The organism is Streptomyces tritici (assembly GCF_048500665.1).
GTDB classification, from domain to species: Bacteria; Actinomycetota; Actinomycetes; order Streptomycetales; family Streptomycetaceae; genus Streptomyces; species Streptomyces tritici.
Genome location: NZ_CP183183.1, coordinates 4,824,269 through 4,879,887, shown reverse-complemented (window position 1 = coordinate 4,879,887; position 55,619 = coordinate 4,824,269). Strand labels below are relative to the sequence as shown.

The 55,619-nt window shown below is 72.8% G+C and carries 48 protein-coding genes, 2 pseudogenes and 1 riboswitch (2 of these 51 running past the window's edge); of the genes and pseudogenes, 12 read left to right on the top strand and 38 right to left on the bottom strand.

From position 1 onward, the window contains the following. A protein-coding gene (locus tag ACNJ93_RS22790; RefSeq protein WP_418961495.1) for a helix-turn-helix domain-containing protein crosses the window boundary here: on the bottom strand, positions 1-416 show its 5' portion. Its footprint begins 163 nt before the window's first position; only the first 416 of its 579 coding nucleotides appear in the window; its start codon is at positions 414-416; the stop codon falls past the left edge of the window. A gap of 99 nt (positions 417-515) precedes the next feature. Here ACNJ93_RS22790 and ACNJ93_RS22785 point away from each other — a divergent pair, with 99 nt between their 5' ends. Further along, entirely contained in the window at positions 516-1,745 is a 1,230-nt protein-coding gene (locus tag ACNJ93_RS22785) for an MFS transporter (RefSeq protein ID WP_418959283.1), read from the top strand. On the opposite strand, the pseudogene ACNJ93_RS22780 reads toward ACNJ93_RS22785, so the two are convergent. Then, positions 1,705-2,021: pseudogene (locus ACNJ93_RS22780) on the bottom strand (ATP-binding protein); the annotation flags it as partial. The gene ACNJ93_RS22785 and the pseudogene ACNJ93_RS22780 overlap by 41 nt on opposite strands. On the opposite strand from ACNJ93_RS22780, the pseudogene ACNJ93_RS22775 reads away from it, so the two are divergent. Further along, positions 2,022-2,165, top strand: a pseudogene (locus ACNJ93_RS22775) (DUF397 domain-containing protein); the annotation flags it as partial. A gap of 1,148 nt (positions 2,166-3,313) precedes the next feature. On the opposite strand, the gene gatB reads toward ACNJ93_RS22775, so the two are convergent. The 9 genes from gatB to ACNJ93_RS22730 all read right to left on the bottom strand — a co-directional run bounded on the left by gatB (position 3,314) and on the right by ACNJ93_RS22730 (position 13,943). After that, positions 3,314-4,825: an Asp-tRNA(Asn)/Glu-tRNA(Gln) amidotransferase subunit GatB gene (gene gatB, locus ACNJ93_RS22770; RefSeq protein WP_418959282.1), complete on the bottom strand. Its 1,512-nt coding sequence runs from the start codon at positions 4,823-4,825 to the stop codon at positions 3,314-3,316. A 16-nt stretch (positions 4,826-4,841) separates the two neighbouring features. Further along, positions 4,842-5,075 carry a hypothetical protein gene (locus ACNJ93_RS22765; RefSeq protein ID WP_418961494.1) on the bottom strand — a complete coding sequence of 78 codons (234 nt, stop codon included), beginning with the start codon at positions 5,073-5,075 and terminating at the stop codon, positions 4,842-4,844. A gap of 5 nt (positions 5,076-5,080) precedes the next feature. Continuing rightward, positions 5,081-6,577, bottom strand: coding sequence for an Asp-tRNA(Asn)/Glu-tRNA(Gln) amidotransferase subunit GatA (gatA, locus tag ACNJ93_RS22760; protein ID WP_418959281.1), 1,497 nt, complete (start codon positions 6,575-6,577; stop codon positions 5,081-5,083). Between the two features lie 4 nt (positions 6,578-6,581). After that, positions 6,582-6,878, bottom strand: coding sequence for an Asp-tRNA(Asn)/Glu-tRNA(Gln) amidotransferase subunit GatC (gatC, locus tag ACNJ93_RS22755; RefSeq protein ID WP_418959280.1), 297 nt, complete (start codon positions 6,876-6,878; stop codon positions 6,582-6,584). 181 nt (positions 6,879-7,059) lie between these two features. Next, on the bottom strand, positions 7,060-9,168 hold the full coding sequence (locus ACNJ93_RS22750; RefSeq protein ID WP_418959279.1) for a putative bifunctional diguanylate cyclase/phosphodiesterase: 2,109 nt from the start codon (positions 9,166-9,168) through the stop codon (positions 7,060-7,062). A gap of 235 nt (positions 9,169-9,403) precedes the next feature. Then, positions 9,404-11,590, bottom strand: a complete 2,187-nt coding sequence (gene ligA, locus ACNJ93_RS22745; protein WP_418959278.1) for an NAD-dependent DNA ligase LigA — start codon at positions 11,588-11,590, stop codon at positions 9,404-9,406. Between the two features lie 15 nt (positions 11,591-11,605). Next, positions 11,606-12,610 (bottom strand): methionine synthase, encoded by a 1,005-nt coding sequence (locus ACNJ93_RS22740; protein WP_418959277.1) that lies wholly within the window; start codon positions 12,608-12,610, stop codon positions 11,606-11,608. A 31-nt stretch (positions 12,611-12,641) separates the two neighbouring features. Next, positions 12,642-13,340 (bottom strand): SDR family oxidoreductase, encoded by a 699-nt coding sequence (locus ACNJ93_RS22735; protein WP_418959276.1) that lies wholly within the window; start codon positions 13,338-13,340, stop codon positions 12,642-12,644. Positions 13,341-13,403: 63 nt separating this feature from the next. Beyond that, positions 13,404-13,943: a TIGR00730 family Rossman fold protein gene (locus tag ACNJ93_RS22730; protein ID WP_418959275.1), complete on the bottom strand. Its 540-nt coding sequence runs from the start codon at positions 13,941-13,943 to the stop codon at positions 13,404-13,406. Positions 13,944-14,074: 131 nt separating this feature from the next. Here ACNJ93_RS22730 and ACNJ93_RS22725 point away from each other — a divergent pair, with 131 nt between their 5' ends. Next, positions 14,075-14,665, top strand: a complete 591-nt coding sequence (locus tag ACNJ93_RS22725; protein WP_418959274.1) for an alpha/beta fold hydrolase — start codon at positions 14,075-14,077, stop codon at positions 14,663-14,665. Positions 14,666-14,690: 25 nt separating this feature from the next. On the opposite strand, the gene mnmA is transcribed toward ACNJ93_RS22725, so the two are convergent. Next, the gene (mnmA, locus tag ACNJ93_RS22720; RefSeq protein ID WP_418959273.1) at positions 14,691-15,830 is read right to left on the bottom strand and encodes a tRNA 2-thiouridine(34) synthase MnmA; all 1,140 of its coding nucleotides are present in this window, start codon (positions 15,828-15,830) and stop codon (positions 14,691-14,693) included. Between the two features lie 61 nt (positions 15,831-15,891). On the opposite strand from mnmA, the gene ACNJ93_RS22715 reads away from it, so the two are divergent. After that, positions 15,892-16,563: an N-acetylmuramoyl-L-alanine amidase gene (locus ACNJ93_RS22715; protein ID WP_418959272.1), complete on the top strand. Its 672-nt coding sequence runs from the start codon at positions 15,892-15,894 to the stop codon at positions 16,561-16,563. Here ACNJ93_RS22715 and ACNJ93_RS22710 read toward each other — a convergent pair. Further along, positions 16,556-17,719: a cysteine desulfurase family protein gene (locus ACNJ93_RS22710; protein ID WP_418959271.1), complete on the bottom strand. Its 1,164-nt coding sequence runs from the start codon at positions 17,717-17,719 to the stop codon at positions 16,556-16,558. The genes ACNJ93_RS22715 and ACNJ93_RS22710 overlap by 8 nt on opposite strands. Positions 17,720-17,931: 212 nt before the next feature. On the opposite strand from ACNJ93_RS22710, the gene ACNJ93_RS22705 reads away from it, so the two are divergent. Next, positions 17,932-19,131, top strand: a complete 1,200-nt coding sequence (locus ACNJ93_RS22705; RefSeq protein ID WP_418959270.1) for a serine hydrolase domain-containing protein — start codon at positions 17,932-17,934, stop codon at positions 19,129-19,131. 21 nt (positions 19,132-19,152) lie between these two features. Here the strand turns inward: ACNJ93_RS22705 and ACNJ93_RS22700 are convergent, their stop codons facing one another. The 10 genes from ACNJ93_RS22700 to ACNJ93_RS22655 all read right to left on the bottom strand — a co-directional run bounded on the left by ACNJ93_RS22700 (position 19,153) and on the right by ACNJ93_RS22655 (position 29,392). Next, positions 19,153-20,019, bottom strand: a complete 867-nt coding sequence (locus ACNJ93_RS22700; protein ID WP_418959269.1) for a thioesterase family protein — start codon at positions 20,017-20,019, stop codon at positions 19,153-19,155. Between the two features lie 41 nt (positions 20,020-20,060). Beyond that, positions 20,061-20,741, bottom strand: coding sequence for a trimeric intracellular cation channel family protein (locus ACNJ93_RS22695; RefSeq protein ID WP_418959268.1), 681 nt, complete (start codon positions 20,739-20,741; stop codon positions 20,061-20,063). A gap of 66 nt (positions 20,742-20,807) precedes the next feature. Then, positions 20,808-22,070 (bottom strand): ABC transporter ATP-binding protein, encoded by a 1,263-nt coding sequence (locus ACNJ93_RS22690; protein WP_418959267.1) that lies wholly within the window; start codon positions 22,068-22,070, stop codon positions 20,808-20,810. After that, positions 22,067-23,059, bottom strand: a complete 993-nt coding sequence (locus ACNJ93_RS22685; protein ID WP_418959266.1) for an ABC transporter ATP-binding protein — start codon at positions 23,057-23,059, stop codon at positions 22,067-22,069. Before ACNJ93_RS22685 ends, ACNJ93_RS22690 begins: the two co-directional genes overlap by 4 nt. A gap of 4 nt (positions 23,060-23,063) precedes the next feature. Further along, complete coding sequence (locus ACNJ93_RS22680; protein WP_418959265.1) at positions 23,064-24,026, bottom strand: ABC transporter permease; 963 nt, start codon at positions 24,024-24,026, stop codon at positions 23,064-23,066. Next, on the bottom strand, positions 24,026-25,030 hold the full coding sequence (locus tag ACNJ93_RS22675) for an ABC transporter permease (RefSeq protein WP_418959264.1): 1,005 nt from the start codon (positions 25,028-25,030) through the stop codon (positions 24,026-24,028). The genes ACNJ93_RS22680 and ACNJ93_RS22675 overlap by 1 nt, the downstream gene beginning before the upstream one ends. A gap of 93 nt (positions 25,031-25,123) precedes the next feature. After that, positions 25,124-26,791 (bottom strand): ABC transporter substrate-binding protein, encoded by a 1,668-nt coding sequence (locus ACNJ93_RS22670; RefSeq protein WP_418959263.1) that lies wholly within the window; start codon positions 26,789-26,791, stop codon positions 25,124-25,126. 216 nt (positions 26,792-27,007) lie between these two features. Then, positions 27,008-27,820: an enhanced serine sensitivity protein SseB C-terminal domain-containing protein gene (locus ACNJ93_RS22665; RefSeq protein WP_418959262.1), complete on the bottom strand. Its 813-nt coding sequence runs from the start codon at positions 27,818-27,820 to the stop codon at positions 27,008-27,010. Between the two features lie 41 nt (positions 27,821-27,861). After that, the gene (locus ACNJ93_RS22660) at positions 27,862-28,602 is read right to left on the bottom strand and encodes an enhanced serine sensitivity protein SseB (RefSeq protein WP_418959261.1); all 741 of its coding nucleotides are present in this window, start codon (positions 28,600-28,602) and stop codon (positions 27,862-27,864) included. A gap of 124 nt (positions 28,603-28,726) precedes the next feature. Further along, on the bottom strand, positions 28,727-29,392 hold the full coding sequence (locus ACNJ93_RS22655) for an AAA family ATPase (protein ID WP_418959260.1): 666 nt from the start codon (positions 29,390-29,392) through the stop codon (positions 28,727-28,729). Between the two features lie 141 nt (positions 29,393-29,533). Beyond that, positions 29,534-29,636, top strand: a riboswitch (glycine riboswitch). A 166-nt stretch (positions 29,637-29,802) separates the two neighbouring features. Between ACNJ93_RS22655 and gcvT the strand changes: the two genes are divergently transcribed. From gcvT to ACNJ93_RS22630, 5 genes are all read left to right on the top strand, one after another. Further along, positions 29,803-30,927: a glycine cleavage system aminomethyltransferase GcvT gene (gcvT, locus tag ACNJ93_RS22650; RefSeq protein ID WP_418959259.1), complete on the top strand. Its 1,125-nt coding sequence runs from the start codon at positions 29,803-29,805 to the stop codon at positions 30,925-30,927. A gap of 73 nt (positions 30,928-31,000) precedes the next feature. Next, a complete protein-coding gene (gcvH, locus tag ACNJ93_RS22645; protein WP_418959258.1) occupies positions 31,001-31,378 on the top strand; it encodes a glycine cleavage system protein GcvH in 378 nt (125 codons plus the stop codon). A gap of 13 nt (positions 31,379-31,391) precedes the next feature. Beyond that, on the top strand, positions 31,392-32,651 hold the full coding sequence (glyA, locus tag ACNJ93_RS22640) for a serine hydroxymethyltransferase (protein WP_418959257.1): 1,260 nt from the start codon (positions 31,392-31,394) through the stop codon (positions 32,649-32,651). Between the two features lie 170 nt (positions 32,652-32,821). Beyond that, entirely contained in the window at positions 32,822-34,192 is a 1,371-nt protein-coding gene (locus tag ACNJ93_RS22635) for an L-serine ammonia-lyase (RefSeq protein WP_418959256.1), read from the top strand. Between the two features lie 242 nt (positions 34,193-34,434). Continuing rightward, on the top strand, positions 34,435-35,958 hold the full coding sequence (locus tag ACNJ93_RS22630) for an FAD-binding oxidoreductase (protein WP_418959255.1): 1,524 nt from the start codon (positions 34,435-34,437) through the stop codon (positions 35,956-35,958). A gap of 28 nt (positions 35,959-35,986) precedes the next feature. Here the strand turns inward: ACNJ93_RS22630 and ACNJ93_RS22625 are convergent, their stop codons facing one another. The 4 genes from ACNJ93_RS22625 to ACNJ93_RS22610 form a co-directional block, all read right to left on the bottom strand. After that, positions 35,987-37,876, bottom strand: coding sequence for a BTAD domain-containing putative transcriptional regulator (locus tag ACNJ93_RS22625; protein ID WP_418959254.1), 1,890 nt, complete (start codon positions 37,874-37,876; stop codon positions 35,987-35,989). A 130-nt stretch (positions 37,877-38,006) separates the two neighbouring features. Then, a complete protein-coding gene (locus ACNJ93_RS22620) occupies positions 38,007-39,530 on the bottom strand; it encodes an FAD-binding oxidoreductase (protein WP_418959253.1) in 1,524 nt (507 codons plus the stop codon). A gap of 72 nt (positions 39,531-39,602) precedes the next feature. Continuing rightward, positions 39,603-40,820, bottom strand: a complete 1,218-nt coding sequence (locus ACNJ93_RS22615) for an MFS transporter (RefSeq protein WP_418959252.1) — start codon at positions 40,818-40,820, stop codon at positions 39,603-39,605. Between the two features lie 119 nt (positions 40,821-40,939). Further along, the gene (locus ACNJ93_RS22610; RefSeq protein ID WP_418959251.1) at positions 40,940-41,392 is read right to left on the bottom strand and encodes a carboxymuconolactone decarboxylase family protein; all 453 of its coding nucleotides are present in this window, start codon (positions 41,390-41,392) and stop codon (positions 40,940-40,942) included. Between the two features lie 46 nt (positions 41,393-41,438). Between ACNJ93_RS22610 and ACNJ93_RS22605 the strand changes: the two genes are divergently transcribed. After that, on the top strand, positions 41,439-42,920 hold the full coding sequence (locus ACNJ93_RS22605; protein ID WP_418959250.1) for a PLP-dependent aminotransferase family protein: 1,482 nt from the start codon (positions 41,439-41,441) through the stop codon (positions 42,918-42,920). A 166-nt stretch (positions 42,921-43,086) separates the two neighbouring features. Here the strand turns inward: ACNJ93_RS22605 and ACNJ93_RS22600 are convergent, their stop codons facing one another. The 6 genes from ACNJ93_RS22600 to ACNJ93_RS22575 form a co-directional block, all read right to left on the bottom strand. Next, a complete protein-coding gene (locus ACNJ93_RS22600; protein WP_418959249.1) occupies positions 43,087-44,655 on the bottom strand; it encodes an FAD-dependent monooxygenase in 1,569 nt (522 codons plus the stop codon). A gap of 37 nt (positions 44,656-44,692) precedes the next feature. Further along, on the bottom strand, positions 44,693-46,270 hold the full coding sequence (locus ACNJ93_RS22595) for a class I adenylate-forming enzyme family protein (RefSeq protein ID WP_418959248.1): 1,578 nt from the start codon (positions 46,268-46,270) through the stop codon (positions 44,693-44,695). A gap of 237 nt (positions 46,271-46,507) precedes the next feature. Continuing rightward, complete coding sequence (locus ACNJ93_RS22590; protein ID WP_418959247.1) at positions 46,508-47,146, bottom strand: NAD(P)H-dependent oxidoreductase; 639 nt, start codon at positions 47,144-47,146, stop codon at positions 46,508-46,510. An 89-nt stretch (positions 47,147-47,235) separates the two neighbouring features. After that, the gene (locus ACNJ93_RS22585) at positions 47,236-48,444 is read right to left on the bottom strand and encodes an IS701 family transposase (RefSeq protein WP_418959246.1); all 1,209 of its coding nucleotides are present in this window, start codon (positions 48,442-48,444) and stop codon (positions 47,236-47,238) included. 380 nt (positions 48,445-48,824) lie between these two features. Then, positions 48,825-49,379: an SRPBCC family protein gene (locus ACNJ93_RS22580; protein ID WP_418959245.1), complete on the bottom strand. Its 555-nt coding sequence runs from the start codon at positions 49,377-49,379 to the stop codon at positions 48,825-48,827. A 191-nt stretch (positions 49,380-49,570) separates the two neighbouring features. Next, a complete protein-coding gene (locus ACNJ93_RS22575; protein WP_418959244.1) occupies positions 49,571-49,786 on the bottom strand; it encodes an EF-hand domain-containing protein in 216 nt (71 codons plus the stop codon). Between the two features lie 103 nt (positions 49,787-49,889). Between ACNJ93_RS22575 and ACNJ93_RS22570 the strand changes: the two genes are divergently transcribed. Continuing rightward, on the top strand, positions 49,890-50,528 hold the full coding sequence (locus ACNJ93_RS22570; RefSeq protein WP_418959243.1) for a GNAT family N-acetyltransferase: 639 nt from the start codon (positions 49,890-49,892) through the stop codon (positions 50,526-50,528). 82 nt (positions 50,529-50,610) lie between these two features. Here the strand turns inward: ACNJ93_RS22570 and ACNJ93_RS22565 are convergent, their stop codons facing one another. The 5 genes from ACNJ93_RS22565 to ACNJ93_RS22545 all read right to left on the bottom strand — a co-directional run. Further along, a complete protein-coding gene (locus ACNJ93_RS22565) occupies positions 50,611-51,825 on the bottom strand; it encodes a YncE family protein (RefSeq protein ID WP_418959242.1) in 1,215 nt (404 codons plus the stop codon). Further along, complete coding sequence (locus ACNJ93_RS22560) at positions 51,825-52,604, bottom strand: polysaccharide deacetylase family protein (protein WP_418959241.1); 780 nt, start codon at positions 52,602-52,604, stop codon at positions 51,825-51,827. Before ACNJ93_RS22560 ends, ACNJ93_RS22565 begins: the two co-directional genes overlap by 1 nt. 372 nt (positions 52,605-52,976) lie before the next feature. After that, positions 52,977-53,483 carry an ATP-binding protein gene (locus ACNJ93_RS22555; RefSeq protein WP_418959240.1) on the bottom strand — a complete coding sequence of 169 codons (507 nt, stop codon included), beginning with the start codon at positions 53,481-53,483 and terminating at the stop codon, positions 52,977-52,979. Positions 53,484-53,744: 261 nt separating this feature from the next. Next, positions 53,745-54,512, bottom strand: coding sequence for an enoyl-CoA hydratase/isomerase family protein (locus ACNJ93_RS22550; protein ID WP_418959239.1), 768 nt, complete (start codon positions 54,510-54,512; stop codon positions 53,745-53,747). An 87-nt stretch (positions 54,513-54,599) separates the two neighbouring features. Then, a protein-coding gene (locus ACNJ93_RS22545) for a L,D-transpeptidase (protein ID WP_418959238.1) crosses the window boundary here: on the bottom strand, positions 54,600-55,619 show its 3' portion. Its footprint extends 234 nt past the window's final position; only the last 1,020 of its 1,254 coding nucleotides appear in the window; its start codon lies off the right edge, out of view; it ends in the stop codon at positions 54,600-54,602.

Sequence of the window (55,619 nt, the reverse complement as noted above, 5' to 3'; positions counted from 1 at the left end):
ACCCGGAGCCGCCCGCGGAGCACGTAGAGCCACTCGTGGCCCTCGTGCGTCCGCAGGTGGGGTTCCTCGTCGTGGGCCGGGATGGTCATCTTGTACGCGCGCGGCTCCGCCTGCTGCCGCGACAGCGGGATCAGCACGCGGCCGTCCTTGCGGGTGGGCTCCTGCGGCACGCGCGGGTCGAGGATCCGCGGCGCGGCGACGATCTCGTCGAGGGGCAGGCCCAGCGCCGCGGTGATGGGCAGCAGGAGCTCCAGGCTGGGCTTGCGCTGGGACGACTCCAGCCGGGAGAGGGTGCTGGTCGAGATGCCCGTGGCGCGCGACAGTTCGGCCAGGCTGACGTTCTTCTTCTCGCGGGCGCGGCGCAGCCGGGGAGCGATCTGCTCGATCACGGCGTCGACGCTCGGTTGCCGGTCCATGGGAGCCATGGGGCCAGCCAAGCCCGATGTCCCGGAAACGGCAACGGAGTTCGCCGGAATCGGCCGGTTCTCGCGATCCTCCCGGTGGAGGTGATCCACATGGATCTGATGGACGACCGCACGGCCCCCACCCCGCCGAACGCGCCGACCGCGCCGGGAGGGCGTTCCGGCAGGCTGCCCGCCGGCGTGTACCTGCTCGCCTTCAGCCTGTTCGCGATGGGGACCGCCGAGTTCCTGCTCGCCGGCGTCCTGCCCGCGGTGGCGGACGATCTGGGCGTCTCGCTCTCCTCGGCGGGGTTCCTGATCACCGGATTCGCGCTGGGCGTCGTGGTGGGCGGGCCGCCGTTCGCCGTGCTCAGCCTGCGCTGGCCCCGCCGCACCGCGTTGCTGGCGGCGCAGGGCCTCTTCGCGGCGAGCATCGCCCTGGGGCTGCTGGGCGACTACCGGGTGCTGCTGGTGACGCGGGTGGTCGCGGGGATCGCGTACGCGGGCTTCTTCGCCGTCGCCTCGGTGACCGCGATCGGCCTGGTGACGCCGGACCGGAACGCGCGGGCGTCGGGCGTCGTGGTCAGCGGGCTGAGCGTGGCGATGGTCGCCGGGGGCCCGGCGGGCACGCTGCTCAGCCACTTCACCGAATGGCGCGGCGGCTTCTGGGCCGTGGTGGTCCTCACCCTCGCGGGAACGGCCGGCTGCCTCGTCGGCCTGCCCGCCGACGCGGACACCGGACGGCCGGCCGGCCGGAGCGTCGGGCAGGAGCTCGCGGCGATGCGCAGGCCGAGGCTGTGGGGCGTGTACGCGGTCACGATCCTGACCACGGCCGCGTACATGATCACGTTCAACTACCTGGCGGCGATGCTCGCCGGGATCACCGCTCTCCCGGAGGTCTGGATCCCGGCGGTCCTCGCGCTCTTCGGGGTCGGCGCCTTCGCCGGTCTGTCCCTCGGCGGCCGGATCTCCGACCGGCGGCCGCACCTCGCGCTGCTCGCCGGCGCGACGGGGATCGCCGTCCTGTCGGTGGTCATGGCCGGCGCGGTCCGCCAGGCATGGACGGCAGTGCCCACGGTGTTCCTCCTGGGCGTCGCCGCGTTCCTCCTGAACCCGGCCCTCTACGGGCGCGTCTTCGCCCTCGCCGCCGACGCGCCGACCCTCGCGGGCGCGACGACCGTCTCCGCGTTCCAGCTCGGCATCAGCCTCACCCCGGTCCTGGCGGCGGCCGCCCTCGCGGGCGGCGCGTCGCTCCCCCGGCTCTCCCTGATCGGCGCCGCCCTCGCGGCAGCCGCCGTCCCCCTCATCCTCCTCGACCGGCCGCGCACGTCCGCGTCACGCTGACGGGAGCGGGGGCGAACTCGCACCGGACGATCTTGCGGGGTTGCGCAGGCCGACGCCCCAGCGGTCGGCGAGCGCCGAGACGAGGAGGAGGCCGCGGCCGGACTCGTCGGCGGGGGTACGGACGGGGGGACGGAGAAACGGGGTGCCGTCGCCGCTGTCGTGCACCTCGACGCGGAGGGGCCCGGGGCGCTCCAGATAGAGGTGGAGACGGTAACCCCGGCCCGGCGGGACACCGTGGAGGAGCGCGTAGGTGGCGAGCTCGCTGACGCACAGGAGACCGGCAGCGAGGGTGGCGACTGCGTCGAGGTGGCCGCCCACCCCGCCGCCGTGCACGTCCGTGACTCCAAGCTCGGCGACGGCAGCCCCGTCTTCACCGTCTCCCCCAGCGCCTGGTCCGCTTTCCTCGCAACGACGAGCTGAGGTCCCGCGCTGAGGCCCTCGGGGTCGGCCGGAATCGCAGGCTTCTGGTGCGGCCGCCCTCTTTCCGAGAGTCGCGCCTTCCGGCGGTGCGTCAAGGGCGCTCCTCCGTCGCGTCGCTTCGCGATTCCGCTGTCGCTCCACCCTTGACCCACCGCCGGAAGGCGCAAGAGCACTCTCGGAGGGCGGCCGGGGGCAGAGGTCCGCGCAGGGGGTTGGTGACGTGGCGGGGCCGCGCGGGCGGCTGCGGCATTGACTGTGGGGGCGCGGCAGTGGAGTGGGGCGCCCATTGCCGTCTTCGGCGGCTCAACGGCCGTCGTGACGCCGGGGCGCATGCCCCGCTGGTCATTGTCCGTGGAGGAGATTCCGGTCGGGAAGAACCGAACAGGTCGGTGAAGCCGCCCACTTCCCCTGGACGGGGCCGCGGGGACTTCACGCGTGCGTTTCCGTGCACCAGCGAAGCAGGGTGGGGCAGGCGTGGGGCGGGTGTTGTCTCGTGTGACTCCCGAGACGACGGCTGGGCGTTCGCAGCACCGAAACGACGCACTCCGCTTGCCCCGCCCACGTCCCGCCCGCCCGCCCGAACACACTGGGCCCCCACCGGCAATGACCAGCGGGGCATGGACCGCGCCCCGGGGCGGCCCCGGAACGCCGAGACGGCAATGGGCACCCCACTCCACTGCCGCGCAATCCCGCCCACCGGCCCGGCGGCCGCCTACGGCGTGCGCCACGGCCGGCCTGCCCGCGCGGGCTCGGCCCCCGGGCCGCCCTCCGAGTGTGAAACAGCGGCCGGAAGGGGCGGGTCAAGGGTGGAGCGACAGCGGAATCGCGAAGCGACGCGACGAAGGAGCGCCCTTGGCGCGCCCCTGGAGGCCGCCACACTCGATCAGAGGGCGGCCCCACCAGAAGCCCGCGAGCGACGCCCACCCCCCGAGAGCCTCCGGACTCGGAACCTCAGGCCTTCCTGATCCATGCCTGGTGGCGCGCCTGCGCCAGCAGGCGGAGGCGCTTGCGCAGTTCCTCCCTCGTGCTGCCACGCGTCTTGACCGCATGGCAGTCCGGGCACGCCACCGGACCCCAGTCGAAAGCCCGAGGGGCGGTACGGCTGCGGGGTGCAGCCGTACCGCCCCTCGGTGCGGGAGCCCCGGGCGTCAGCCCTCGCTCACGCCCAGCTTCTCCAGGATCAGTTCCTTGACGCGGGCCGCATCCGCCTGGCCTCGGGTGGCCTTCATGACGGCGCCGACCAGGGCGCCCGCGGCGGCGACCTTGCCGCCGCGGATCTTGTCGGCGATCGCGGCGTTGGCCGCGATGGCCTCCTCGACCGCGGTGGTCAGCGCGCCCTCGTCCGAGACGACCTTCAGGCCGCGCTTCTCGACGACCTCGTCCGGCGTGCCCTCGCCCGCGAGGACGCCCTCGATGACCTGGCGGGCCAGCTTGTCGTTCAGCGAGCCCTCGGCGACCAGCGCCGAGACCCGGGCGACATCCGCCGGGGTGATGGCCAGCTCGTCGAGCGCGACGCCCGACTCGTTGGCGTTGCGGGACAGCTCGCCCATCCACCACTTGCGGGCGGAGGCGGAGTCGGCGCCCGCCTCGGTCGTGGCGACGATGAGGTCGACCGCGCCGGCGTTCAGGATCGCCTGCATGTCGAGGGCGGTGATGCCCCACTCCTCCTGCAGCCGGTTGCGGCGGACCCGCGGGAGCTCCGGCAGGCCGGCGCGCAGTTCCTCGACCCACTCGCGCGGCGGGGCGACCGGCACCAGGTCGGGCTCGGGGAAGTAGCGGTAGTCCTCCGCCTCCTCCTTGACCCGGCCGGAGGTCGTGGAGCCGTCGTCCTCGTGGAAGTGACGGGTCTCCTGGACGATCGAGCCGCCCGACTGGAGCACGGCCGCGTGGCGCATGACCTCGTACCGCACCGCCCGCTCGACCGAGCGCAGCGAGTTGACGTTCTTGGTCTCCGAGCGGGTGCCGAACTTCTCCGCGCCCTTCGGCATCAGGGAGAGGTTCACGTCGCAGCGCATCTGGCCCATCTCCATGCGGGCCTCGGACACGCCGAGGGCCCGGATGAGCTCGCGCAACTCGGCGACGTACGCCTTGGCGACCTCGGGGGCGCGCTCGCCGGCGCCGACGATCGGCTTGGTGACGATCTCGATCAGCGGGATGCCGGCCCGGTTGTAGTCGAGCAGGGAGTGGGACGCGCCGTGGATGCGGCCCGTCGCACCGCCGACGTGCGTCGACTTGCCGGTGTCCTCCTCCATGTGGGCGCGCTCGATCTCCACGCGGAAGACCTCGCCGTCCTCCAGCTGGACGTCGAGGTAGCCGTTGAAGGCGATCGGCTCGTCGTACTGGGAGGTCTGGAAGTTCTTCGGCATGTCCGGATAGAAGTAGTTCTTCCGGGCGAAGCGGCACCACTCGGCGATCTCGCAGTTCAGCGCGAGGCCGATCTTGACGGCGGACTCGACGCCGATGGCGTTGACGACCGGGAGCGCGCCGGGCAGACCCAGACAGGTCGGGCAGGTCTGGGAGTTGGGCTCGGCACCCAGCTCGGTCGAGCAGCCGCAGAACATCTTGGTCCTGGTGCCGAGTTCGACATGGACCTCCAGGCCCATGACGGGGTCGTACGTGGCGAGGGCCGCCTCGTACGACAGCAGTTCAGTGACGGTCACGGTGAGACTTTCCCTCTCAGCCCAGCAGGACGTCGTCGTCGCCCAGGCGCCTCAACTCGCGGTAGAGGATCGCGAGGCCGGTGACGATGGCGGCGGCGGACACGGCCGCGTCGATGAGTCGCAGGACGTCGCCGTCCTCGCGGGCCAGCTTGGCCTGCTTGGCGACGCTGACCGCGCCGAAGGCGGTGGTGCCGAGCGACACGTACAGGCCGGTCCTGGACTTCTTGAAGTTCTTGGCCTTCTTTGCCATGGCGTTCACAGCGACGGAGCCTCCTCAAGCAGCGGGTGACCCCAGCGCTCGACGAAGGCGGCCTCGACTGCGGCACCCACCTTGTACAGGCGGTCGTCCTTCATCGCCGGGGCGATGATCTGCAGACCGACCGGGAGCCCGTCCTCCGGCGCGAGGCCGCAGGGCAGGGACATGGCCGCGTTGCCGGCCAGGTTGGTCGGGATGGTGCACAGGTCCGCGAGGTACATGGCCATCGGGTCGTCGGCGCGCTCGCCGATCGGGAACGCGGTGGTCGGCGTCGTCGGGGAGACGATGACGTCCACCTGCTCGAAGGCCTTCTCGAAGTCCCGCGTGATGAGCGTGCGGACCTTCTGCGCGGAGCCGTAGTACGCGTCGTAGTAGCCGGAGCTGAGCGCGTACGTGCCGAGCATGATGCGGCGCTTCACCTCGGGGCCGAAACCGGCCTCGCGGGTCAGGGCCGTGACGTCCTCGGCGGACTTGGTGCCGTCGTCGCCGACGCGCAGGCCGTAGCGCATGGCGTCGAAGCGGGCCAGGTTGCTGGAGCACTCCGACGGCGCGATCAGGTAGTACGCGGCCAGCGCCAGGTCGAAGGACGGGCAGTCCAGCTCGACGATCTCGGCGCCCAGCTCCTTGAGCAGCTCGACGGACTCGTCGAAGCGCTGCATGACGCCGGCCTGGTAGCCCTCGCCGCGGAACTGCTTGACGATGCCGACGCGCATCCCGGCCACCGAGCCGTTGCGGGCGGCCTCGACGACCGGCGGGACCGGGGCGTCGATGGAGGTCGAGTCGAGCGGGTCGTGGCCGGCGATGACCTCGTGCAGCAGGGCCGCGTCCAGGACCGTACGGGCGCAGGGGCCGCCCTGGTCCAGGGAGGACGAGAAGGCCACCATGCCGTAGCGGGAGACGCCGCCGTACGTCGGCTTGACGCCGACCGTGCCGGTGACGGCCGCGGGCTGGCGGATGGAGCCGCCGGTGTCCGTGCCGATGGCGAGCGGGGCCTCGTACGCGGCGAGGGCCGCGGAGGAGCCGCCGCCGGAGCCGCCGGGGATCCGGGTGAGGTCCCAGGGGTTGCCGGTCGGGCCGTACGCGCTGTTCTCGGTGGAGGACCCCATGGCGAACTCGTCCATGTTGGTCTTGCCGAGGATGACGACGTCGGCCTCCTTCAGCCGGCGCGTCAGGGTGGCGTCGTACGGCGGGATCCAGCCCTCGAGGATCTTCGAGCCGACGGTCGTGGGCACGCCCTCGGTGGTGAAGATGTCCTTCAGGGCGAGCGGGACGCCGGCCAGCGGGCCGAGCTTCTCGCCGGCCTCGCGCTTGGCGTCGACGGCGCGGGCCTGCGCGAGCGCGCCCTCGCGGTCGACGTGCAGGAAGGCGTGCACCTTCTCGTCGACGGCCTCGATCCGGGCCAGGTGGGCCTCGGTGACCTCGACGGCCGTGAGCTCGCCGGCGGCGATCTTCGCGGCGAGCTCCGCGGCGGTGAGCTTGATGATGTGGTCCGTCATGGTCTTAGTCCTCCCCCAGGATCTGCGGCACCTTGAAACGCTGCTGCTCCTGGGCCGGGGCGCCGGAGAGCGCCTGCGCGGGGGTGAGCGACGGACGGACCTCGTCCGCGCGCATGACGTTGGTCAGCGGCAGCGGGTGGGAGGTCGGCGGAACGTCTTGGTCGGCGACCTCGGAGACGCGGGCGACCGCGCCGATGATGTCGTCGAGCTGACCGGCGAAGTGATCGAGCTCTTCGCTTCGCAGCTCCAGACGCGCCAGCCGGGCGAGGTGGGCGACCTCCTCGCGCGTGATGCCAGGCATGCAGCGATCCTCAGGGGTGAGTGTGTGTCGTTTGGAGCCAATCCTAGGGGGCGGAGCCTTCGGGGCACGAAACCGTTCCGCCGCCGTCCCTTCGGGGGGCGGCGGCGGACGGCGGACGGGGCCCCCGGGAGGACCGCGGCGAAGGGCGGACGGACGGCCGCGGAGGACGCCGGGCGGGACGTTACTTCACGGCCTGGCCCGAGGGCTGGTCCGCCGTGGCCGGGGGCGCGGCGGGGCGGCGCCAGCCGTGCTCGCCGCGGGCGCGGAGCCAGGCGGTGGTCTCGCCGGGGGGCATGGCGGCGGCGACCAGCCAGCCCTGGACGGCGTCGCAGCCGAGGTCCCGCAGCCGCTCCCAGGTCTCGTCGTCCTCGACGCCCTCGGCGACGACGAGCAGGCCGAGGGAGTGGGCGAGGTCGACGGTGCAGCGGACGATCTCGGCGTCCTCGGTGTCCACCGCGAGCCGGGCGACGAAGGAGCGGTCGATCTTCAGTTCGCTGACCGGCAGGCGGCGCAGATGGACCAGCGAGGAGTAGCCGGTGCCGAAGTCGTCGAGCGACATCTTCACGCCGTGGCCGGTGAGGCCGGCCAGGGTGTCGGCGGCCCGCTGCGGGTCCTCCAGGAGCACGTGTTCCGTTATCTCCAGCTGCAGCGCGCCGGCCGGGACGCCGTGCCGGGCGAGCCGGGCGGCGACGGCGCCGGCGAAGCCGGGGGTGTGCACGTCGCGCGGGGAGACGTTGACGGCGACGGGGACGTTCAGCCCCTGGCCGCGCCATCGGGCGACCTGGGCGAGGGCGGTCTCCAGGACGTACTCGGTGAGGTGCGGCATCAGGCCGGAGGACTCGGCGATGGCGATGAACTCGTCCGGCGGGACCTTGCCGCGCTCCGGGTGCACCCAGCGGACCAGGGCCTCCAGGCCGGCGACCTGCCCGTCGAAGCGGACCTTGGGCTGGTAGTGCAGCTCGACCTCGCCGGCGTCCAGGGCGCGGCGCAGGTCGCCGAGCAGGCCGAGCCGGTCGGGCGTGTTGGAGTCGCGCTTGGACTCGTACACCTCGACGCCGGTGCGGTCGCGCTTGGCCTGGTACATGGCGACGTCGGCGCGGCGCAGCAGGCCCTCCGCGTCGAGCGCGTGGTCGGGGAAGACGGCGACGCCGGCGCTGGCCTCCAGGACGAGGGTGAGCCCGTCCAGGTCGAGCGGCGAGGAGAGCTCGGCGACGAGGTGCCGGGCGACCCGCTGGGCGCTGGTGGTGGAGTCGGCGACGGGCAGCAGGACGGCGAACTCGTCGCCGCCGAGCCGGGCGGCCTCCGCGCCGCGGGGCAGCGCCAGCTTGAGCCGGTCCGCTATCTGCAGCAGCAGCCGGTCGCCGGCGAGGTGGCCGAGCGTGTCGTTGACCGAGCGGAAGCGGTCGAGGTCGATCAGGACGAGGGCGGAGCGGGCGCCCTCGCCCTCGGCGGCCTCCAGCGCCGTCCAGGTGCGCTCCAGGAGCCACTGGCGGTTGGGCAGCCCGGTGAGCGGGTCCTTGAGCTGCTCCTCGGCGCGGGCGCGGGCGATCCACAGGGTGGAGTCGAGGGCGATCAGGGGGACGGCGAACAGCGGCAGCAGGATCGGCAGGGAGGCGGCGACCACGCAGATCAGCGGGGCGATGCCGAGCAGGGCGACGGCGACCAGGCCCTGCCGGACCAGGGCGGTGCGGGCGATGGTGGGCAGTCCGCCGCCCTGGGGGGCGAGCGTGTACCACAGGAGCAACCGGGTCACCACGAGGTACGCGCCGGCGGCGAGGGCCACCTCCGGGATGGCCCCGATCCCCCAGTCGAGGGGCTGCCAGGGGTGGTGGACGGTCGGTACGTCGCCGAAGGCGGCGAGGACGAGGGCGGCGGTGCCGATGCCGACGACGTCGGCGGCGCCGTGCAGCAGGCCCTGGCGCCAGCGGTGCCGGCGGGCCGCGCCGACGAGGAGGACGACGGCGAGGGAGATCAGCCCGGCGGGCACCCATCCGTACAGCAGCAGGACGGCGAGGGTGAGGGCGGCGCCGGAGCCGGTGCCGCCCCACCAGCGGTCCCGGCCGAGGGCGACCAGATGGCCGACGACCAGTCCGGTGAGCACGGCGAAGGACCAGCCGGCGACGCCGCCGGGGAAGAGTCCGTGTCCGGTGGTGAGGGCGCGGTAGATCCCAACGGCGAGCACGACGGCCGCGACGCCCACCAGTGCGGCGGCCGTCGCGGAGCCGAAGCCCGCGTATCCCGCGTGCGCCTGCGGCCGCGGGACCGGGGCGGCACTCTCGGTCGGTTTCATTCCCGTCCCTCTCACAGCCGGCGGTGCCGATGCATCGCGTGGGCCCGTCGGTCGTCCCTCACGGCTGACATCCCACCACGCAGCCGTGCGCGACCACGCGCACGTCTCAACAGTAGGACGCGGAGGGGTCCCGCGGGCAGCGCTCTACAGGTCTTGCCCGAATGCGACCCGGCCACCCGTAACGATCTGGTATGCGCTGAACGGGTGAACCGGGCGGCCGTTCGGAGGACCCGGGTCAGCCGGCCTCGGGGGTGGGGACGGCGGCCTCGCGAGCGGCCTCCGGGCCCTGTTCCAGCAGGACCGCGAAGCCCGCGTCGTCCAGAACCGGAACCTTCAGCTGGATCGCCTTGTCGTACTTGGAGCCCGGGTTGTCACCGACGACGACGAAGTCCGTCTTCTTCGAAACGGAACCGGTCACCTTCGCACCTCGGCTTTGCAGCGCCTCTTTTGCGCCATCCCTGGTGTGGTTCTCCAGGGTGCCGGTCACCACGACGGTCAGTCCTTCCAGCGGCCGCGGGCCCTCGTCCTCGCCGGCGCCCGCGTCCTCGAAGCTCACCCCGGCGGCCCGCCACTTGCGCACGATCTCGCGGTGCCAGTCCTCCTCGAACCACTGCTTGACCGCCGCGGCGATGATCCCGCCGACGCCGTCGACGGCCGCCAGCTCCGCCTCGGTGGCCTGCTCGATGCGCTCCAGGGAGCGGAACTCGCGGGCCAGCGCCTCGGCCGCGACCGGGCCGACGTGCCGGATCGAGAGCCCGTTGATGAACCGGGCCAGCGGGCGCTGCTTGGCGGCCTCGATGTTCGCCAGCATCGCCAGCGCGTTCTTCTTCGGCTCGCCCTTCTGGTTGGCGAAGACGGAGACGACTTTCTCCTCGCCCGTCTTGGGGTCCCGCTTGGGCAGTCCGCTGTCCGGGTCGCGGACGTACGCCCTGATGGGCAGGAGCCGGTCGATCGTCAGGTCGAAGAGATCGCCCTCGTCGACCAGCGGCGGATCGGAGGGTTCCAGGGGGCGGGTGAGCGCCGCCGCCGCGACCATGCCGAAGTTCTCGATGTCCAGGCACTGGCGGCCGGCCAGGAAGAACAGCCGCTCCCGCAGCTGCGCCGGGCACGTCCGCGCGTTCGGGCAGCGCAGATCGATGTCGCCCTCCTTCATGGCCCGCAGCGGCGTGCCGCACTCGGGGCACTCGGCCGGCATCACGAACTCGCGCTCGGTGCCGTCCCGCAGGTCCACGACCGGGCCGAGGATCTCCGGGATCACGTCGCCCGCCTTGCGCAGCACGACCGTGTCGCCGATGAGCACGCCCTTGGCCTTCACCACCTCCTGGTTGTGCAGGGTGGCGAACTCGACCTCGGAGCCGGCCACGGTCACCGGCTCGACCTGCGCGTACGGCGTGACGCGGCCGGTGCGGCCGACGCCGACCTTGATGTCGACGAGCTTGGTGTTGACCTCCTCGGGCGGGTACTTCCAGGCGATCGCCCAGCGCGGGGCGCGCGCCGTGGAGCCCAGCCGGCCCTGGAGCGGGATCTCGTCCAGCTTGACGACCACGCCGTCGATCTCGTGCTCCACGGAGTGCCGGTGCTCGCCGAAGTGCGCGATGAACTCCCGCACGCCCTCCAGGGAGTCGACGACCTTGTTGTGCCGCGCGGTCGGCAGGCCCCACTCGCGCAGGAGCTCGTACGCCTCGGAGAGCCGGGAGATGTCCAGACCCTCGCGGGCGCCGAGGCCGTGCACGACCATGCGCAGCGGGAGGGTGGCGGTGACCCGGGGGTCCTTCTGGCGCAGCGAACCCGAGGCGGAGTTGCGGGGGTTGGCGTACGGCTGCTCGCCGGCGGCGATCCGGCGGGCGTTGAGCTCCTCGAACTTCTCCATCGGGAAGTAGACCTCGCCGCGGATCTCCACGAGGTCCGGGATCCGGTCGCCCTTCAGGCGGTCCGGAATGCCCTGGATCGTCCGGGCGTTGGGGGTGATGTCCTCGCCCGTGGTGCCGTTGCCCCGGGTGGCGGCGCGGGTCAGCCGGCCCTTCTCGTACGTGAGGTTGACCGCGAGTCCGTCGACCTTCAGCTCGCACAGGAAGTGGTACGCGGAGGCGCCGACGTCGCGCGCGACGCGCTCGGCCCAGGCGGCGAGCTCCGCGTCGTCGAAGGCGTTGTCCAGCGAGAGCATCCGCTCGCGGTGGTCGACCTTCGTCAGGCCCGTCTCGTAGTCCCCCGCCACCTTCTGCGTCGGGGAGTCCGGCGTGCGCAGCGCCGGATACTCCTCCTCCAGGGCCTCCAGCGCGCGCAGGAGCTTGTCGAACTCCGCGTCGCTGATGACCGGCTGGTCCTTCACGTAGTACCGGAAGCGGTGCTCCTCGACCTGCTCGGCCAGCTGTGCGTGCTGCTCCCGTGCCTCGGCGGGCAGGGCCCCCTGTTCGACAGCCACCGTTTCGTCCTCCCGTTACTCAGGGTTGTCCGCGAGCGATCTCGCCGCCCGGACGCAGTGGGCGAGCGCCGCCCGGGCATAGGCGGGCGAAGCACCCGCGAGCCCGCACGAGGGGGTGATCACGACGGACTCCGCCAGAGTCCCCGGATTCAGCCCCAGCCTGCGCCACAGCGTCCTGACACCCATGACGCTACCGCCCGGGTCTGACAATGCGGCGTCGGTGGACGGCACCACGCCCGCGAACAGCTTCGTCCCGGCCTCCACGGCCTCGCCGACCGGCTCCTCGTCACGTTCGGTGAGGAGTCCGAAATCGAACGAGACGCCCGCCGCGCCGGCCCGCCGCAGCAGCGCGAACGGCACGTCCGGGGCGCAGGAGTGGACCACGACCGGGCCGTCGTGCACGCCGATCACTTCGCGCAGCGTGCTCTCCACGATCTGGCGGTCCACGGCCCGGTAGGTGCGGTAGCCGCTGGCGGTGCGGACCTGTCCGCGCAGGACGGCGGTGAGGGAGGGCTCGTCGAGCTGGAGCACGGGCGCCGCTCCGGGGATGCGCCGGCGCAGTTCGGCGAGGTGGCCGCGCAGGCCCTCGGCGAGGGAGGCCGCCAGGTCGCGGCAGGCGCCGGCGTCGCCGAGCGCGGCCTCGCCGCCGCGCAGTTCCAGGGCGGCGGCGAGCGTCCACGGCCCCATGGCCTGGACCTTGAGCGGGCCCTCGTAGCCCTGGGTGAACTCCTCGAGGGCGTCGAGGTCCTCGCCGAGCCAGGAGTGGGCGCGGCGGGTGTCGCGGCCGGGCCGGTCGCTGATGCGCCAGCCGCTCGGCTCGACGTGGGCGTACATCTCGACGAGCAGGCCGATCGTGCGGCCGGTCATGTCGGCGCCGGGTCCGCGGGCCGGCAGCTCGGCGAGGTACGGGAAGTCCTCGAAGGTCCCGGTGACGGTCTTGGCGGCCTCGCGCGCGTCGCCGCCGGGCATGGACCCGACGCCGGTCGCGGGCCCCCAGGTGAAGTCGCTCTTCTCGCTCACCCGGGAAGCCTACGCGGACCCGTGGGTGCGATCAGCGACCCGGTCGGACCGTCAGGTCGTTGATCTCGGCGTCCCGCGGCAGGTCGATCGCGGTGACGATGGTGGTGGCCACCGACTCGGGGTCGATCCAGCGGGAGGCGTCGTACTCCTTGCCCTCCTGCCGGTGCACCTTGGCCTGCATGGGGCTGGCGGTGCGGCCGGGGTAGACGGAGGTGACGCGGACGCCGTTGGCGTGCTCCTCCTGGCGCAGAGCGTCGGCGAGCGCCTTCAGGCCGTGCTTGGAGGCGGCGTACGCGCTCCACTGGGCGTGCGCGGTGAGCCCGGCGCCGGAGTTGACGAAGACGACGTGGCCCTGGGAGACGCGCAGCTGCGGCAGGAAGTGCCGGGTGAGCTCGGCGGGGGCGACGAGGTTGACGTTCAGCTGGTGGTGCCAGGTCTTCGGGGTCAGCTCGCCGACCTCGCCGAGTTCGACGACGCCCGCGATGTGCAGGAGCGTGTCGATCCGGTCGGGCAGGGTCTGGTGCGAGAACGCCCAGGAGAGCCGGTCCGGGTCGGCGAGGTCCCCGACGAGGGTGCGGGAGCCCGGGTACGCGGCCGCCAGCTCCTTGGCGCGGGCCGCGTCGCGGGCGTGCAGCACCAACTCGTCGCCGCGCGCGTGCAGACGGCGGGCGACCGCCGCGCCGATGCCGGAGCCGGCTCCGGTGATCACATGAGTAGCCATGGGCGCCATGCTCGCACGGGCCCGCCCGGCGACCGGCGACGGAGGGCCCCGGGTGCCGGACGCGGCCGTTCCTCAGCGGACGCCGAGGCTCTCCTCCAGGTACGCGAGGGCCGAGACGCCGTCCTCGGCGAAGAAGACCAGGTCGGTCAGCGGCAGCGGCAGGAAGCCCTCCTCGTCCATCCGCCGGAACTGCTCCTTCAGCCCGTCGTAGAACCCGGCGGTGTTGAGCACGACCACCGGCTTGGTGTGCTTGCCGTGCTTCTTCAGCTCCAGCACGTCGGTGGCCTCGTCGAGCGTGCCGGTGCCGCCGACCATGACCACGATCGCGTCCGACTTCTCCAGGAGCAGGGCCTTGCGCTCGGCGAGGTCCCTGGCGGTGATCATCTCGTCCGCCCGCGCGCGGGCCTTGTGGGCCAGGAAGTCCACGGAGATGCCCAGGAGACGGCCGCCGTGCTCCTCGACGCCGTCCGCGACGAGCTTCATCAGGCCGACGTCCGAGCCGCCCCAGACGAGGGTGTGACCGCCCTTGCCGATGAGCGCGGCGAACTCGCGGGCCGGGCCGGTGTAGCGCTCGTCGAGGTCGGCGGCGGAGAGAAAGACGCAGATCTTCATGAGCCCACCGTAGGGCCTGCCGCCGACAGGCCGGCCCGGAGTTCACGCCCCGGACCTCGGCGTTCCCGGGATTCCCCGGAAATTCCGCCGGACACCGATGAGTTCCGGAGGCGGCCGCGGTCTCCCCTGGCATGGACGAGGTGAACTCCACGCTGAGCAGGTCCCGGGGGCGGGTCAGGGCCGCGGACGGCACACGGATCGCGTACGAGCGGTACGGGGACGGGCCGCCGCTGGTGCTGCTGGGCAGGGCGCCGGGCACGGCGGAGGCGGAGCGGCCGCTGGCCGGTCTGCTGGCGGCGCGGCACTCGGTGGTCGTGTACGACAGGCGCGGCCCCGGCGACGGCCCGGCGGACGGCCTGCGGCGGGAGGTGGAGGACCTGGCCGCCCTGCTGGACGCGCTGGGCGGGAGCGCGGCGGTGCACGGCGCCTCGTCGGGCGGCGGGCTCGCCCTGGCGGCCGCGGCCGAGGGGCTGTCGGTCCCCCGCCTGTCGGTGTACGAGCCGCACACGCCGGCGCCCGACGGACCGGCGCTGCTGGCGCGGGTGCGCCAGCGGGTCCTGGTGGTGGACGGCGGGGCGAGCCCGCGGCCGGTGCGCGAGGCGGCCCTCGCGGTGGCCGCCGCACTGCCCCGCGGCCGGCACCGCACGCTCACCGGCCAGACGCACGTGGCCGCCCCGCACGTCCTCGCCCCGGTCCTCGCGGACTGGTTCGCGCAGGAGTGAGGCCGCCGCGGCGCGCGGGCCCGCGTTACGCGGGCGTGGGCGCCGCGCGGCGGACGGTGGTCGCGATGGTGGCGGAGCCGACGACGCGGGTGCCGTCGTACAGGACGATGGCCTGGCCGGGGGCGACGCCGCGGACCGGCTCGCCGAAGGCGACCCTCAGCTCGCCGTCGACCAGCTCGGCGGTCACCTCGGTCTCGCCGCCGTGCGCGCGCAGCTGCGCGGTGTACGTGCCGGGGCCCTCGGGGGCGGAGCCGCACCAGCGGGGCTTGATGGCGGTCAGGGCGGTGACGTCGAGGGCCTCGGCGGGGCCGACGGTGACGGTGTTGTTCACCGGGGAGATGTCGAGCACGTAGCGCGGCTTGCCGTCCGGGGCCGGGTGGCCGATCCGCAGGCCCTTGCGCTGGCCGATGGTGAAGCCGTACGCGCCCTCGTGGGTGCCGACCTTGGTGCCGGTCTCGTCGACGATGTCGCCCTCCGCCTTGCCGAGGCGGGCGGCGAGGAAGCCCTGGGTGTCGCCGTCGGCGATGAAGCAGATGTCGTGGCTGTCGGGCTTCTTGGCGACGGCCAGGCCCCGGCGCTCGGCCTCCGCGCGGATCTCGTCCTTGGTGGTGAGGGTGTCCCCGAGCGGGAACATGGCGTGGGCGAGCTGCTTCTCGTCCAGGACGCCGAGCACGTACGACTGGTCCTTGGCCATGTCGCTAGCGCGGTGCAGCTCGCGGGAGCCGTCCTCGTTGACCACGACGGTGGCGTAGTGGCCGGTGCAGACGGCGTCGAAGCCGAGCGCGAGGGCCTTGTCGAGCAGCGCCGCGAACTTGATCTTCTCGTTGCAGCGCAGGCAGGGGTTGGGGGTGCGGCCGGCCTCGTACTCGGCGACGAAGTCGTCGACGACGTCCTCGCGGAAGCGCTCGGCGAGGTCCCACACGTAGAACGGGATGCCGATGACGTCGGCGGCGCGGCGGGCGTCGCGGGAGTCCTCGATGGTGCAGCAGCCGCGGGCCCCGGTGCGGAAGGACTGCGGATTCGCCGACAGCGCCAGGTGCACGCCGGTGACGTCGTGCCCGGCTTCGGCGGCGCGGGCGGCGGCGACGGCGGAGTCCACGCCGCCGGACATGGCGGCGAGGACGCGAAGGGGGCGCTGGGGGGTCGTCTGGCGAGTCTCAGTCATAGCTCTCCCAGGGTACGGGTCCGCGGGAACCACGGGCGCGGCGGTGAACGTTCTGGGTCACATGGGGAGTGAGAAGCGGGGCGGGATCGGCCGGCGGGCGGTGCTGCTCGGCGGCGGTGCGGCGCTGCTGGGCACGGCGGCGCTGGCGCAGGACGAGCTGCGACGGGCCTGGTGGCGGCTGCCGGGCACGGAGAAGGAGCGGGTGGAGGGCGCGCTCGACCACAAGGGCGCGGTGTGGACGGCGGCCTCCGGGGCGAACTGGCGGCGGGCGGACCGGCCGGCCGACTTCGTGATCGACCGGGTGGTGATCCATGTGGTGCAGGGCAGCTACGCCACGGCGCTGAAGGTGTTCCGGGACCCGGGGCACGGGGCGGCGACGCATTACGTGGTGGGCAGGGACGGGCGGGTCGCGCAGCTGATCCGGGAGCTCGACGTGGCGTTCCACGCGGGCAGCCGGGACATGAACGAGCGGAGCGTGGGCATCGAGCACGAGGGCTTCGTGGACCGGCCGGAGGGCTTCACCCCGGCCATGTACGCGGCGTCGGCGGCGCTGACGGCCGGGATCTGCGCCCGGTACGGCATACCGGTGGACCGGAAGCACATCATCGGCCACGTGGAGGTCGAGGGCACGGACCACACGGACCCGGGCCCGCACTGGGACTGGGACCGCTACATACCGCTGGTGCGGGCGGCGCGGGCGAAGCTGGGCGGGGCGGCCCCGGGCGTCAGCTGAGGCCGGCCGTACGGGCGCGCTCCACGGCCGGACCGATGGCCTCGGCCACCGCCGCCACGTCCTGTTCGGTGGAGGTGTGGCCGAGGGTGAACCGCAGGGTGCCGCGGGCCAGTTCGGGGTCGACGCCGGCGGCGAGCAGGACGTGGCTGGGCTGGGCGACGCCGGCGGTGCAGGCGGAGCCGGTGGAGCATTCGATGCCGGCCGCGTCCAGGAGCAGCAGCAGCGAGTCGCCCTCGCAGCCGGGGAAGGTGAAGTGGGCGTTGGCGGGCAGCCGGTCGACGGGGTCGCCGCCGAGGATCGCGTCCGGGACGGCGGCGCGGACCGCGGCGACCAGTTCGTCGCGCAGGGCGCCGATCTCGCGGGCGTACCGCTCGCGGCCCTCGGCGGCGAGCCGGCCGGCGACGGCGAAGGCGGCCACGGCGGGGACGTCGAGGGTGCCGGAGCGGACGTGCCGTTCCTGGCCGCCGCCGTGCAGCACGGGCACGGGGCTGTACTCGCGGCCCAGGAGCAGGGCGCCGATGCCGTACGGCCCGCCGATCTTGTGGCCGGAGACGGTGAGCGCGGCGAGTCCGGAGGCGGCGAAGTCGACCGGGACCTGGCCGAAGGCCTGGACCGCGTCGGCGTGCAGCGGGACGCCGAACTCGGCCGCGACGTCGGCGAGTTCGCGGACCGGCATGATCGTGCCGATCTCGTTGTTGGCCCACATCACGGTGGCCAGCGCGACGGACTCGGGGTCGCGGGCGACGGCCTCGCGCAGCGCCTCGGGGTGGACCCGGCCGTACCGGTCGACGGGCAGGTACTCGACGGTGGCGCCCTCGTGGGCGCCGAGCCAGTCGACGGCGTCGAGGACGGCGTGGTGCTCGACGGGGCTGGCCAGCACCCGGGTGCGGCGGGGGTCGGCGTCGCGGCGGGCCCAGTACAGGCCCTTCACCGCGAGGTTGTCGGCCTCGGTGCCGCCGGAGGTGAGGACCACCTCGCTGGGGCGCGCGCCGAGCGCGGCGGCGAGGGTCTCGCGGCCCTCCTCGACGACGCGCCGGGCGCGGCGGCCGGCCGCGTGCAACGAGGAGGCGTTGCCGGTCACGGCGAGCTGGGCGGTCATCGCCTCGACCGCCTCCGGCAGCATCGGAGTGGTCGCGGCGTGGTCGAGGTAAGCCATGGTGGATCGATTCTACGAGCCCGGCGCGGGCCCCCGGCCTCCGCCTGGCCGGTTCCCGCCGTCCCGGGCGGCGGGGAGGGCAGGGCCGGCCGGGGTGCCGGCCGGGCTCCGAACGAGTGGACTCGGCGGGGCGGTGATCGCAGCCGGGGCCCGGGCGCGGATGCGGGTGGTGGGGTGGCGGCGCTGTCCCGACCCTGGAGGAAGGCGTCCTCATGCGACCTGCTCGTACCCGCCGTCTGTTCGCCGCCGCCGTGCTCGTGGCGTCCGTTCTCGCGCCGGTGGCGGCCGCTCCGGCCACCGCCGAGCCCGCCCCGTACGGGGCGTCGTACGGGGAGGAGGAGTGCCCGCCGGACGGGTTCGCCCCCGAGCTGACGGCGCGGCTGGACCGGGCGATCGAGGACGTGCGCGTGCAGGCCGGCATCCCCGGGGTGGCCGTCGGGGTGTGGATGCCGGGCAAGGGCTGCTACCTGAAGGCCACCGGCGTCGCCGACACCGCCACGCGCGCGCCGATGACCACCGACGGCTACGTGCGGATCGGCAGCGAGACGAAGACCTTCACGGTCACCGCGCTGCTCCAGCTCGTGGACCAGGGCAGGGTGGGGCTCGACGACCCGATCGCGAAGTACGTCGCGGGCGTGCCGAACGGGGCCCGGATCACGTTGCGGCACCTGGCCGAGATGCGCAGCGGCCTGTTCCCGTACACCTCCGACCCGGAATTCATCCGGACGCTGCTGAGCGACCCGTACCGGACCTTCACCCCGCAGGAGGTGCTGGCGTACGGGTACCGGCACGACAACACCTCCGACCCGGGTGTGCGGTTCCAGTACTCGAACTCCAACCTGGTCCTGCTCGGGCTCGTCGTGGAGAAGGTCACCGGCAAGCGGCTCGCCGACGTCATTCACCAGCGGGTGCTCCGCCCCGCCGGGCTGCACCGCACGCTCTTCCCGCGCGGGGCCGAGTTCCCCGAGCCGCACCCCCGCGGCTACACGAACCAGACGCTCAGCGGCGCGGTCGTGGACGCCACGGACTGGAACCCCAGCTGGGCGTGGGCCGCCGGCGCGATGATCTCGGACCTGCACGACCTGCGCCGCTGGGCTGAGATCCTCGCGACCGGCCGGCTGCTCAGCCCGGCGACGCAGGAGCAGCGGCTGCGGACCCTGCCGACGGGCTTCCCGGGCACGAGCTACGGGCTCGGCATCCTGGACACGAACGGCTGGATCGGGCACAACGGCTCGATCCCCGGGTACGAGACGGTGACCGTCCACCTGCCGTCCGAGAAGGCCACGCTGGTGATCATGCTGAACACCGATGTGCTCAGCGGGGGCCAGGAGCCGTCGACGCTGGTGGCCCGCGCAGTGACGCAGGTGATCACGCCGGACCACGTGTACGCGGGCTCCGTCACCCCCCGCTGAGCGGGCGCCGCCCCCGCGCGGTCAGCCGCGCGGGGCGCGGGCCAGCTGACGGGACTGGGCGACCAGCCGGTCCGCGCTGTCCCAGACCTCGGCGTCCTCCTCCAGGAAGCCGCCGGCCAGGTTGCGGGTGGTGATCGCGACCCGCAGCGGGCCCGGGGCGGGGCGGCAGCGGATGTGCGTGGTGAGTTCGACGGTCGGCGTCCAACCCTTCAGGCCCAGCTCGAAGCTGGTCGGGGGCAGGGCGTCGACGGTCAGCAGCAGCGACAGCGGGTCGGCGTCGCGGCCGTCGGCCAGGCCGAACCAGCCCCGCATCTCGCCCTTGCCGGACGGCGCGCCGATCGCCCAGCCGACCGTGGCCGGGTCGAGCTTGATGTCGAGGCGGTCGGTGATCGCCGAGGAGCCCGGGATCGCGGGGCGGGCCGGGCCGTCGGCCGGGCCGAGGCACTGCTCGCGCGGCGGGATCGCCGGGGGCGTGGCGGTGGTGCGGACGTCGTCCGGGAGCGCGTCGAGGTCGCCGTACGAGGCGAGCACGCGGATGCGCTCGACCTCGGTGCCGTCCTCGGCGTACTGGAACAGCGACGCCTGTCCGGTGGACAGCGTGCGGCCGGTGCGGACGACCTGCGTGCGGACGACGGCCGGGCCGGGGACGGACGGCGTCAGGTAGTGCGCGGACACCGAGAAGGGGTCCGGGTGGGGCAGGGCGTCGCCGAGGGCGCGGCCGAGGAGGGCGAGGAGGTAGCCGCCGTTCACGGCGTGGATGATCGTCCAGCCGGCCGAGAGTTCCGCGTCGTAGACGCCGGGCTCGCGGAGGGTGACGGCGGTGTCGCGGTCGAATTCGCTGTCGCCGATGCGGGCGGCGGCGGGAGCCGCCTGAGCTGCCTGTGCCATGGCGTGCACGGTACAACAAACAACTACTGAGCGGTAGCTTTTCAGGCGGTCCCGGTCTCGGCGCCCGGTTCCTCGCGGGCGTTGGACCGGCGGTTCCAGGCACGCGGGGCGCGCCAGTGGTAGCGCATGGCGAGCAGCCGGAGCAGGAAGGCGGTGAGCACCGCGAGCCCGCTGGTGAACGCGTTGAGCGCCTCGAACCGGATGCAGAGCACCACCATCGTGGCGCCGACGATCGCGGGAACGGCGTAGAGGTCGCGGTCCCAGCGGAGCAGCGAGGGCACCTCGTTGGCGAGCACGTCGCGCAGCACGCCGCCGCCGACGGCGGTGGCCAGGCCCATCGCGGCGGAGGCGGTGAGCCCGAGCCCGTAGTCGTACGCCTTGGTGGCCCCGGTGACGCAGAACAGGCCGAGCCCGGCGGCGTCGAAGACGTTCACCCCGGTCTGGATGCGCTCCACCTCCGGGTGGAGGAAGAAGACGATGACGGTCGCGGCGAGCGGCGTCAGGAAGTACCCGAGGTCCGTGAACGCGGCCGGCGGGACGGCGCCGATGACGAGGTCCCGGAAGAGTCCGCCGCCGAGGGCCGTGACCTCGGCGAGCACGGCGATGCCGAAGACGTCGAAGTTCTTGCGCACGGCGAGCAGGGCGCCGGAGATGGCGAAGACGAAGATCCCGACGAGATCGAGCGCGTGCTGGACGGACGGGGTGAACAGTTCGTGGAACACGCGCCCCATTGTGACGGCGCGCCACGCGAAGGCCCGCCTCCCCCGGCGGGGGAGGCGGGCCTCGGTTCACTTCGCGGCGGCCTCGGGCTCGGCGTCGGCGTCCGGATCGGGCTCGGCCTCGGCCTCGGCGTCGCCGTCCGGCTCGGCGTCAGCCCCGACCGGGGCCTTGTCCGCCGGCTCGGCGGCCTTCGCGCCCGCCTCGGCCGGCGCCTTGTCCTCCGGCTCCGCGGCCTTCGCCTTCGTCTCCGTCTCCGCCTCCACCGAGTCCGCGTCCGCCTGCGCCGGGACCACCGGCGCCGGGGGCGCGTCCGCGGGCGTCTCCCCCGCGCGGGTCAGCGTGCCCTCGTGGATCTCGCGGGCGAAGTGGCAGGCCACCTTGTGCCCGTCGCCCAGGTCCGTCAGGGACGGGCGCTCCGTGGCGCACAGGGTGTCCTGCTTCCACGGGCAGCGGGTGTGGAAGCGGCAGCCCGCCGGCGGGTTGGCCGGCGAGGGCAGGTCGCCGTGCAGCAGGATGCGCTCGCGGCGCTCCTCGACCTCCGGGTCCGGGACCGGCACCGCGGACATCAGCGCCTTGGTGTACGGGTGCATCGGCTCCGCGTACAGCGCGTCGCTCGGCGCCTCCTCGACCAGCGAGCCGAGGTACATCACGCCGATGACGTCCGAGATGTGCCGCACCACCGCCAGGTCGTGGGCGATGACCAGGTAGGTCAGGCCCATCGACTCCTGGAGCTCCTCCAGCAGGTTGATCACCTGGGCCTGGATGGAGACGTCCAGGGCCGAGACCGGCTCGTCGCAGATGATCAGGTCCGGCTCCAGGACCAGCGCGCGGGCGATGCCGATGCGCTGGCGCTGGCCGCCGGAGAACTCGTGCGGGTAGCGGGAGAGGGCGTTGGTGGGCAGGCCCACCTTCGCGAGGATCTCCTTGATCTTCTCCCGCCGCTCGTCCTGGTTCGCGCCGATCCCGTGCGCGGCCATGCCCTCGCTCAGGATCGACTCGATGTTCTGACGGGGGTTGAGGCTGCCCAGCGGGTCCTGGAAGACCATCTGGAGCCGGCGGCGGAAGGACCGCAGGTCCTTCTCCGACAGCTTGGCCACGTCCGTGCCGTCCAGCACGACCGAGCCGTCGGTGACGTCGACGAGGCGCAGCACCGCGCGCCCCAGCGTCGTCTTGCCGCAGCCCGACTCGCCGACCAGGCCGTACGTCTGGCCCGCCTCGACCGACAGCGAGATGCCGTCGACCGCGTAGACGTGGCCGACCGTGCGGTTGAACAGGACGCCCTTCTTGACGGGGAAGTGGACCTTCACACCGTCGAGTTCCAGCAGGCTCATGCCGGGACCTCCGTCGTGGCCAGGACCGGGTTGGCGCAGCGGGCGCGGTGTCCGGCCTCGCGGGGTTCGGTCAGTTCGGGCGTGCCGGTCAGGCACTCCAGTTCGTAGCGGTCGCAGCGCGGCGCGAAGGCGCAGCCGTCGGCCCAGGCGATCTGGTCGTTGATGGACCCGCGAATGGGGTGCAGGGGCTCGCCGCGCGGGGCGTCGAGCCGGGGGATCGAGCCGAGCAGCCCGTGGGTGTACGGGTGCGTCGGGTGGGCGAACAGCTCGCGCCGGCCGGCCGATTCGACGACCTTGCCCGCGTACAGCACGTTCACCTGGTCGCACAGGCCGGCGACGACACCCAGGTCGTGGGTGATCATCAGCAGCGCGGTGCCCTCCTGGTCGACCAGGTCCTTGAGGAGTTCGAGGATCTGGGCCTGGATGGTGACGTCCAGCGCGGTGGTCGGCTCGTCGGCGATGAGCAGGCGCGGGGCGCAGGCCACCGCCATGGCGATGAGCGCGCGCTGCCGCATGCCGCCGGAGAGCTGGTGCGGGTACTCCTTGAGGCGCCGGTCCGGGTCGGGGATGCCGACGCGGTCGAGCAGCTGGGCGGCCTCCTTGCGGGCGGCCTCGCCCTTCAACCCCCGGTGCCGCTGGAGGATCTCGGTGACCTGGACGCCGATGGGGACGACCGGGTTCAGCGAGGACAGCGGGTCCTGGAAGATCATCGCCAGGTCGCGTCCGCGCATGTCCCGCATCTTGCCGGGGCTGAGCGTCAGCAGGTCGGTGCCGTCGAAGTCGGCCCGGCCGCCGAGCGTGACGCCCTTGCGCGGGAGCAGGCCCATGAGGGCGAGCGAGGTCACGGACTTGCCGCAGCCGGACTCGCCGACGAGGCCCACGACCTGGCCCTGGTCGACGCTGAAGGAGACGCCGTTGACCGCCCGGACGTCCTTGCGGCCGCGGCCGCCGAAGGTGACGGTCAGTTCGTCCACGGTGAGCAGTGGCATGACATCAACCTCGCAGCTTCGGGTCGAGGGCTTCGCGCATGGCCTCGCCGAGCAGCGTGAAGCCGAGGGCCGTGATGATGATGCCGACCGCCGGATACACGGACATCATGGGCGCGTTGTCGAAGAAGCGCTGGGCCTGGGAGAGCATGACGCCCCACTCCGGCACGGCCGGGTCGGGGTTGCCGAGTCCGAGGTACGAGAGCGCGGCCGCCTCGATGATGGCGGTGGCGAGGCTCAGCGTGGCCTGGACGATCACCGGGCTCAGCGAGTTCGGCATGATCTGGGTGAGCACGATCCGCCGCTTGCGGATGCCGAGCGCTCGCGCGGCGAGCACGTAGTCGCTGCCGCCCTGGGCGAGCATCGAACCGCGCAGCAGGCGGGCGAAGACCGGCACCTGCACCACACCGACGGCGATCATCACGGTGGTGAGGGACTGGCCCATCACGGCGGCGATGGACACGGCGAGCAGCAGCGAGGGCAGCGCCAGCATGATGTCGGTGACGCGCATGATGACGGAGTCGATCCGCTTGCCGGTGCGGCCGCCGAGCGTGGCGGCGGCTCCGGAGACGGCGCCGACGACCGCGCCCGCGATCAGGCCGATGAGCATGGAGACGACGCCGACGAGCAGCGTCTGCCGGGCGCCCACGAGGAACCGGGAGAACATGTCCCGGCCCAGGTGGTCGAGGCCGAACCAGTTGCCGGCGCGCCCGCCGACGAACTCGCCCCGGTTGGGGAAGACTTCACCGCGCCAGGTCTGGGCGGTGGGGCCGTACGGCGCGAGCCACGGTCCGACGACCGCGACGACGACGAACAGCGCGATGATCGCCGCGCCGATGACGGCCATCTTGCTGGACCGCAGCCGGCGGAAGGCCTCGCGCCAGAGGCTGGCGCCGCTCGTGGTCTCGGACTTCGCCGTGAGTTCGGCGAGCCGGTCGAGCTTCGACGTGTTGGTGGATACCAGGCTCATCAGTGCACCCGCACCCTCGGATCGATGACGCTGTACGCGAGGTCCACCAGGAGGTTGATCAGGACGTACACCATCGCGATGAACATGATGAAGCCGACGAGCACCGGGTAGTCACGGGCGTCGATGGCGGTACGGATGAAGGAGCCGATGCCGCCGAACGAGAAGACGGACTCGGTGAGCACGGCGCCGGACAGCAGGCTGCCGGTGAGCAGGCCGACGGCGGTGACGACGGGCAGCATCGCGTTGCGCAGGATGTGCCGGCCGCGCACCACGCGGCGCTCCAGGCCCTTGGACTCGGCGGTGCGGATGTAGTCCTCACCGAGGACCTCCAGGACGCTGGCGCGGGTCATCCGCACGATGACGGCCAGCGGGATGGAGGAGAGGGCGACCGCGGGCAGCACCAGGTGCATGAGCGCGTCCCAGGAGGCGTCGAGCTCACCGGTGAGCACGCCGTCGAGGACGGCGAAGCCGGTCACGTCGGTGGCGTCGATGCCGGTGGACTGGCGGCCGAAGCTGGGGAAGATGCCGAGCTCGACGGCGAAGACGCCCTTGAGCAGCAGGGCGAGGAAGAAGACCGGGATGCAGATGCCGAGCAGCGAGCCCGACACCGAGGCCACGTCGAGCCAGCCGCCGCGCTTGCGGGCCGCCAGGTAGCCGAGCGGGATGCCGACGGCGGTGGCGAGCAGCATGGCGGCGAGGCTGAGCTCCACCGTGGCGGGGAAGCGCAGCACGAACTCGTCCCAGACGGGCTGACCGGTCTGCACCGAGGTGCCCAGGTCGAGTTCGAAGAGCCGCTTGATGAAGCGTCCGTACTGGACGTAGAGCGGCTGGTCGAGTCCCAGCGCGCGGTTGATGCGCGCCACATCGGCTTCGGTCGCCCGCTCGCCCAGGATCGCTGAGGCGGGTCCGCCGGGCAGTCGGTTCAGCCAGATGAACAGCAGAACCGACAGGCCGAGCAGGGTGGGTATCAGCTGGAGAAGTCGTCGTACGACGAGTCGCAACACCCCGCGTGCCCCTTTCTTGCGTTGTACGAGAAGTCGGATGCGAAGCCGCCCGGCCACGCGATCTCCGTGGCCGGGCGGACCTCTTGCGGTGTGTTACTTGAAGGAGACCTCGGCGAAGTTCTCCTGCGTCAGCGGGGAGACCTTCGGCGGGTTGACGTTCTTGCCGAACGCGATGGCCGGCGGCGAGGACGACAGCGGGAGACCCGGCAGGTACTCCATGATCGTCTCGTTGGCCTTCTTGTACAGGTCCGTGCGCTTGGCCGGGTCGCCCTGGAGCGAGCCCGCCTTCACCGCGGCGAAGACCTTGTCGTCCTTGAAGCCCCACTGCTTGTCGTACTCGGCGAACCAGGTGCCGATGAAGTTGTAGCCGTCGTTGAAGTCACCGGTCCAGCCGAGCATGTGCAGGGCGCAGGAGCCGGCCTCGGTGGCGTCCAGGTAGTCCGGGTTCCACTTCATCGGCTTCGGGGTGACCTTGATCCCGGCCTTCTCCAGGTCGGCCTTGATCAGCTCGAAGATGTCCTGCGGGGCCGGCATGTACGGCCGGGTGACCTCGGTCGGGTAGCAGAACTCGACGGACAGGGCGCTCTCGCCGGCGGAGGCGAGGAGCTGCTTGGCCTTGGCGGTGTCGAAGTTGTACTTCTTCACGTTCTCGGAGTGGCCGGCGACCGTGTCGGGCATGAACTGGGTCGCGACCTTGCCGCCCTCGGGCAGCTGGGTCTTGACGATGTTCTCGCGGTCGATGGCGTGCGCGATGGCCTGGCGGACGGCCGGCTTCTTCAGCGCGGGCAGCTTCTCCTGCGACATGCCGACGTACAGCAGGTTGAAGACGTCGCGGGTCGGCACCTTGAAGCCGGCGCCCTCGAGGGTCTTGATGTCGGCGGGCGCGACCAGGTCGTAGCCGTCGATGTCACCGGCCTGCAGCGCCTGACGGCGGCCGTCCTCGGTGTCGATGGTGCGGAAGACCAGGTTCTTGACCTTGGCCTTCTCGCCCCAGTAGTCGTCGAAGCGGGTCAGGCTGACTTCCTTGTTGCCCTTGTTCCACTTCGTGATCTTGTACGGGCCGGTACCGGCGACGAGGCCGGCCTCCTGGCTGTACTTGGGGTACGTGATGGCGTCGCCCTTGGCGGTGGCCGCCTGCTTCGCGTACTCCTTGAGGGCCTTCGGCGAGTGGATCGCGAGGGCCTGCAGCGAGAAGCCGCCGGGCAGGTTGGCGGAGGGCTCGAGGACCTCGATGACCGCCGTGTTCTCGTCCTTCGCGGTGCAGGACTTGTAGTTCGGCTTGGGGGCTTCCTTGTCCTCGTTGACCTTGAAGCCGCCCATGATGGTCTGCCAGTAGTAGGAGACCGCGCTCGACTGGTAGGTGCCCTTCCAGTTGAACCAGTGGTCGTAGTTCGCGCAGACCGCGGCGGCGTTGAGCTGCTCGCCGTCGTGGAACTTCACGCCCTTGCGCAGGTTGAACGTCCAGACCGTGCCCTGGGGGTTGCTGGACCACTTCTCCGCGAGGCCGCCGACGAGCTTGCTGCCGCCGGACTCGTGCTCCAGGAGCGCCTCGAAGGCCTGTCGGGTGACTCGGAAGGTCTCGCCGTCGCTGGCGAGGGCCGGGTCGAGGGAGGCCGGGTCGCCGGGGGCGCCGAACACGAACGTGTCCTTCGCGCCGTCCTTGCCCTCGTCCCCCCGCTCGCTCGCGCACCCGGTGGCTATGAGGCCGACCGTGAGGGCCGCCGTCAAAGCCCGGGTCGCCCGGGACTTGAATATTCGCATGGGTCCACCCCTGGCTCGCCATACTGCGTGGTCTTGACCGGCCGAACGCTACTGGCGAGTGACAGCGCAGAGAACAGTCCGCATAGCGGTGATATCAAGCTGAGACCCGGACAGTTGGCAAATCGGGCGGTTGCGGGACATCGCAGCTGCGCCGCCCGGAAGCGGAGGCGAAACCTCAGCTCGGCAGGGGGTTTTCGGCCAGGGCCGCGCGACGGCTCAGCGGGACTGCGCGGGCGGGTAGCCGTAGCCCGGCTGCTGAGACGCGCCGCCCCGGCCGGAACCGTGCGCCTCGCGGTCGTAGAACGGGCGGGCACAGGCGCGCAGCCACAGCGCCACGGGGTCGTGGGCGTCGGACATCGCGACCGTCGAGACGGGCAGCCCGTCGGGCACGGCGGTCACGGACTGGCGCATCATCGCCCGCACGGACTCGACGGAGGCCGGCGAGGTGTCGTACAGGTCGAGCCCGATGGCCAGGTACGGGGAGCCGAGCACCGGCTGCACCCAGGCGCGGCGCAGCGAGCGGACGGCGGGGGTGCGGTGCGCGTTCTGGGTGAGCAGGGCGTAGAACTGCGGCAGCTCGATGGCCGGCTCGGAGAGCCTCAGCGGGCCGGCGGGCATCCGGTCGAGGCCGGTGGCGACGCGGCGCAGATCGGCCCAGGGGATGCCGACGCCGCCGCCGGGGGCGTGCGGGTTCAGCCAGATGCCCCAGCGGTCGGGGTAGAGGGCGCGGGCGATGTCCAGGCCGGTGACCAGCTCGTGGTCGCGGTTCCAGCCGGAGGCGGACAGCTCCTGGGCGGAGGTGACGCAGGGCGCGTAGCCGTGGCCGTCGACCTGCATGTTGCCGTACTGGGCGTCGGGGGCGCCGGGGCGGCCGTGCCAGAGCAGCATCCACAGCTGCTCGCCGGCGAGGGCGCCGAGGAGCGCCTCGTACGCGTCGTAGCGGCCGGGAGCGATCTGGCGCAGCAGGTGTTCGACCCTGCTGCCGGCCTGCCCGGTCCGGCCGGCCGCAGCACCGCGCGACGCACTCACCCTGGGTTCCGCCCCTCTTGTCGTCTGCCGTTCGGCTTCGATTATGCGTACACGCGCTGGTAGAAGGGGCGCACCTTCGCCAGCATCCAGTCGGCCACGGGGTCCTGCGCCACGTCGAGCAGGACGATGTTCACCGGCCAGGCGACCGGGACGCGGCCGAGCGCCCGGCCGAGGGCGTCCAGGGGGGCGTCGCGGTCGACGCCGTCGTAGACGGACAGCTGGACGCCGATGAAGAGGGCGGGTGCGCCGCCCTCGACGCTGGCGAGGGCGCGGCGGGCGGTGGTGACGCTGCCGAGGGCCTCGAACTCGGCGGCCGCGGCGGACAGGAAGTCGACGGGGTCGCCCTGCCAGTCGGGCTCGAACAGGGTGACGCGGCCGCCGCTCGTGGGGCCGTCGAGGGGCGAGCGGCCGGTGCGGCACAGTTCGGCGACGGCGGGCGGGGGCAGCGGGACGCCGACGGTGCCGCCGGGGTTCACGGCGAGGCCGACCTGCGGGGGCAGGCCGCGGGCGAAGTCGCGGGCGGGGGCGACGGTGTACGACATGTGGCTGCCCACGCAGGCCAGGAACTGCTGCTCGGAGCTGAAGACGGGGACATACGCGGCGCCGCCGATCTCCATCGTGGGCAGGTCCAGGGACATGCTCTCGGGGCCGCCGCCCTCGGGGAGGGGCACCCAGACCTGGCTGCGTCCGAGGACCTCGACGAGGCGGGCCCCCGCGTCAGGGGCGCCGAGCGCGGCGGCGAGCGTCTCCTCCAGCTCGTTGCCCGGCCATGCGATGTCCACGTTCTTCCCTTTCAGCGGCGCTTCCTGCGGGCACCTTAACGTCGCGGACCGACAGCGTGGGCACGCCGTCCCCGATTCGGGCACGGTGACGTGGCCCACCCCGCTGCGGAAGCCTTTCCTCCGGTCAGGGCGCCGGACGGAAGGCGATCCGGCGCAGGGCCGTGGCGGCGGGCCGGTCGAGGAGCGTGGTGGTGGCGCAGCCGGAGGGCGGCCGGTGCGACTCGGCGGCGGCGATGAGCCGGCCGACGGCGTGGCGGTGCCGGGTGAAGGCGTAGCCGGAGACGCCCCGGCCCCGGTCGCGCTGGCCCGCGCGGGCGGTCTCGGGGGTGACGTCGAGCAGGACCAGGTGCAGGGAGCGGCCGCGGCGGCGGGCCTCGCGGGCCAGCCAGCGGCGGACCCAGCTCTGGGTGCCGCAGTCGTGGACGACCACGCTGCGGCCGGAGCGCAGCGCGGCGCGCAGGGCGGCGTAGTGCGCCACGCGTACGAGCGGGCGGTAGACGGCGTACGGCAGGAAGCCGGGCAGTTTCGCCTCCCAGCGCTCGCGCATGTCCTGCGAGTCGATGGCCCGGCCCTCGGCCGTACGCCGGATCAGCGTCGACTTGCCGCTGCCGGGGAGCCCGGAGACGACCACCACGTCGCCCTCCGTGAAGGCGAGCACGCGCGGCACGCGGCCGTCCCGGTCGCGCAGGTCGCGCAGGACCCGCACCGGGCGCCGCCGGGCCGCGTCCCGTACCTGCTGGGCCGGTATGCCCGCCCCGGTCGCCATCGCGCCGGTTCTCTGCCACGTCATCGCTACTCCCCCTGCCGGGTCCCGGGGGGACCCTTGCCCACAAAGTGTAAAGAGACGGTAATGAGGCACAAGCGATTTGCCGATGAGATCCCGCGTGCAATGATGTGCGCGCCAAGCGCACACAACCACATACCGGCCGCTCGAATCCGCGCGGGAGAGTCCCGGACCGGAACCATCCGGACCGGGCGCCGAAGGAGCAAGACCCTCCCTTGAATCTCTCAGGCCCCGATACCGCGTGGATGAGGCAGATCTGAAAAGCGGGCCGCGTCGTCGCGGTCCCACCCAAGGTGCAAGCCGGGGATGCCCCCGGTGAACCTCTCAGGTTCCATGACAGATGGGGAGGAAGTCCTCACCCGTCATGCACCGGCCGTGCCCCGCACGCCGCGCCCCCTGGAACCGGGAGCCACCCGATGAGCACCGCCCCCCGCCAGACCGCCCTCGATGCCCTGCATCGATCCCTCGGCGCGACCATGACCGACTTCGCCGGCTGGGACATGCCGCTGCGCTACGGCAGCGAGCGCGACGAGCACAACGCCGTCCGCACCAAGGCCGGTCTCTTCGACCTCTCGCACATGGGCGAGATCACGGTCACCGGCCCGCAGGCCGTCGAGCTGCTCGACTTCGCCCTGGTCGGCAACATCTCCACGGTCGGCGTCGGCCGCGCCCGCTACACGATGATCTGCCGCGAGGACGGCGGCATCCTGGACGACCTGATCGTGTACCGGCTCCAGGAGCAGGAGTACATGGTCGTCGCCAACGCCTCCAACGCGCAGGTCGTGCTCGACGCGCTCACCGAGCGCGCGGCCGGCTTCGACGCCGAGGTCCGCGACGACCGCGACGCGTACGCGCTGATCGCCGTCCAGGGCCCTGAGTCCCCCGGCATCCTCAAGCAGCTGACCGACGCCGACCTGGACGGGCTGAAGTACTACGCCGGCCTGCCGGGCACCGTCGCCGGGGTTCCCGCGCTGATCGCCCGGACCGGCTACACCGGCGAGGACGGCTTCGAGCTGTTCCTGAAGCCCGAGCACGCCGAGACCGTCTGGACGGCGCTGACCGAGGCCGGCGCCCCGGTGGGCCTGGTGCCCTGCGGCCTGTCCTGCCGCGACACGCTGCGCCTGGAGGCGGGCATGCCGCTGTACGGGCACGAGCTGACCACGGAGCTCACCCCCTTCGACGCCGGTCTCGGCCGGGTCGTGAAGTTCGAGAAGACGACCAACGAGGGCCGCTTCGTCGGCCGCGAGGCGCTGGAGAAGGCCGCCGAGCGCGCCGAGACCGCCCCGCCGCGCAAGCTGGTCGGTCTGATCGCCGAGGGCCGCCGGGTGCCCCGCGCCGGCATGCAGGTCGTCGCCGGCGGCGAGGTCATCGGCGAGGTCACCTCCGGCGCCCCGTCCCCGACGCTCGGCAAGCCGATCGCCATGGCGTACGTCGACGCGGCGCACGCCGAGCCCGGCACGCCCGGCGTCGGCGTGGACATCCGCGGCACCCACGAGCCGTACGAGGTCGTGGCGCTGCCGTTCTACAAGCGCCAGAAGTGACACTGAGCACGTCTCGCCCCGCACTCACTCCCCCGTTCACCAGCACTCCCCCGCGTACAGGAGAATTCAGGTCATGAGCAACCCCCAGCAGCTGCGCTACAGCAAGGAGCACGAGTGGCTGTCGCCCGTCGAGGACGGCGTCGCCACGATCGGCATCACCGAGCACGCGGCCAACGCCCTCGGTGACGTCGTGTACGTCGACCTCCCGTCGGTCGGCGACACCGTCACCGCGGGCGAGACCTGTGGCGAGCTGGAGTCCACCAAGTCCGTCAGCGACCTGTACTCGCCGGTGAGCGGTGAGGTCGTCGAGGCCAACCAGGACGTCGTCGACGACCCGTCCCTGGTGAACTCGGCTCCCTTCGAGGGCGGCTGGCTCTTCAAGGTGCGCGTCGCGGAGGAGCCGGCCGATCTGCTCTCCGCCGACGAGTACACCGCGTTCTCCGGCAGCTAAGGAACCCCTCCCGATGTCGCTTCTGAACACCCCTCTCCACGAGCTGGACCCGGACGTCGCCGCCGCCGTCGACGCCGAGCTCCACCGCCAGCAGTCCACCCTCGAGATGATCGCCTCGGAGAACTTCGCTCCGGTCGCGGTCATGGAGGCCCAGGGCTCGGTCCTCACCAACAAGTACGCCGAGGGCTACCCGGGCCGCCGCTACTACGGCGGCTGCGAGCACGTCGACGTCGCCGAGCAGATCGCCATCGACCGGGTGAAGGACCTGTTCGGCGCCGAGTACGCCAACGTGCAGCCGCACTCCGGCGCCTCCGCCAACCAGGCCGCGCTGTTCGCAATGGCCCAGCCGGGCGACACCATCCTCGGCCTGGACCTGGCGCACGGCGGCCACCTCACCCACGGCATGCGGCTGAACTTCTCCGGCAAGCAGTTCGACGTGGTCGCGTACCACGTGGACGAAGCCGGTCTGGTCGACATGGCCGAGGTCGAGCGCCTGGCCAAGGAGCACCGCCCGAAGGTGATCATCGCGGGCTGGTCGGCGTACCCGCGCCGGCTGGACTTCGCCGAGTTCCGCCGGATCGCGGACGAGGTCGAGGCGTACCTGTGGGTCGACATGGCCCACTTCGCCGGCCTGGTCGCCGCGGGTCTGCACCCGAACCCGGTGGAGTACGCGGACGTGGTCACCTCCACCACGCACAAGACCCTGGGCGGCCCACGCGGCGGCATCATCCTGGCGAAGAAGGAGTTCGCGAAGAAGCTGAACTCCTCGGTCTTCCCGGGCTTCCAGGGCGGTCCGCTGGAGCACGTGATCGCCGCCAAGGCGGTCTCCTTCAAGGTCGCGGCCTCGGAGGAGTTCAAGGAGCGCCAGCAGCGCACCCTGGACGGCGCCCGGATCCTCGCCGAGCGCCTGACGCAGGCCGACGTGGCCGAGCACGGCGTGTCGGTCCTGTCGGGCGGCACGGACGTGCACCTGGTCCTGGTCGACCTGCGCAACAGCGAGCTGGACGGCCAGCAGGCCGAGGACCGCCTCCACGAGGTCGGCATCACGGTCAACCGGAACGCGATCCCGAACGACCCGCGTCCGCCGATGGTCACCTCCGGTCTGCGGATCGGCACCCCGGCCCTGGCCACCCGTGGCTTCGGCGCCGAGGACTTCGCCGAGGTCGCCGACGTGATCGCGGAGACCCTGAAGCCCGGCTTCGACGCCGAGGCGCTCAAGGCGCGGGTCACCGCGCTGGCCGAGAAGCACCCGCTGTACCCCGGCCTGAAGTAATTTCGTACGCTTTTGTTCGTACGGAGCCCTGGGGCACCGCGCACACTGGACAGTGAGCGCGGTGCCCCGCCCCACGTCGCGCTCCGGCGCGATCTTCCTCCCCACCCCTCCCCCTGGCGTTTCTGCACCACCCCGGCAGACAACGGCGTCTAGCCCCACAAGGAGTCCCCGTGGCCATCTCGGTCTTCGACCTGTTCTCGATCGGCATCGGCCCGTCCAGCTCCCACACGGTGGGTCCGATGCGGGCGGCCCGGATGTTCGCGCGCCGGCTGAAGAACGAGGGGCTGCTCGCCCCCACGGCCTCGATACGCGCCGAGCTGTACGGCTCCCTGGGCGCGACCGGCCACGGCCACGGCACCCCCAAGGCGGTGCTGCTCGGCCTGGAGGGCAACTCGCCGCGCACGGTCGACGTCGAGACGGCGGACGAGCAGGTCGAGCGGATCAAGAGCAGCGGGCGGATCGACATCCTCGGCGCGCACGAGATCCCCTTCGACTTCGACGAGGACCTGATCCTGCACCGCCGCAAGGCGCTGCCGTACCACGCCAACGGCATGACGATCTTCGCGTACGACGCGGAGGGCGCACTGCTCCTGGAGAAGACGTACTACTCGGTCGGCGGCGGCTTCGTCGTGGACGAGGACGCGGTCGAGGGCCAGAGCCCGATCATCCCGGACGACACGGTCCTGAAGTACCCGTTCCGCACGGGCGACGAGCTGCTGCGGATCGCGAAGGAGACCGGGCTGTCGATCTCCGCGCTGATGCTGGAGAACGAGAAGGCCTGGCGGACCGAGGAGGAGATCCGCGCCGGTCTGCTGGAGATCTGGCGGGTCATGCAGGCCTGCGTCTCGCGCGGCATGTCCCGGGAGGGCATCCTGCCCGGCGGCCTGAAGGTCCGCCGCCGCGCCTCGGCGCTGGCCCGCAAGCTGCGCTCCGAGGGCGACCCGGCGGCGCACGCGATGGAGTGGATCACCCTCTACGCGATGGCCGTGAACGAGGAGAACGCGGCCGGCGGCCGTGTGGTGACCGCCCCCACGAACGGCGCGGCGGGCATCATCCCGGCGGTGCTGCACTACTACATGAACTTCGTGCCCGGCGCGGACGAGGACGGCGTGGTCCGCTTCCTGCTCGCGGCCGGCGCGGTCGGCATGCTGTTCAAGGAGAACGCCTCGATCTCCGGCGCGGAGGTCGGCTGCCAGGGCGAGGTCGGCTCGGCCTGCTCGATGGCCGCCGGCGCGCTGGCCGAGGTCCTCGGCGGCACCCCGGAGCAGGTGGAGAACGCCGCCGAGATCGGCATGGAGCACAACCTGGGCCTCACCTGCGACCCGGTCGGCGGCCTCGTCCAGATCCCGTGCATCGAGCGCAACGGCATGGCCTCGGTGAAGGCCGTCACGGCCGCCAAGATGGCCATGCGCGGCGACGGCAGCCACCTGGTCTCCCTCGACAAGGTCATCAAGACCATGAAGGAGACCGGCGCCGACATGTCGGTCAAGTACAAGGAGACCGCCCGCGGCGGCCTCGCGGTCAACATCATCGAGTGCTGACCCGGTCCTGACGTCCGGCCGCCCCCTGAGGAACCGGTGGCGGCCCGGGATGCGGCGCATCTGACAGATTGCGGGTTCTTTCGGGTCGAACGGCCGGAAAGCGCGGTGCGGCGTGCCAGTCTGCCCGGGTCGGGCGCGCAGCGCGGACACGGCAGGTGGCATCCGTGGGCCCCCGTGTCCCGGCGGCTCCGCCCGGCTCCGCCGCCGCCTGCCGTCGGCAGGCCGTATCCAGGGGGTTCCTCATGCTGTCCAGACGTACGCTCATACGCGCCGGCGCCGCGACGGGCGCGGCCGGCGCCTTCACCGCCGGGGTGCTTCCCCTGGCCGGGGCGGCCGCGGGGGCCGCCCCGTGGGGGAAGCTGGCCGAACGGCTCGACGGGCGGCTGGTGCTGCCCGGCGACCCGGGGTACGAGGTCGCCAAGCAGCTGCAGATGGCGCGGTACGACGTGATCCGGCCGCAGGGCGTCGCGTACTGCGCCTCCGGGAGCGACGTCGCCGCCTGCATCCGGTTCGCGCAGGACCACGGGCTGCCGACGGCCGTGCGCAGCGGCGGACACAGTCAGGCCGGCTACTCGACCTCGACCGGCCTGGTCATCGACGTCTCCCGGCTGAACGCGGTGCGCCCGGCGGCCTCGACCGTGCGGATCGGGGCGGGCGCGCAGGGCGTCGACATCGTGAACACGCTCGCCCCGTACGGCCTCCAGGTCGCCTCCGGCACCTGTCCGACGGTCGCCATCGGCGGCTGGCTGCAGGGCGGCGGGTTCGGTCTGGCCGCCCGCAAGTTCGGCATGGGGGCGGACCGGCTGGTGTCGGCGAAGGTGGTGCGCGCCGACGGCTCGTGCGTGCGCTGCTCGGCGACCGAGCACCCCGACCTGTACTGGGCGCTGCGCGGCGGCGGCGGGGGCAACTTCGGCGTGGTGACGGAGTACGAGGTGCGGCCGGTGCGCATCCCGTCGCTGAGCCTGTACAACCTCGGCTTCGACGGGGCGGACGCGGTGGACGTGGTGCTGGCCTGGCAGGAGTGGATCGCGCAGGCCCCGCGCGAGCTGTCGGCGGAGCTGTTCCTGCTGCTGCCCGAGGACTCCCCGGCCGGCACGGCGCCGATCGTGGTCGTCTCCGGCGGGTACCTCGGCGCGCAGGCGGGCTGCGACCGGCTGCTCGACGCGCTCGTGTCGGGCCTCGGGCGGCGTCCGGTCAGCCGCGAGGTGACCGAACTGCCGTTCAAGGAGGCCATGATGAAGGTGTTCGGCTGCGCCGACAGCTCCGTGGACGCCTGCCACCGGATCGGCTACTCGCCGCACGCCCGGCTGCCCCGGGAGAACTACGCCACCTACCGGAACGTGTTCTTCGCCGACCGGTGGTCGCGGGCCACCGCCGAGGCCGCGGTCCGCACGCTGGTCGAGGCGCCGGTGCCGGGGCAGTTCCGCTTCCTCGGGCTGTTCGCGTACGGCGGCCGGGTGAACGACCTCGCCCCCTCGGACACCGCCTTCGTCCACCGCGACACGCTCTTCGAGGCGGGCTACCAGGTCGGGCTGCCCGTCCCGGACCCGTCCCGCGAGCAGCGCGAGCAGGCCCAGTCCTGGGTCGACGGCGGCTACGCGACGCTGTACCCGTCCTCCACCCGCCGCTCGTACCAGAACTACATGGACCCGGCGCTGACCGGCTGGCGCGAGGCGTACTACGGCGGCAACTACGCGCGGCTGCGGGCCGTGAAGCGGGCCCACGACCCGCACGGCTTCTTCCGCTTCGCGCAGAGCGTCGACTGAGCGGCGGCTCGGCGGCGAAACGATTCGCTCATGAGGCCGCGCAGGCAAGGCGGCGGGCGGTCAGCGTGCGGACGCCCAGGCGGCCGATCGTGCCGCGGCGCCCGGGGGCGGTGTGCCGGCCCCGGGCGCCGTTCGCGAAGGCCAGGCGGAACAGCTGGGGCACGCACAGCAGATGGTCGCCGCCGCAGGCGGCCGGGCGGATCACGTGGAAGTCCGCGAGCAGTTCCACGGAGCGCTCGATGGACGGGATTGAGCGGTGCAGCCGGCGGGCCAGGTACGCGACGGTGACGTCGACCCGCTCGGCCCGGCTGATCTCGGTGAGCACGTCCCGGGCGCTGTGCGGCAGCCGGTCGGCGGACTCCACGAGGTAGCGGCGCACGTCCAGGTGCGGGCTGCTCAGCTCCTCAAGGCGTACCTGGTCGTCGGCGAGCCGGGCGGCGAACTCGGCGAGGCTGCGGCCGGGCCAGGCCGCCATCCGGCTGCCCACCGCGCGGATGGCGGCCGGCAGTCCGCCGCACCAGGCCACCACGTCCTCGGCGGCGCCCGGCTCCCGGGCGGCCCGCTCCTCGCCGATCACCCGGCCGAGCAGCCGCCGGCCGTCGGCCTGTGCCAGCGGGCCCAGTTCGACGGAGGTGACCGTGCCCGGCAGGCCCTCCAGACGGCGCCGGGACGTCACGATCACGGCGTTGCCCGGACCGGCCGGCAGCAGCGGACCGAGCTGCTCGGCGTCCGCGGCGTCGTCGAGGAGCACCAGCATGCGGCGGCCGGAGGCCCAGCAGCGGAAGAGGCGGGCCAGGTCGTCGGTGCGCTCCGGGAGCGCGCTCCGGTCGTGGCCGGCGGCGGCGAGCAGTTCCCTCAGCGCCTCGGCCGGCCGCTTCGGGGTGCCGTTCTCCAGGTGCAGGGACGCCTTGAGCTGCCCGTCGGGGTACTCGCCGCGCATCCGGTGCGCCACCTGGAGGGCGACCTCGGTCTTGCCGACACCCAGGCCCCCGGTGACGGTGACGATCCGTACGCCGGCGGGCCCGGCCCCGGCGGGGTCCGCGGCCGGGACGAGGCCCTGCGCGATGAGCCGGCGCTCGGGGCCGCGGCCGACGAAGTCGGCGATGGCGGGCGGGAGCTGGCAGGGCGCCGGGTCGGTGGCGGGCCGCGCCGGGCCGGCCGGCCGCTCGTCGCCGCCGGCGAGCACGGCGCGCTGGAGCTCCTGCAGGCGGGCGGACGGTTCGAGGCCGAGTTCCTGCGCCATGGCACGGCGCAGCCGGGCGTACGCGGACAGGGCCTCGCCGCGCTGTCCGCACCGCCGGGCCGCGGTCATCAGCTGGGCGCAGAACTCCTCGTGCAGCGGGTGCTCGTAGGTGAGCTCCCGCGTCTCGTCCAGGACGGCCTGGTCGTGGCCGAGCGTCAGGTCGGCGGCGATGCGCCGTTCCAGTGCCTGGATCCGCAGGTCCTCCAGGCGGGCGGCCTGCGCGGCGAGGACCGGGCCGGTGTCGACGTCCTCCAGGACGCCGCCGCGCCACAGGTCCAGGGCGCGGCGCAGCGCCTCGGCGCCCTCGCGGGCGCGGCCGCGGGCCAGGGCGTCCTTGCCTTCGCGGACCAGGTTCTGGAAGTCGAGGAGGTCGACCCGGCCGTCCCGTACCGGGAGGCGGTAGCCGTGCGGGTGGGTCTCGACCGGGTCGACGGGGTCGTCCTCGCGGCCGGCCAGGGCCTTGCGCAACTGGTAGATGTACGTCTGGACGGTCTTGCGGGCCCGCTTGGGCGGCCGGCCGTCCCAGAGTTCCTCGATGAACCGTTCGGTGGGGACCACGCGGTCCGCGTGCGCGAGCAGAACCGCGAGGACCCGGCGGGCCATGGGCGCGCTGGGCGTCCGCGGCTCTCCGTCGACACGTACCTCCATCGGACCGAGCAGGGCAAAGTGCAGCATCAACGGTGTCCTTAACCGGTGGTTGACTTTGGTGACTCGCGCGCACGGCGTGGCCGGCCGGCGCCGTCCGCTCCCGCGGGGCGCCGGGGGACCGCCGGGGGCCGACGCGCGCGGCGCCGGCCCCGGCCGGTCAGGGGAGCCGCACCGACAGCGCGTGGCGGAACACGTCACGCGGGTCCCAGGCGGCCTTCACCCGGCGCAGCCGCTCCGCGTTGCCGAGGAAGTACAGCTCCTCCCAGGGCACTCCGGAGGTGTTCCACTCGGGGTCGGCCAGGTCGGTGTCCGCGAAGTTGACGTAGGCGCCCTGGTCGGCGTCGCCGGGCGCCGGGACGCCGCCCGTCTTGGCGTACAGGTCGCGGTAGAGGCGGGCCATCCAGGCGAGCGCGGCCGCGTCGCGGGCCTCGTCCTGCCAGGTGTTCATGAAGAACGCCTGCATGACGGAGTCGCGCTGGGCGGAGGCGGTGGCCTCGGCGGGCACCGTGTTGACCCGGCCGCCGTACGACTGGAGCGCGATCAGGGCGCTGTCGTGGTCGTGGTCGGTGCTGTCGAGGTAGTCGTACAGCGTGTCGATCTGGTCGGCGGTCCAGGCGCGGCGCAGGAAGCCGGACTTGACCTTCTGGCGGCCGACCTCGGCGTCCTGGGCCTGGGCGAGGGCCTTCTTGGCCTCCAGCCAGGGCACCACCTCGGTGGGCAGGACGACGGGGAAGTCGCCGAGGCCGTCGGTGACGGCCGCGAGGTAGTCGGTGAGCAGCTGCTCGGCGTCGGGGCGGGTGGCGTCGACGTGGGCGAAGACGACGGCGCCCATGCCCGGGTCGTCGGTGCGGGGGCGGCCGTTGAGGATCAGGCCGGAGAACAGCGAGGCGTACGGGGAGTCGGCGGCGCTGTTCTCCTCGTGCCAGCGGCCGAAGTTGCCGGCCAGGCGCTGCAGCGCGGACCGGTCGAGGCCGGCGCGGTTGAACAGGACGGTGCCGGTCAGGACGGAGGCGGGCGGGACGGGCAGCGCGGTGCGCGGGTCGTCGCCGGCGGCGTCCGGGGAGCGGAACCAGTAGCGGGTGACGACGCCGAAGCTGCCGCCGCCACCGCCGGTGTGGGCCCACCAGAGGTCGTGGTGCGGGTCCTCGGGGTCGCGCCCGGCGACGACGGCGCGGACCTCGCCGTCGGCGCCGACGACGACGACCTCGACGGCGAGCAGGTGGTCGGCCGCGAGACCGGCGCTGCGGCACAGGGAGCCGAAGCCGCCGCCGGCGACGTGGCCGCCGATGCCGACGGTGGCGCTGTCGCCGGCCGGGAGGGCGACGCCCCAGTTCTCGTACAGGGTGCGGTACAGGTCGGCCATCCGGACGCCCGGTTCGACGGCGAAGGCGCCGCGCTCGGCGTCCCAGGCGATCTCCCGCATGGCGCCGAGGTCGAGGACGAGCTCGACCTCCGGGTCGCCGGCGGTGTTCTCGTAGCCGTGGCCGCCGCTGCGGACCGCGATGCGCTTGCCGTCCCGGACCGCGTCGCGCACGGCGGTGACGACCTGCGCGGTGTCGGTGACGACGTGGAACGCCTGGGGTTCGGCGGTGAAGCGCTTGTTCAGGCCCCTGGTGGCCAGGCCCCGGTAGTCCTCGTCGCCGGGGCGGACGATGCCGGGGGCGGGGGTGTACTCGGTCATGCGGGTCCTCAATCGTCGGGTGGTGATGGTCGGTCGGGGCCGCCGCCGCGGGGGCGGCGGCGGCCCGGGGCCTCAGTCCTGGTCGGTGGCGGCGGTGTGCGGCGCGGTGCGCCGGACGCCGCCGAGCACGAGCAGGGTGACCAGGGCGAGGGCGGCGCCGATCCACAGCACGCTCGTGGTGGAGATGCCGTCGACGGCGAAGCCGCCGAAGAGGGCGCCGAGGGCGATGGAGAGGTTGAACGTGGAGACGTACAGCGAGGAGGCGGCCTCGGTGGCGTCGGGTGCGGCGTCGAGGATCCAGGTCTGGAAGGTGACGGGCACGGCGCCGTAGCCGAGGCCCCACAGGACGAGCAGCGCGCCCGCCGTGAGGGGGGTGTTGCCGACGAGGGCGAAGAGCACCATGGCCGCGGTCAGGACGAGGGAGATGCCCACGACCGTCTCCCGCAGCCGCTTGGCGATGAGCGCGCCGGCGATGAAGTTGCCGCAGATGCCGGCGACGCCGAAGGCCAGCAGCAGGCCGCCGATCATGCTGTCGGCGATGCCGTCGTCCTGCAGGATCGGCCGGACGAAGGTGTACGCGAGGAAGTGACCGGTGATCACGAGGAACGTGATGGCGATGCCGGCCCGGACGCCCGCGTTGCCCTTGAAGACCTTGGGCAGGTCGCCGAAGGTGATGGTCTGCTCGGCGGGCACCTTCGGCATCAGGATCACCATGGCGACCAGCGAGACCAGGCCGAGGATGCCGACGGCGGCGAAGGCGGTGCGCCAGCCGCTGAGGTCGCCGATGATGGTGCCGGTGGGGATGCCCAGGACGGAGGCCGTCTCCACGCCGCCGAAGATGACGGCGGTGGCCCGGGGCACGTGCTTCTCGGGGACGAGGCGCAGCGCGATGCCGCCGGCGATGGACCAGAAGCCGCCGACGCTGATGCCGATGAGGAAGCGGGCCACCAGAACGACGGCGAAGCTGGTGGCGAAGGCGGAGGCCAGGTTCGCCAGTCCGACGATGCCGATCAGGACGACGAGGACGAGGCGGCGGTCTACGCGGCCGGTGATGACGGTGACCACGGGCGCCGAGAAGGCGGCCACGAGGCCGGGGACGGTCACCATGAGGCCGGCGGTGCCCTCGGAGACGTCGAGTGCGGAACCGACCGGGGTGAGCAGGCCCACCGGCAGCAGTTCCGAGGTCATCAGGGAGAAGATGCCCAGGGTCACCGCCAGGACGGCGAGCCAGCCCTTGACGGGCGAACGGCCGTCCGTCGGCGGGGACACCGGGGTGTCGAGGGTGGTCACGGCTGGATCAGCCCTTCGTGAGGTGGGGACGGGGGGGCCCGCCCGGGCGAGCGGGTCCCGGTGCGCCGAGTGCGGCGGCCCCATGGGGGCGGCCACCGCACTCGGGGTGGTTCGGAAGGTCACTCGGTGCCGGGGGTCTTGCGGGTCGTGACGTTCATGCGGTTCCAGGCGTTGACGGTGAAGATCAGCGCGATGAGCTGGGCCAGTTCCTTCTCGCCGAAGTACTTGGCGGCCTCGTCGTACACGGAGTCCGGGACGCCGTCGGGGAGCAGGGTGACGGCCTCGGTCAGGGCGAGCGCGGCCCGCTCCTGCAGGGTGTAGAGGCTGGACTCCTCCCAGCCGTTGAGCTGGTAGATGCGCTCCTCGGTCTCGCCGGCCTTGCGGGCGTCGGAGGTGTGGTAGTCGATGCAGTACGCGCAGCGGTTGATCTGCGAGGCGCGGATCTGCACCAGCTCGAGGAGGACGGGGTCGATGCCCTCGCGGGCGGCGGCGTCGAGGGCCAGGACGGCCTTGAACACCTTGGGGGCGACGGTCGGGAAGTTCATGCGCTGAGGCACTTCGTAAGCGGTCATGGAACGACCGTAGGGCCGGAATCGGCCCACGCTATGGTTCATTCCCGTGACAGAACAGTGGGTCAATCACGAGCAGTCGCCGGGCGGCGCCGACTTACCGGACGTCGTCTCGGGCACCGACTTCCACCTCGCCCTGTCGGGCGAAGGGAGTTTGCGCGAGCAACTCATGGACGCGGTACGGGAGGCCATCCGGTCCGGCCGGCTGGTGCCCGGCACCCGTCTTCCGCCCTACCGCAGCCTCGCCCAGGACCTCGGCATCGCCCGCAACACCGTGGCCGACGCCTACGCCGAACTGGTGGAGGAGGGCTGGCTCGCGGCCCGGCAGGGCTCCGGAACCCGGGTCGCCAAACGCGCCACTCCGCTGCGCCCCGAGCAGTCGGGCGGCCCTCAAAGGCGCACCAAACGGCGCATCCTGCACGATCTGATGCCGAGTTCGCCGGACGCGGCCGCCTTCCCGCGCGGCGCCTGGACGGCGTCGGCGCGGCGCGCGGTCGGTGCCGCGCCCAACGACGCGTTCGGCGTGGGCGATCCGCGGGGCCGGCCGGAACTGCGCGCGACGCTCGCCGAGTACCTGGCGCGGGCCCGCGGGGTGCGCACCGAACCGGACCGGATCGTCATCTGCGCGGGCTTCGCACATGCGATGAGACTGCTCGGTACCTTTCTGGAGGGCTCGGTGGCGGTGGAGTCGTACGGGCTCGACTTCCACCGGAGCCTGCTGCACGACGCCGGGCTGCGCACGGTGCCGCTCACGGTGGACGCGCACGGGGCGCGGATCGACGAGCTGGAGGCCACCGGCGCGCGGACCGTGCTGCTCACGCCGGCGCACCAGTTCCCCACCGGCGGGCCGCTCCATCCGGAGCGCCGGGCGGCGGTCGTGGACTGGGCCCGCTCCGGCGGCGGGCTCGTCGTGGAGGACGACTACGACGGCGAGTTCCGCTACGACCGCCAGCCGGTCGGCGCGGTGCAGGGCCTCGACCCGGACCGGGTGGTGTACATCGGCTCGACCAGCAAGAGCCTCTCCCCCGCGATGCGGCTGGGGTGGATGGTGCTGCCGGGCTGGCTCGTGGACCGGGTGGTGGCGGCGAAGGGGCCGCGCGAGATGTGGTCGGGGGTGATGGACCAGCTGACGCTGGCCGACTTCATCGCCTGCGGCGCGTACGACAAGCACCTGCGCAAGATGCGGCTGCACTACCGGCGGCGCCGGGACCTGCTGGCCGCCACGCTCGCCGAACGGGCCCCGCACGTCGCGGTGAGCGGGGTCGCGGCGGGCCTGCACGCCGTCCTGGAGCTGCCGCCCGGCACGGAGGAGGCGGCCCTGCGCGCCGCCCGCCGGGCGGGCCTGGCCCTCGACGGGCTGGGTCCGTACCGGCACCCCGACAGCACGATGCCGCCCCGGGACGGTCTGGTCATCGGGTACGGCACGCCGCCGGACCACGCCTTCGGCGCCGCGCTGGAGGCGCTGTGCCTGGCGCTGCCGGACCTGCCCGTGGACGGGCCGGCGACGCGGCGGGCGACGCGCCGGGGCTGACGCGCGGGCGCCCGCTCCCCGGGGTCGGGAGCGGGCGCCGGTACGGGGGCGGGCCCCGGCGGGCGTCGCGGCGAGGCCGGCGACGTCTCCGGTGGACCCGCGCGGCTTCAGCAGGCCTCAGCCAGGCCCGCGCGGGCCTGACCGGGCCTCCGCGGCCTGGCATGCCTCACCGCGGCTCGCGGACCAGGGCGACGGCCAGTTCCGCCTCCAGCCGGTCCAGGTCGCGCGCGTGCCCGTGGGCGGCGATGTGGCCGTCCGGGCGCACCAAGTGGTAGCCGGGGCGGGTGCACAGACCGCGGGTGCCGCCCGGCAGGTGCGTCACCCGCACCTGCGGATAGCGCGCCGTGACGTGTCCGGTCTCGGTGAGCCACCGCGGGTCCGAGCGGGGCACGCGCACCAGCAGCGTCCAGGCGGACGGGTCGGCGCCCGGGCCCGCGATGCCGAGGGCCAGCGCCGCGTCGCGGGGCACGACGGCGCCGGGACCGGCCGCGGCGGCCAGCCGGCCGCGCAGGCCGCAGCCCGTGGAGGGCCGCTGGCCGGCGCGTTCCGGGCTGTACGCGAGCCGGCGGCCCGCCAGGACCGGGGCGTACAGCCGGGCGGCGGCCCCGGACCGGTCGAACAGGGTGAACGCGGCGTCGCGGACGGCCGCCCGGCCCGGCGTGCGGGCGGTCAGGGCCCGCGTGTGGACGTCGGTGTCGCGGACGATCCGGCGGGTGGCCTCGGCGCGCTCGGCGCCGTAGCTGTCGAGCAGCGTCGCCGGGGACCGGCCCTGGAGCACGGCGGCCAGCTTCCAGGCGAGGTTGTGGGCGTCCTGGAGGCCGTTGTTCATGCCCTGTCCGCCGGCCGGGCTGTGGACGTGGGCGGCGTCCCCGGCGAGGAAGACCCGGCCCCGCCGGAAGTCCGTGGCCCGGCGGGCGTGCACCCGGAAGACGGTCTCCCAGACCGGTTCGGTGATCCGCACGCCGCGCGGCCCGCGGGTGTCGATGATCTCCTGCATGGCCTCGCGGGACATCGCGCCCCCGTCCGGCATCACCGACAGGAAGCGGAACACCCCGCCGGGCTGCGGCACGACCACCAGGGTGCCCTTCAGGGTCTGGTAGTAGGCGATCTCGTCCGGCGGCAGATACCCGTCGATGCGGGTGTCGACCAGCGCGAACGCCATCTCGTAGGTGCTGCCCTCGAAGCCGATGCCGAGCTGGCCCCGGACCGCGCTGCCGGCGCCGTCGGCGCCGACCACGAACGGGACCCGGTGGCGTTCGACCGTCCCGTCGTCGTGCTCCAGGACGGCGGTGACGGTGCCGCCCGGCTCGATCCTTCCGGAGAAGTCGACGCCGTCGAGGCAGAGCAGCCGCACCCCGCGCTCGACCTTGCCGCCGAGCGCGTGCAGCCGCTCGGTGAGGATGCGTTCCGTCTCGTACTGCGGGAGCTGACGGGCCGCCAGCTCCTCGGTGAAGGTGAGCGTGGCGACCGGGCGGCGGTCGGAGTAGTAGCGGAAGGCGCGCACCGGCACGGAGACCCGGCGCACCTCCTCGCCCGCTCCGAGGTCGGTGAGGATGTCGCGGACCCGCGGCCACAGCGACAGGGCCTTGGGCACGCCCAGCCCCTCGTGCGCGCGGTCGACCAGCCGCACCCGCACGCCGCGGCGCAGCAGTTCGCAGGCGGTGAGCAGGCCGGTGGGTCCGCCTCCGACGATCAGGACGTCGGCGTCCCCGGCGGTCGTGTCTGCCGTGGTCATGGGTGTCCGCTCCTCTCCGTCGCCCGGTCCGCCGCGGTCAGCTCGCCCGCTCGGCGGCGCGCCGGCGCAGCCGGGCCGCGAGCTCGATGCGCTGCACCTTCATCGTGGCCGTGCGGGGCAGTTCGGCCAGCTTCATCTGGACCGGCTCGGCGAGCGTGGGCCACTCGGTGGTGGCGGCGCGCCAGCGGGTCCGGTCCAGCGGCAGGTCGTCGCGGGTGCACAGCACCGGGACGGGCTCCTGGTCGGGGCCGGGGACGACGACCAGTTCGGTGAGCTCGCCGAGGCGGCCGAGGACGGTGTCCTCGATCTCCAGGGTGGAGGCGATGCCGGGGATGGCGTCGACCTCGCGGTCGAGCAGGTGCAGACAGCCCTCCTCGGTGCGGTAGCCGAGGTCCATGCCCCGCCACCAGCCGCCGTGGACCTGCGTGTCGTAGCGCTCGCGCTCGCCGAAGTAGCCGAGGCAGCGGCCGGCGGCCTGGACGTCGATGTAGCCGGGGTTCTCCCGGGTGACCGGCTGTCCGTTGCGGCTGACCAGCTTGAACTTGGTGTCGCCCGGGAAGGCGTAGCCCTGGCAGCGGCCGTCGGCGCCGTGCGCGGTCGCCCGGTTGAAGCCGCGGCCGACCAGCGGGCCGGTCTCGCTCTGGCCGTAGATCTGGTAGAAGAGCGGCGAACTGCGCTCGCTGGCGTGCAGCAGCTTGTCCATGGTGCTGGGGTGGATGGCGTCGAACGTGGTGCTGAAGTACTTCACGTTCGCCAGCGGCTTCAGCGGGTGCTCGGCCAGCACCTCCCACTCCATGAAGGAGTTGGGGTGCGACTCGATGAACCCGGGCCGGGTCTCGGCCCACAGCGCGGCGGCCTTCTCCGGGTCGGCGTCGTTCATGACGACCATCCGGTTGCCGCGGGGCAGCAGGACGGCGAGCGCGAGCGGCATCCGGGAGTGCACGTAGCTGACGTGCAGCGCCACGGTCTCCGTCTCGCGGATCATGTCGAAGAGCTTGGCCTGCGGCCGGTAGCGACCGTGCAGGGTCCGGGCGGAGTGGACGACCAGCTTCGGCAGTCCGGTGGTGCCCGAGGTGTGGGTCATCAGCGCAGGCAGGTCCGGGTGCGGCACGACCGGCTGCTGGCGGGGCGCGCCGGCCAGCCCCGCGATCGAGACCGTGCCGGGCCGCGCGCCGTCGGCGACGAGCACCGCGGCCGTCAGCTCGTCGAGCGGGGCGCCGGCGAAGGCGCCGTCGAGCTTGGCGGTGTCGGTGATCAGGTACGGGCCGCCGAGGCGGCGCAGCAGCGCGAGCACGCTGTCCGCGTCGAGGTACGGGGAGAGCTGCACCGGCACGGCGCCGATGCGGGAGACCGCGCTGGAAAGGATATTGATGTCGAAGCCGTTGGACTTGTGAATGGCGACGTGGTCGCTGCGCCGAATTCCCGCGGCATACAGCCGGGCCGCCATGTCGTCGATGTGTTCGGCGAGTTCGGCGAAGGTCATCCGCCGGCCGGCGTCCGGGAGCAGATCCAGGTCGTGGTCGAGGATGATGAGCTGGTCACCGTGGTCGGCCGCGGCCCGTTCGGCCACCAGGCCCATGTAGAGGCCCTTGTCGCTGGCCCGGACAGGAAGCATGAGTGGGCTCCTCTGGTCGTCGTTCCCGGCGGAATGGAAATGCCGCTTCAGGAAAGAGTTTTCATCATCGGGAGGCGGGCGAAGAAGGCGGATACGGACGATCCGTCATCTCCGCCGAAGGGAATTGCTGATCCGTCATGTCGGGGTGCGGAAATGCGCGTGGCAATTCCCGGTGTGCGACGGCGGCGCGGAATCCGTCCCGGTCGGGGACGGATTCCGGCCGGCGTCGTACGAGGGTCACGCCAGGGTCTGGCGGCCGCGGCGCAGCAGGTCGGCGATCTCGACGGTGCGGCGGGCCTGGTACTCGATGGCCGCGAGGTTGTCGTCGTCGACGTTGCCGCCCTGGTTGCGCGAGACGCTGCTCACGCCGTAGGGGTTGCCGTTGGTCGGGGCGAGCTGGATGTCGTCGGCGACGCCCGGCGGGACGATGAGCGCGCCCCAGTGGTAGAAGGCGTTGTTGAGGGCGAGGATGGTGCTCTCCTGGCCGCCGTGCAGGGTCGCGGTGGAGGTGAACGAGGACATCACCTTGTTCACCAGGCCGCGCTTCATGTGCAGCGGCAGGGTCAGGTCGATGAACTGCTTGAGCGAGGCGGCCGGCAGCCCGTAGCGGCCGGAGGTGCCCCACATCACCGCGTCGGCCCACTCCAGGTCCTCGAGGGCGGCCTCGGGGATGTCCTTGACACTCTCCAGGTGGTCGGCCCAGACCTGGTTCCAGGTGTCGTTGCCGGGGACGATGCTCTCGGTGGTGAGCTCGGCGGTCCGGCGCAGCCGGACCTCGGCGCCGGCCTTCTCGCCGGCCGCGGCGGCCGCGGCGGCGAGCTTGTGCACGTTGCCCTGGGACGAGTAGTAGATGACGGCCAGCTTGGTGGTGCTCATGTCGGTCCTGCTCCTTCGGTGAAACGGTGGACTGACCCACCGCGCGGGGCGGGTCGCTGGAGGGGTGTGTCGTCGGGGCCCGGGCGCGGTCAGACGGCCGTGGGCAGCGCGCGGCCGGTGCGGCCGGAGAGCATCGCGACCGCGTGCGCGGCGGAGGCGAGCGTGGCGTGCCGGTGCCAGCCGGCGAAGGAGCGCCCGGTGAAGTCGCGGATGCCGACCTGCTGGGCGACGTCCGCGAGGTCGTGCTCGACGCGGCGGGCGAGCCGGGTCAGGTGCCGCAGTTCGCCGATGCCGAGGGTGGTCAGGTCGGTGAGCCACAGCTCGGCGGGCCAGCGTCCGCCCTCGGCGACGCCCATCAGGAGCATCGAGCCGGCGGCGCGCTCCGGTCGCCGGCCCGGCTCGGGGGCGGGCGAGGAGCCGGACAGCATGACCCGGACGGTGACGACGGGGCTGCGCAGGCCGGGCTCCTCGCCGGCGCGGCGCACCGGGCGGCGCATGTGCCAGACGGTGGACATGATCTGCTGCGCCGTCACGGCGACGCCGCGGCGCGGGAAGACCGGTTCGTCGACGGCGAGCCTGAGGGCCCCGTCGACCCGCAGCATCATCGGGGTGTCCGAGGCGCGCAGCCGGGCGACGACGGCGGGTACGTCCGCCTCGCGGGCGTCCATCACGACCGGCCGGACGGGGAGCCGGCTCTTGGTGAGCAGCTCCTGGCAGGCCCGGACCGAGCACTGCGCGAGGCTCTCCGGCACCTCGTCGTCCGGTATGGACGCCAGCCGGCGCTGTCCCGCGTCGGAGAGCCAGCGGGGCGACAGCTGGAGCCGCCAGTTCAGCGGGCTGCTCCACTCGTGGGTGGCGGCCCAGACGCCCACGGCCTGCTGGGCGTTGACGACCTGGCCCAGGGCCGGGACGAAGCGGCGCTCCACGCCCACGGAGGTGTCGCCGGCCTTCGGTATGACCATGGGGTGGACGACGTACGCGTGCGGCTGGGCGACGCGTTCGACGTACTGGGCGAGGGCCCGGCGCACCGGGGCCCAGTCCCAGGTGGAGCTGGTGATGAAGTGGTGCAGGCTCTGCTCGATGGCGTCGCCGCCGAAGAGCGCGGCGATGTTGCGGATGGACTTGCGGCCCTCGGCCTCCAGCAGGCCCCGCAGGTACACCATCCCCTTCGTCCGCTGGTCACGGCGGGACATCGAGGAGAACAGCTCGGAGCCGAGCTCCGCGAGCAGGAGCTCACGGAGCCCGTTCCGGGTGGGGCGGTCGGCGGGCGTGTCACGTCTCAACAGCGCGACAGTCATGGTGTTTCCCCCAGTGCGGCCAATGCGTTGTCGGGTGCGGGCGAGCGTGCCCCTCGCCGCCCACGTCCCGGAGCCTCACACGCGGTGGCCAACGGGCGGCCTAGGACCGGCAAACGCCCAGGTCGGAGCCGTGAGATCGGTGCCGATCCGGCCGCCGCCGACCGCGCCGTCCGGGGTCGCCGGCCGCGCCGCCCGGGGTCGCCGGCCGCGCCGTCCGGGGTCGCCGTCAGCCGCCGCCCGCCACCGTCGCCGCCCCCCGGCCGCTCGGGCGCGGAGGAACGGCGCCCGGGGGAATTCCCCGCTCCCGCCGCACCGCCGCATTTCCTTCCGGGCCGCGCCGGAGAAAACTCCCCCGGCGCTCACGGCCCGAATGCGGCGGCTCAGCGCGCGGGGGCGTACTCCTTCTCGATCACTTCCTTGATACGGCCGAGGGTCTCGTCGAGGTCGGACACGAGTTTCGCGGTCCAGTCGACGACGAAACGCTCACGGCCGGCCTCGTCGAGGTCCTTGACGATCTTGTGAATTCCCTCGGTGGCGCGGTTCATCCGGAAGTGGTGGGTGAGGATCGCGCCGTCGCCGTCGGGCTCGATGTCGAAGCCCCAGACGGACTCCTGGTTCTCCCGGGTGTGCGTGAGCATCGCCCAGCGGAACGTCCGGCCGGGCTCCGCCGCGGTGATGCGGGCCTCGGTGTACCAGGTGCCGCGGATCAGCGGGGCCCAGGCCACCACGTCCTCGCTGCGCAGGTTCTCGCCGCGGAAGATCGCGCCGACGGTCGACGGCTCGCCGATCCACTCGCCGCCCCGGCATTCCGGGCTCCACTCGGAGCTGCGCGGCAGATCGCTGACGACGGCGTAGACCTCTTCGGGGCGCGCGGAAATGCGCTTGCTCGCGCGCAGCTCGAACAACGGGTTCTTTTCGATGATGGTGTTCGCCATGCCAATGATGTTTCCTACTGCGGCGAACCCCGGTCAATGAACGAAAAACGATCCGTCAAGTCATTCCGATGACCCGTCAGAATTAAATGTCCCGCAGAACGATTACCGGCCATTCGCAGCGGCTTCCGGGGAGCGGAAAAACGAAGGACGCCCGGCGCATCGGTGCGCACGGGCGTCCAGGACGCGGGGCATCAGGCCTTGCTGAGGTGCGCCCAGAACTCGTCCCAGGAGAGCTTGCCGTCGCCGTTCTCGTCGCGCGGCTTGATCAGGGCCTCGGCGACGGCCTCGGTGACGTTCCAGTCACCCAGCTGCGCCATGACGCTCTTGTACTCGGCGGCGGTGATGAAGCCGTCCCCGTCCACGTCGTACTTGTCGAATGCCGTGCGTGCCGACTCGATGTCCGCCACTGGTCCACCCCTTCTCGGTGCCTCTCTGACGGGGGTCAGGTTATCCGGCCGGACGCCGCGTCCGGTTTCCGGGCCGTCGCCGGCCATGGCGGATCATGGAGGCATGAGCGACGACGTGGCACGGATCCTGGAAGCGGCGGCCCGGGGCGACTTCCCGCCGCCGGACGGCTCGGCGGTGGTGGTGCCGCAGCCGAGCGGGCGGGACGCGGGGGTGCTGGCCTTCACGGCGCACTCGGTGATCTTCACGGACGAGGATCCGGCCTGGGTGCACGCGGCGCTGGCGGCCACCGACGCCGATCCGCTCTCCGCCTCGATGAACCCGGTGTTCCTGACCGGGCTGCTGGCCAAGACCGGCCGCCGGATGAACACCGTGGACCTGCTGACCGTCGCCGACCGGCTGCCCGGCGAGCCCGGCATCGAACTGCGGGAGATCCGGGACCTGTCGCACCCGCGGGTGGCGCGGGCCCTGAAGTACCGGGACGACGTCCGGGTGTGGACCGCGGACGGCGGCGTGCTGATCCTCGGCCGGGGCGTGGCCGGCCGCTGGGAGTGCGCGGTGGAGGTGGACGAGCAGGCCCGCGCCCGGGGCCTCGGCCGGGCCCTGGCCCGCGCGGCCCGGCATCTGACGCCCGGTCCGGTGGTGTGGGCGCAGCAGTCCCCGGGCAACGCACGCAGCGTGCGGACGTTCCAGGCGGCGGGGTACCGGCCGGTGGCCTCCGAGGCGCTGTTCGTGGCCGGCTGACGCACGGGAAGGCCCCGGCCCGTCGTACGGGGGCCGGGGCCTGAGAGCGCGTCGTACGGGCCGGGCTCGTACGGCGCGTCCGTCAGCGGAAGACGCCGGTGTGACCGAGCGAGTAGCGGCCGGGCTGCGGGTAGACCGCGAGGCCGTGCGGGCCGCCGCCGACGGGGATGCGGGCCAGCTGCTTGCCGGTCGTGGTGTCGATCGCGTACACCTCGGAGTCGTACCGGCCGGACAGCCAGAGCACCTTGCCGTCGGCCGAGACGCCGCCCATGTCCGGCGAGCCGCCGTCCGGCAGCCACCACTTCTTGGTCAGCTTGTTCTGGGCGAAGTCGAAGACCGAGATCGAGCCCTCGCCGCGGTTGGGCACGTACATCTCCTTGGAGTCGCGGGAGACGTAGAGGCCGTGGCAGCCCTTGCCGGTGGGCATCAGGGTCGGCGTGGTGAACTTCTCCCCGTCGAGGACCCACATGCCGTGAGCCATCATGTCGGCGATGTAGAAGGTCTTGCCGTCCGGGGAGATCTTCACGTCCTGCGGCATCGCGCCCTCGAAGGGCAGCTTCTGCTGGCCGATCACCTCCATCTTCTCGGTGTCGACCTTGAGCAGCTCGCCGGAGAACTCGCAGGAGACGACGAAGTACCGGCCGTCGGCCGAGAAGTCGGCGTGGTTGACCCCGTAGCAGGAGACCGGGACGGTCTTCTTGCGCTCCATGGTGTGCGGGTCGCGGAAGACCAGCTCGCGGTCCATGGAGGCCATGACGACGGCGTACTTGCCGTTCGGCGTGAAGTAGAGGTTGTACGGGTCGTGCACCTCGACCGGCTTGCCGGCGACGCCGGTGGCCGGGTCGATCGGGGTCAGCGTGTGGCCGCGGTTGTTGTTGACCCAGAGCGTCTTCAGGTCCCAGGAGGGGACGACGTGCTGGGGCTGGATGCCGACCGGGATGGTCTCGATCACCTTGTAGGTCTTGGGGTCGATGACCGAGACGGTGTTGGAGTTGGTGTTGGGCACGTAGACCCGGGACGGGAAGCCCTTGACGACCGGGGAGAGGTTGCCCGGCCGGTCGGCCGCGTAGACGTCCTTCGGGTCGAGGACCGGCGGCATCCCGGGCAGCCCCGGCGGGACGGCGGCGGGCTTGGGCCCGGCGGGGCGCGGGGCGGGCTTGGCGCGCTCGGCGGCGGTGCCGCGGCCGTCGTCGGAGCCGCAGCCGGCGAGCGCGGCGAGCAGTCCGGCGGCGAGCAGCGCGCCGGCGCGCCGGGCGAGACGGGCGGAGGTGGAACGGGGCGTGGTGTGGGGGGACATCAGGTCAGCAGCTCCGTGGTGGTCACCGCGCGCAGTCCGCGGCGGTCGAGGTCGGCGAGGAGGGCGGGCAGCGCGGCGACCGTGTCCGCGTAGCCGAAGTGCAGGCTCACCACGGATCCGTTGCGGACCGTCCCGGTGACGTTGCGGACGACGGCCGGTGCGCCGGGCGAGGTGAAGTCGAGGGAGTCGACGTCGTACGACAGGACGTGCGGGTAGCCGGCGCGGGCGGCGGCCCGGCGCACGTGGGGGCTCGCGTGCGCGGTGCGGGAGGGGCGGAACCAGGTGCCGATGGAGCCGGTGAGCCGGCGCAGCCGGCGGGCGCAGGCGTCGATCTCGGCGTACGCGCGCTCCTCGGTGAGGGCGTTGACGTCGAGGTGGTGCTGGGTGTGGTTGCCGAGCTCGTGGCCGCCGTCCAGGATCCGCCGGGCCAGTGCGGGGTACCGGTCGAGCCAGTCGCCGACGGCGAGGACGGTGATCCGGGCGCCGGCCCGTTCGGCCGCGGCGAGCACGGCGCGGGCGGTGGCGGGGTCGCCCTGGCCGTGGAAGGTGAGGGCGATCCGGGCGCGGTCGCGCGGTCCGTGGCTGATCTCGGCGGGGCGGCCGGGGAAGCGGCGCGGGCCCGGTACGGCGGAGGGCGCGGGGGCCGGAGCGCGGGGGCCCCGGGTGCGGGGGTCGGGGGCGCGGGCGGGCCGTTCCGCCGCGCAGGCGGCGGTGAGCGCGCCGGCGAGGACGGCGGCCGCCCCCGTCCGCAGGACGGCTCGGCGGTCGGTCGGAGTCACGCGACCATTTAAGGGGCGCTCCACCCGAAAGGTAATGATTGCGCCAATTCAGGACGTTTGCCGTTGCCGCCACGCCCGGCTGGACACCGGGGAGACTCGAAGAACACACGGTGAACGCCATACTTATTCACCGTTTATAAGGCGCGTGCCCTATGTCACCAACGATTCATTGGAGGAACATCCCGCTTTGCCCGAATCTGACCCGGTACGGACTTTTGGCGGCAAGGCCCCGGGTCTGCCATAGTCGGAGCCACGACCCCCATTGACCCGGGCCAGGTCGTCTCCGCGCCGTGGATACACCCCCTTCGTCCACGGCGCTCCACACGAAGCCCCCACCACGCCCACCACGGCGGACGGGGGCTTCGGTGCGTCTCAGGGGCGGTCGGCGACGCGCATCTCGAACCAGGTCGTCTTGCCGCGCGGTAAGAGGTCGACGCCCCAGCGGTCGGAGAGCTTGTCGACGAGGAAGAGGCCGCGCCCGCTGGTGTCCAGCTCGTGCACCGGCATGAGGCAGGGCAGCCCCCGGGAGGGGTCGCGGACCTCGATCCGGATCCAGCCCCGGCGGCGCAGCATCCGCAGTCCGAAGATCCGGGCCCCGGTGTGCCGGACGGCGTTGCCGACCAGTTCGGAGACCAGCAGGACGGCGTGCTCGGCGATCTGCGGCGACAGCGCCCAGTGCCGCAGGACGACGGACTGGGTGAGCCGGCGGGCCGTCGCGGCCGACTCCGGCAGGGACGGCAGGCACACCTCGCCGTCCGCCGGATTCCCGTACAGCTCCAGGGCTCTGACGCCCCGTTCGTCCTCCGTGCCCGGTACCCACCGGGCGGCGGCCGAGCCGCCGCGCTGCCGTGGTTGCTCGACACCCTCCAGGCCCGCCATGCCCTCCATCATGGCCGCCCGGACGCCCCCGCGGGGCCGTTCCGGAGGAATCGGTGCCGGGGGTGAGGAAGTCCTTCGGACGTCGATCGGCATATGCCAGAGGCAGAAAATGTCCCGGAAAACCTGTGCTGACCTGCGACGACGCACCGTGTTCGCATGATCACAGAGGAGGGCTCGGTGCCTCCGGGAAGACCGCCCCCTCGGGCGGCGTCGCGCGGCTCAGCCGGTTGACGCCGCCGGTTCCGCTCCGGCCGGAGAGGCTCAGAGGAACTTCGCCTTGCCCGGGCCCTCCTCCACGAAGCTGCGCATGCCGCGCTCGCGGTCCTCGGTCGCGAACAGGCCGGCGAACCAGTTCCGCTCGATCGCCAGACCGGTGTCGATGTCCGTCTCCAGACCCGCGTCGACCGACTCCTTGGCGGCGCGCAGCGCCAGCGCCGGGCCCTGGGCCAGCTTCGCGGCCCAGGCGTGCGCCTGCTCGTACACCTCGGCGGCCGGGACGACCCGGTCGACCAGGCCGAGCGCGAGCGCCTCGTCGGCCTTCACCATCCGGCCGGTGAAGATCAGGTCCTTGGCCTTCGAGGGGCCGATGAGACGGGAGAGGCGCTGGGTGCCGCCGGCGCCCGGGATCAGGCCGAGCAGGATCTCCGGCTGGCCGAGCTTGGCGTTGTCGGCGGCGATCCGGTAGTCCGCGCACAGCGCCAGCTCGCAGCCGCCGCCCAGGGCGTAGCCGGTGACCGCGGCGACGACCGGCTTGGGGATGCGGGCGACGGCGGTGAACGCGTCCTGCAGCGCCCGCGACCGCTTGACCATGGCCGCGTGGTCCATGACCTGCATCTCCTTGATGTCCGCGCCGGCCGCGAACACCTTCTCCCCGCCGTACAGGATCACCGCGCGCACGTCGTCGCGGTCCGTGGCCTCCTGGGCCAGCTCGCGCAGCCGGTCCTGGGTGGCGATGTCCAGGGCGTTCATCGGGGGACGGTCGAGGCGGATCGTGCCGACGCCTTCGGCGACTTCGAGGTTCACAGTCATGAGACGCAGGTTAGTCGCCGTTAACGACGGCGGACCCGGTGCTGTTGCTCACAGCACCGGGTCCGCGGCCGTTCCGTACGGAGGGATCTACTTGATCCACTCCTCCCACGACATGTTCCAGCCGTTGAGGCCGTTGTCCGGGCGGATCTGCTTGTCCTTGGAGTTCTTCACGACCACCACGTCGCCGATGATCGAGTTGTTGTAGAACCAGGCCGCCGGGGTGGAGCCGTCGCCGGCGCCGCGCACGTCCCGCAGACCCACGCAGCCGTGGCTGACGTTCGCGTTGCCGAAGGTGCCCGCGGAGGCCCAGTAGTTGCCGTGCACGAAGGTGCCGGAGGTGGACAGGCGCATCGCGTGCGGCACGTCCTTGATGTCGTACTCGCCGCCGAAGCCGACCGTGGCGCCGTTCATCCGGGTCACGCGGTACTTCTCGCTGATGACCATCTGGCCGTTGTACGTGGTCGTGGACGGCGCGCCCGCGGTGATCGGGATCGTGCGCAGGAGCTTGCCGTCACGGACGACCTTCATGGTCTTGGCCTTGGCGTCCACCGTGGCGACCTGGCTGCGGCCGATGGTGAACTTCACCGTCTTCTTCTGCTTGCCGTAGACGCCCGGCCGGCCCTCGACGCCGTCCAGGTTGAGCTCCACGGTCACCTTGGTGCCCGCGGCCCAGTACTCCTTCGGCCGGAAGTCGAGGCGGTCGTTGCCGAACCAGTGGCCCTGGATCTCGACGTTCGGCTCGGCGGTCACCTTGATGGCGTTCTCGACGGCCTCGGGGTTGGTGATGCCCCGGGTGAAGTTGATGGACACCGGCATGCCGACGCCGACGGTCGAACCGTCCTCGGGCGTGTAGTGGCCGATGAAGGTGTTCTTCGGGACCAGCGTGGTGAAGGTGGTGTCCTTCGCCGACTCGCGGCCCTCGGCGTCCTTGGCGATCGCGTGGACCTTGTACTGCGTGCCGGCGGCGAGGTGCCGCACCGGCTCCCAGCTGGCGCCGTCCGCGGCCAGCTTGCCCTCGACCGGGGCGCCCTTGGAGTCGGCCACCTCGACGGTGGTCAGCTTGCCCTTCTCGGCGGTGACCTTCAGCGCGCCGCTGGTGGCCACGTC

What these genes read in the sequence shown, in the direction of transcription:
- ACNJ93_RS22785 (WP_418959283.1), top strand. Translation starts at nt 516, where the DNA reads ATGGATCTGATGGACGACCGCACGGCCCCCACCCCGCCGAACGCGCCG.
- ACNJ93_RS22765 (WP_418961494.1), bottom strand. Translation starts at nt 5,075, where the DNA reads ATGGCAAAGAAGGCCAAGAACTTCAAGAAGTCCAGGACCGGCCTGTAC.
- gatA (WP_418959281.1), bottom strand. Translation starts at nt 6,577, where the DNA reads ATGACGGACCACATCATCAAGCTCACCGCCGCGGAGCTCGCCGCGAAG.
- gatC (WP_418959280.1), bottom strand. Translation starts at nt 6,878, where the DNA reads ATGCCTGGCATCACGCGCGAGGAGGTCGCCCACCTCGCCCGGCTGGCG.
- ACNJ93_RS22750 (WP_418959279.1), bottom strand. Translation starts at nt 9,168, where the DNA reads ATGAAACCGACCGAGAGTGCCGCCCCGGTCCCGCGGCCGCAGGCGCAC.
- ACNJ93_RS22735 (WP_418959276.1), bottom strand. Translation starts at nt 13,340, where the DNA reads ATGGCGCCCATGGCTACTCATGTGATCACCGGAGCCGGCTCCGGCATC.
- ACNJ93_RS22730 (WP_418959275.1), bottom strand. Translation starts at nt 13,943, where the DNA reads ATGAAGATCTGCGTCTTTCTCTCCGCCGCCGACCTCGACGAGCGCTAC.
- ACNJ93_RS22725 (WP_418959274.1), top strand. Translation starts at nt 14,075, where the DNA reads ATGGACGAGGTGAACTCCACGCTGAGCAGGTCCCGGGGGCGGGTCAGG.
- mnmA (WP_418959273.1), bottom strand. Translation starts at nt 15,830, where the DNA reads ATGACTGAGACTCGCCAGACGACCCCCCAGCGCCCCCTTCGCGTCCTC.
- ACNJ93_RS22715 (WP_418959272.1), top strand. Translation starts at nt 15,892, where the DNA reads ATGGGGAGTGAGAAGCGGGGCGGGATCGGCCGGCGGGCGGTGCTGCTC.
- ACNJ93_RS22710 (WP_418959271.1), bottom strand. Translation starts at nt 17,719, where the DNA reads ATGGCTTACCTCGACCACGCCGCGACCACTCCGATGCTGCCGGAGGCG.
- ACNJ93_RS22705 (WP_418959270.1), top strand. Translation starts at nt 17,932, where the DNA reads ATGCGACCTGCTCGTACCCGCCGTCTGTTCGCCGCCGCCGTGCTCGTG.
- ACNJ93_RS22700 (WP_418959269.1), bottom strand. Translation starts at nt 20,019, where the DNA reads ATGGCACAGGCAGCTCAGGCGGCTCCCGCCGCCGCCCGCATCGGCGAC.
- ACNJ93_RS22690 (WP_418959267.1), bottom strand. Translation starts at nt 22,070, where the DNA reads ATGAGCCTGCTGGAACTCGACGGTGTGAAGGTCCACTTCCCCGTCAAG.
- ACNJ93_RS22685 (WP_418959266.1), bottom strand. Translation starts at nt 23,059, where the DNA reads ATGCCACTGCTCACCGTGGACGAACTGACCGTCACCTTCGGCGGCCGC.
- ACNJ93_RS22680 (WP_418959265.1), bottom strand. Translation starts at nt 24,026, where the DNA reads ATGAGCCTGGTATCCACCAACACGTCGAAGCTCGACCGGCTCGCCGAA.
- ACNJ93_RS22670 (WP_418959263.1), bottom strand. Translation starts at nt 26,791, where the DNA reads ATGCGAATATTCAAGTCCCGGGCGACCCGGGCTTTGACGGCGGCCCTC.
- ACNJ93_RS22655 (WP_418959260.1), bottom strand. Translation starts at nt 29,392, where the DNA reads ATGACGTGGCAGAGAACCGGCGCGATGGCGACCGGGGCGGGCATACCG.
- gcvT (WP_418959259.1), top strand. Translation starts at nt 29,803, where the DNA reads ATGAGCACCGCCCCCCGCCAGACCGCCCTCGATGCCCTGCATCGATCC.
- gcvH (WP_418959258.1), top strand. Translation starts at nt 31,001, where the DNA reads ATGAGCAACCCCCAGCAGCTGCGCTACAGCAAGGAGCACGAGTGGCTG.
- glyA (WP_418959257.1), top strand. Translation starts at nt 31,392, where the DNA reads ATGTCGCTTCTGAACACCCCTCTCCACGAGCTGGACCCGGACGTCGCC.
- ACNJ93_RS22630 (WP_418959255.1), top strand. Translation starts at nt 34,435, where the DNA reads ATGCTGTCCAGACGTACGCTCATACGCGCCGGCGCCGCGACGGGCGCG.
- ACNJ93_RS22625 (WP_418959254.1), bottom strand. Translation starts at nt 37,876, where the DNA reads ATGCTGCACTTTGCCCTGCTCGGTCCGATGGAGGTACGTGTCGACGGA.
- ACNJ93_RS22620 (WP_418959253.1), bottom strand. Translation starts at nt 39,530, where the DNA reads ATGACCGAGTACACCCCCGCCCCCGGCATCGTCCGCCCCGGCGACGAG.
- ACNJ93_RS22610 (WP_418959251.1), bottom strand. Translation starts at nt 41,392, where the DNA reads ATGACCGCTTACGAAGTGCCTCAGCGCATGAACTTCCCGACCGTCGCC.
- ACNJ93_RS22600 (WP_418959249.1), bottom strand. Translation starts at nt 44,655, where the DNA reads ATGACCACGGCAGACACGACCGCCGGGGACGCCGACGTCCTGATCGTC.
- ACNJ93_RS22595 (WP_418959248.1), bottom strand. Translation starts at nt 46,270, where the DNA reads ATGCTTCCTGTCCGGGCCAGCGACAAGGGCCTCTACATGGGCCTGGTG.
- ACNJ93_RS22590 (WP_418959247.1), bottom strand. Translation starts at nt 47,146, where the DNA reads ATGAGCACCACCAAGCTGGCCGTCATCTACTACTCGTCCCAGGGCAAC.
- ACNJ93_RS22585 (WP_418959246.1), bottom strand. Translation starts at nt 48,444, where the DNA reads ATGACTGTCGCGCTGTTGAGACGTGACACGCCCGCCGACCGCCCCACC.
- ACNJ93_RS22580 (WP_418959245.1), bottom strand. Translation starts at nt 49,379, where the DNA reads ATGGCGAACACCATCATCGAAAAGAACCCGTTGTTCGAGCTGCGCGCG.
- ACNJ93_RS22570 (WP_418959243.1), top strand. Translation starts at nt 49,890, where the DNA reads ATGAGCGACGACGTGGCACGGATCCTGGAAGCGGCGGCCCGGGGCGAC.
- ACNJ93_RS22565 (WP_418959242.1), bottom strand. Translation starts at nt 51,825, where the DNA reads ATGTCCCCCCACACCACGCCCCGTTCCACCTCCGCCCGTCTCGCCCGG.
- ACNJ93_RS22555 (WP_418959240.1), bottom strand. Translation starts at nt 53,483, where the DNA reads ATGGCGGGCCTGGAGGGTGTCGAGCAACCACGGCAGCGCGGCGGCTCG.
- ACNJ93_RS22550 (WP_418959239.1), bottom strand. Translation starts at nt 54,512, where the DNA reads ATGACTGTGAACCTCGAAGTCGCCGAAGGCGTCGGCACGATCCGCCTC.